The organism is Paracoccus sigandri, from assembly GCF_003709565.1.
In the GTDB taxonomy this organism is placed as follows: domain Bacteria; phylum Pseudomonadota; class Alphaproteobacteria; order Rhodobacterales; family Rhodobacteraceae; genus Paracoccus; species Paracoccus siganidrum.
In genome coordinates, this window is record NZ_QNRC01000018.1 from 1 (window position 1) to 57288 (window position 57288).

At 66.6% G+C, this 57288-nt stretch carries 51 protein-coding genes (1 of these 51 only partly in view); 13 read left to right on the forward strand and 38 right to left on the reverse strand.

What is annotated here, in order from left to right; translation table 11 throughout:
* Positions 1-600: 600 nt before the first annotated feature.
* From rpsI to C9E82_RS15650, 3 genes are all read right to left on the reverse strand, one after another.
* On the reverse strand, positions 601-1092 hold the full coding sequence (gene rpsI, locus C9E82_RS15640; RefSeq protein ID WP_119901206.1) for a 30S ribosomal protein S9: 492 nt from the start codon (positions 1090-1092) through the stop codon (positions 601-603).
* Between the two features lie 2 nt (positions 1093-1094).
* The gene (gene rplM / locus C9E82_RS15645; protein WP_119901205.1) at positions 1095-1559 is read right to left on the reverse strand and encodes a 50S ribosomal protein L13; all 465 of its coding nucleotides are present in this window, start codon (positions 1557-1559) and stop codon (positions 1095-1097) included.
* Between the two features lie 154 nt (positions 1560-1713).
* Positions 1714-2133: a PaaI family thioesterase gene (locus tag C9E82_RS15650; RefSeq protein ID WP_119901204.1), complete on the reverse strand. Its 420-nt coding sequence runs from the start codon at positions 2131-2133 to the stop codon at positions 1714-1716.
* A gap of 57 nt (positions 2134-2190) precedes the next feature.
* On the opposite strand from C9E82_RS15650, the gene C9E82_RS15655 reads away from it, so the two are divergent.
* The gene (locus C9E82_RS15655; protein WP_119901203.1) at positions 2191-2976 is read left to right on the forward strand and encodes an enoyl-CoA hydratase; all 786 of its coding nucleotides are present in this window, start codon (positions 2191-2193) and stop codon (positions 2974-2976) included.
* Positions 2977-3044: 68 nt separating this feature from the next.
* Here C9E82_RS15655 and murD read toward each other — a convergent pair whose 3' ends face one another.
* The 9 genes from murD to C9E82_RS15700 form a co-directional block, all read right to left on the reverse strand.
* The gene (murD, locus tag C9E82_RS15660; RefSeq protein ID WP_119897522.1) at positions 3045-4448 is read right to left on the reverse strand and encodes a UDP-N-acetylmuramoyl-L-alanine--D-glutamate ligase; all 1404 of its coding nucleotides are present in this window, start codon (positions 4446-4448) and stop codon (positions 3045-3047) included.
* Positions 4449-4525: 77 nt separating this feature from the next.
* Positions 4526-5608: a phospho-N-acetylmuramoyl-pentapeptide-transferase gene (gene mraY, locus C9E82_RS15665; RefSeq protein WP_119897523.1), complete on the reverse strand. Its 1083-nt coding sequence runs from the start codon at positions 5606-5608 to the stop codon at positions 4526-4528.
* Between the two features lie 31 nt (positions 5609-5639).
* On the reverse strand, positions 5640-7010 hold the full coding sequence (locus tag C9E82_RS15670; RefSeq protein ID WP_119897524.1) for a UDP-N-acetylmuramoyl-tripeptide--D-alanyl-D-alanine ligase: 1371 nt from the start codon (positions 7008-7010) through the stop codon (positions 5640-5642).
* On the reverse strand, positions 7007-8491 hold the full coding sequence (locus C9E82_RS15675; RefSeq protein ID WP_420849813.1) for a UDP-N-acetylmuramoyl-L-alanyl-D-glutamate--2,6-diaminopimelate ligase: 1485 nt from the start codon (positions 8489-8491) through the stop codon (positions 7007-7009). The genes C9E82_RS15670 and C9E82_RS15675 overlap by 4 nt, the downstream gene beginning before the upstream one ends.
* Positions 8492-8502: 11 nt before the next feature.
* The gene (locus tag C9E82_RS15680; protein WP_122449321.1) at positions 8503-10332 is read right to left on the reverse strand and encodes a peptidoglycan D,D-transpeptidase FtsI family protein; all 1830 of its coding nucleotides are present in this window, start codon (positions 10330-10332) and stop codon (positions 8503-8505) included.
* Positions 10329-10664 carry a cell division protein FtsL gene (ftsL, locus tag C9E82_RS15685; RefSeq protein ID WP_119897527.1) on the reverse strand — a complete coding sequence of 112 codons (336 nt, stop codon included), beginning with the start codon at positions 10662-10664 and terminating at the stop codon, positions 10329-10331. The genes C9E82_RS15680 and ftsL overlap by 4 nt, the downstream gene beginning before the upstream one ends.
* Entirely contained in the window at positions 10664-11632 is a 969-nt protein-coding gene (gene rsmH, locus C9E82_RS15690; protein WP_119897528.1) for a 16S rRNA (cytosine(1402)-N(4))-methyltransferase RsmH, read from the reverse strand. The genes ftsL and rsmH overlap by 1 nt, the downstream gene beginning before the upstream one ends.
* Positions 11633-11636: 4 nt before the next feature.
* The gene (locus C9E82_RS15695) at positions 11637-12155 is read right to left on the reverse strand and encodes a division/cell wall cluster transcriptional repressor MraZ (RefSeq protein ID WP_170162035.1); all 519 of its coding nucleotides are present in this window, start codon (positions 12153-12155) and stop codon (positions 11637-11639) included.
* A 659-nt stretch (positions 12156-12814) separates the two neighbouring features.
* Entirely contained in the window at positions 12815-13915 is a 1101-nt protein-coding gene (locus tag C9E82_RS15700) for an Mrp/NBP35 family ATP-binding protein (RefSeq protein WP_119897530.1), read from the reverse strand.
* A 336-nt stretch (positions 13916-14251) separates the two neighbouring features.
* Here C9E82_RS15700 and C9E82_RS15705 point away from each other — a divergent pair, with 336 nt between their 5' ends.
* The 6 genes from C9E82_RS15705 to C9E82_RS15730 all read left to right on the forward strand — a co-directional run bounded on the left by C9E82_RS15705 (position 14252) and on the right by C9E82_RS15730 (position 19982).
* Positions 14252-14476, forward strand: a complete 225-nt coding sequence (locus C9E82_RS15705) for a DUF1127 domain-containing protein (protein ID WP_240643486.1) — start codon at positions 14252-14254, stop codon at positions 14474-14476.
* Positions 14477-14988: 512 nt separating this feature from the next.
* Positions 14989-15768: a 23S rRNA (adenine(2030)-N(6))-methyltransferase RlmJ gene (gene rlmJ, locus C9E82_RS15710; protein ID WP_119897531.1), complete on the forward strand. Its 780-nt coding sequence runs from the start codon at positions 14989-14991 to the stop codon at positions 15766-15768.
* 71 nt (positions 15769-15839) lie between these two features.
* On the forward strand, positions 15840-16133 hold the full coding sequence (locus tag C9E82_RS15715) for an FtsB family cell division protein (RefSeq protein ID WP_119897532.1): 294 nt from the start codon (positions 15840-15842) through the stop codon (positions 16131-16133).
* 119 nt (positions 16134-16252) lie between these two features.
* Complete coding sequence (gene pdhA, locus C9E82_RS15720; protein WP_119897533.1) at positions 16253-17287, forward strand: pyruvate dehydrogenase (acetyl-transferring) E1 component subunit alpha; 1035 nt, start codon at positions 16253-16255, stop codon at positions 17285-17287.
* Between the two features lie 15 nt (positions 17288-17302).
* Positions 17303-18679: a pyruvate dehydrogenase complex E1 component subunit beta gene (locus C9E82_RS15725; protein WP_119897534.1), complete on the forward strand. Its 1377-nt coding sequence runs from the start codon at positions 17303-17305 to the stop codon at positions 18677-18679.
* Between the two features lie 13 nt (positions 18680-18692).
* Positions 18693-19982, forward strand: coding sequence for a pyruvate dehydrogenase complex dihydrolipoamide acetyltransferase (locus C9E82_RS15730; protein WP_119897535.1), 1290 nt, complete (start codon positions 18693-18695; stop codon positions 19980-19982).
* A gap of 110 nt (positions 19983-20092) precedes the next feature.
* Here C9E82_RS15730 and C9E82_RS15735 read toward each other — a convergent pair whose 3' ends face one another.
* From C9E82_RS15735 to C9E82_RS15745, 3 genes are all read right to left on the reverse strand, one after another.
* On the reverse strand, positions 20093-23149 hold the full coding sequence (locus C9E82_RS15735) for an efflux RND transporter permease subunit (protein WP_119897536.1): 3057 nt from the start codon (positions 23147-23149) through the stop codon (positions 20093-20095).
* Positions 23146-24330, reverse strand: a complete 1185-nt coding sequence (locus tag C9E82_RS15740; protein WP_119897561.1) for an efflux RND transporter periplasmic adaptor subunit — start codon at positions 24328-24330, stop codon at positions 23146-23148. The genes C9E82_RS15735 and C9E82_RS15740 overlap by 4 nt, the downstream gene beginning before the upstream one ends.
* A gap of 93 nt (positions 24331-24423) precedes the next feature.
* Positions 24424-25194 carry a division plane positioning ATPase MipZ gene (locus C9E82_RS15745; protein ID WP_119897537.1) on the reverse strand — a complete coding sequence of 257 codons (771 nt, stop codon included), beginning with the start codon at positions 25192-25194 and terminating at the stop codon, positions 24424-24426.
* 298 nt (positions 25195-25492) lie between these two features.
* Between C9E82_RS15745 and C9E82_RS15750 the strand changes: the two genes are divergently transcribed.
* Both C9E82_RS15750 and C9E82_RS15755 read left to right on the forward strand, forming a co-directional pair.
* Complete coding sequence (locus C9E82_RS15750) at positions 25493-25735, forward strand: hypothetical protein (RefSeq protein ID WP_119897538.1); 243 nt, start codon at positions 25493-25495, stop codon at positions 25733-25735.
* Positions 25732-26013: a hypothetical protein gene (locus C9E82_RS15755; protein ID WP_240643487.1), complete on the forward strand. Its 282-nt coding sequence runs from the start codon at positions 25732-25734 to the stop codon at positions 26011-26013. Before C9E82_RS15750 ends, C9E82_RS15755 begins: the two co-directional genes overlap by 4 nt.
* 37 nt (positions 26014-26050) lie before the next feature.
* Here the strand turns inward: C9E82_RS15755 and C9E82_RS15760 are convergent, their stop codons facing one another.
* On the reverse strand, positions 26051-26959 hold the full coding sequence (locus C9E82_RS15760) for a DMT family transporter (protein WP_119897563.1): 909 nt from the start codon (positions 26957-26959) through the stop codon (positions 26051-26053).
* A gap of 8 nt (positions 26960-26967) precedes the next feature.
* Positions 26968-27543, reverse strand: coding sequence for a peroxidase-related enzyme (locus C9E82_RS15765; protein ID WP_119897539.1), 576 nt, complete (start codon positions 27541-27543; stop codon positions 26968-26970).
* Positions 27544-27668: 125 nt separating this feature from the next.
* Between C9E82_RS15765 and C9E82_RS15770 the strand changes: the two genes are divergently transcribed.
* Positions 27669-27932: a putative hemolysin gene (locus C9E82_RS15770; protein ID WP_119897540.1), complete on the forward strand. Its 264-nt coding sequence runs from the start codon at positions 27669-27671 to the stop codon at positions 27930-27932.
* Positions 27933-27974: 42 nt separating this feature from the next.
* On the opposite strand, the gene C9E82_RS15775 is transcribed toward C9E82_RS15770, so the two are convergent.
* The 14 genes from C9E82_RS15775 to C9E82_RS15835 all read right to left on the reverse strand — a co-directional run bounded on the left by C9E82_RS15775 (position 27975) and on the right by C9E82_RS15835 (position 45867).
* Positions 27975-28946, reverse strand: coding sequence for a dipeptide epimerase (locus C9E82_RS15775; RefSeq protein WP_119897541.1), 972 nt, complete (start codon positions 28944-28946; stop codon positions 27975-27977).
* A 1582-nt stretch (positions 28947-30528) separates the two neighbouring features.
* A complete protein-coding gene (locus C9E82_RS24130) occupies positions 30529-31101 on the reverse strand; it encodes a hypothetical protein (RefSeq protein WP_147393058.1) in 573 nt (190 codons plus the stop codon).
* A gap of 372 nt (positions 31102-31473) precedes the next feature.
* Positions 31474-32547 (reverse strand): flagellar basal body P-ring protein FlgI, encoded by a 1074-nt coding sequence (locus C9E82_RS15780; protein ID WP_244936033.1) that lies wholly within the window; start codon positions 32545-32547, stop codon positions 31474-31476.
* A 23-nt stretch (positions 32548-32570) separates the two neighbouring features.
* Positions 32571-33584, reverse strand: coding sequence for a hypothetical protein (locus C9E82_RS15785; protein ID WP_119897543.1), 1014 nt, complete (start codon positions 33582-33584; stop codon positions 32571-32573).
* A 2-nt stretch (positions 33585-33586) separates the two neighbouring features.
* The gene (gene flgK, locus C9E82_RS15790; RefSeq protein ID WP_170162036.1) at positions 33587-35032 is read right to left on the reverse strand and encodes a flagellar hook-associated protein FlgK; all 1446 of its coding nucleotides are present in this window, start codon (positions 35030-35032) and stop codon (positions 33587-33589) included.
* A gap of 43 nt (positions 35033-35075) precedes the next feature.
* Positions 35076-36392: a flagellar hook protein FlgE gene (locus C9E82_RS15795; RefSeq protein ID WP_119897545.1), complete on the reverse strand. Its 1317-nt coding sequence runs from the start codon at positions 36390-36392 to the stop codon at positions 35076-35078.
* A gap of 86 nt (positions 36393-36478) precedes the next feature.
* A complete protein-coding gene (locus C9E82_RS15800; RefSeq protein WP_119897546.1) occupies positions 36479-37243 on the reverse strand; it encodes an OmpA/MotB family protein in 765 nt (254 codons plus the stop codon).
* 90 nt (positions 37244-37333) lie between these two features.
* On the reverse strand, positions 37334-38554 hold the full coding sequence (locus tag C9E82_RS15805; protein WP_119897547.1) for a phenylacetate--CoA ligase family protein: 1221 nt from the start codon (positions 38552-38554) through the stop codon (positions 37334-37336).
* A gap of 43 nt (positions 38555-38597) precedes the next feature.
* A complete protein-coding gene (locus C9E82_RS15810) occupies positions 38598-39428 on the reverse strand; it encodes an ABC transporter ATP-binding protein (RefSeq protein ID WP_119897548.1) in 831 nt (276 codons plus the stop codon).
* A gap of 54 nt (positions 39429-39482) precedes the next feature.
* On the reverse strand, positions 39483-40763 hold the full coding sequence (locus C9E82_RS15815; RefSeq protein ID WP_119897549.1) for an ABC transporter substrate-binding protein: 1281 nt from the start codon (positions 40761-40763) through the stop codon (positions 39483-39485).
* A gap of 53 nt (positions 40764-40816) precedes the next feature.
* Complete coding sequence (locus tag C9E82_RS15820) at positions 40817-41893, reverse strand: branched-chain amino acid ABC transporter permease (RefSeq protein WP_119897550.1); 1077 nt, start codon at positions 41891-41893, stop codon at positions 40817-40819.
* Positions 41894-42043: 150 nt separating this feature from the next.
* Positions 42044-43030, reverse strand: coding sequence for a branched-chain amino acid ABC transporter permease (locus tag C9E82_RS15825; protein ID WP_170162037.1), 987 nt, complete (start codon positions 43028-43030; stop codon positions 42044-42046).
* Between the two features lie 45 nt (positions 43031-43075).
* On the reverse strand, positions 43076-43897 hold the full coding sequence (locus C9E82_RS15830) for an ABC transporter ATP-binding protein (protein ID WP_420849812.1): 822 nt from the start codon (positions 43895-43897) through the stop codon (positions 43076-43078).
* Positions 43894-45867 (reverse strand): AMP-binding protein, encoded by a 1974-nt coding sequence (locus C9E82_RS15835; protein WP_119897552.1) that lies wholly within the window; start codon positions 45865-45867, stop codon positions 43894-43896. The genes C9E82_RS15830 and C9E82_RS15835 overlap by 4 nt, the downstream gene beginning before the upstream one ends.
* 201 nt (positions 45868-46068) lie before the next feature.
* On the opposite strand from C9E82_RS15835, the gene C9E82_RS15840 reads away from it, so the two are divergent.
* Positions 46069-47943, forward strand: a complete 1875-nt coding sequence (locus C9E82_RS15840) for a PAS-domain containing protein (RefSeq protein ID WP_119897553.1) — start codon at positions 46069-46071, stop codon at positions 47941-47943.
* Positions 47940-48641 (forward strand): response regulator transcription factor, encoded by a 702-nt coding sequence (locus C9E82_RS15845; RefSeq protein ID WP_119897554.1) that lies wholly within the window; start codon positions 47940-47942, stop codon positions 48639-48641. Before C9E82_RS15840 ends, C9E82_RS15845 begins: the two co-directional genes overlap by 4 nt.
* Positions 48642-48741: 100 nt before the next feature.
* On the opposite strand, the gene C9E82_RS15850 is transcribed toward C9E82_RS15845, so the two are convergent.
* Positions 48742-50184 (reverse strand): aldehyde dehydrogenase family protein, encoded by a 1443-nt coding sequence (locus tag C9E82_RS15850; RefSeq protein ID WP_183154097.1) that lies wholly within the window; start codon positions 50182-50184, stop codon positions 48742-48744.
* 169 nt (positions 50185-50353) lie between these two features.
* On the opposite strand from C9E82_RS15850, the gene C9E82_RS15855 reads away from it, so the two are divergent.
* Positions 50354-51010 carry a peroxiredoxin gene (locus C9E82_RS15855; protein ID WP_119897556.1) on the forward strand — a complete coding sequence of 219 codons (657 nt, stop codon included), beginning with the start codon at positions 50354-50356 and terminating at the stop codon, positions 51008-51010.
* A 45-nt stretch (positions 51011-51055) separates the two neighbouring features.
* Here C9E82_RS15855 and C9E82_RS15860 read toward each other — a convergent pair whose 3' ends face one another.
* The 6 genes from C9E82_RS15860 to C9E82_RS15885 all read right to left on the reverse strand — a co-directional run.
* Positions 51056-51997, reverse strand: coding sequence for a glycosyltransferase family 8 protein (locus tag C9E82_RS15860; RefSeq protein ID WP_119897557.1), 942 nt, complete (start codon positions 51995-51997; stop codon positions 51056-51058).
* Positions 51998-52030: 33 nt separating this feature from the next.
* Entirely contained in the window at positions 52031-52813 is a 783-nt protein-coding gene (locus tag C9E82_RS15865; protein WP_119897558.1) for a hypothetical protein, read from the reverse strand.
* A gap of 126 nt (positions 52814-52939) precedes the next feature.
* Complete coding sequence (pnp, locus tag C9E82_RS15870) at positions 52940-55081, reverse strand: polyribonucleotide nucleotidyltransferase (protein WP_119897559.1); 2142 nt, start codon at positions 55079-55081, stop codon at positions 52940-52942.
* 279 nt (positions 55082-55360) lie between these two features.
* Positions 55361-55630: a 30S ribosomal protein S15 gene (gene rpsO / locus C9E82_RS15875; RefSeq protein WP_119899219.1), complete on the reverse strand. Its 270-nt coding sequence runs from the start codon at positions 55628-55630 to the stop codon at positions 55361-55363.
* 207 nt (positions 55631-55837) lie between these two features.
* Complete coding sequence (locus tag C9E82_RS15880; RefSeq protein ID WP_119899217.1) at positions 55838-56740, reverse strand: calcium-binding protein; 903 nt, start codon at positions 56738-56740, stop codon at positions 55838-55840.
* A gap of 93 nt (positions 56741-56833) precedes the next feature.
* Positions 56834-57288 carry the 3' portion of a DUF1643 domain-containing protein gene (locus C9E82_RS15885; RefSeq protein ID WP_119899215.1) on the reverse strand. 49 nt of this gene lie beyond the right edge of the window, so only the last 455 of its 504 coding nucleotides appear in the window; its start codon lies off the right edge, out of view; its stop codon occupies positions 56834-56836.

Sequence of the window (57288 nt, forward strand, 5' to 3'; positions counted from 1 at the left end):
AGCTGACACCTGGATCATCGCCGAAGCTACCAGGCCGATATGCAAACTCCTCAGTCGAAAAACGACCAAACCGCCCGCATATCCCTTCAATGATACATCAATGTCAAAAAGCAAGAGGAAAAAAATCGCGGAAGATGCGCCTCTCTAGCGACGCCCCTACCGGTCGTTCATTCCCGAATTTTCTCCGAAGCTCCGAGCCATCCGGCCCGTCTCTCCGTCCCGTTCAGCGTCTCCGCCGTTCGGTGAAGCGGTATTTACGGATGACACCCGCGCCCTGCAAGGGGAAAATTCGCGCCTTGCGCAAATTTTCTTCCATCCACCTGTAAAACAATGATAAATTGACGACACAAGGATGACAGTCCCGCGGCCCGGAAACCGGCGATCCGGCCGAAAACCACATGAACATGGTCGAGATTGCCCGAATCCGGCGGGAATCACGCCACCCGCCCCGCCGAAGAACGCCCGACTCGGCGCCGCGCCTCGCCGGGGAATCGGGCCTCGGCGGCGCAAGACCCCGGCGAGTCGGGGAATCGCCCTGGCCGCAAATGCAAAAGGCGCGACCCCAGGGGGCCGCGCCTTCCGAAAGCCATGACGGCCAGATCAGCGTTTCGAGAACTGGAAGCTGCGGCGGGCCTTCGCCTTGCCGTATTTCTTCCGCTCGACCACGCGCGAATCGCGGGTCAGGAAGCCGGCGGCCTTCAGCGCGGCGCGCAGGCTGGGCTCATGCAGCTGCAGCGCCTGGCTGATGCCGTGCTTCACGGCGCCCGCCTGGCCCGACAGGCCGCCACCCTTCACGGTGGCCTGCACGTCGTATTGCCCGGTCACGCCCGCGACCTCGAAGGGCTGGCGCAGGATCATCTGCAGCACCGGGCGCGCGAAATACTCGTTGATGTCCTTGCCGTTCACGGTGACCTTGCCCGAACCCGGCTTGACCCAGACGCGGGCGACCGCGTCCTTGCGCTTGCCGGTGGCATAGGAACGGCCCAGCTCGTCGCGCTGCGCTTCGCGCCGGGGCGCGGTTTCGGCGACGACAGCCTCGCTGCCCGAAACCGCCGACTTCAGATCGTCCAGAGTTTTGATGTCTTCGGCCATAATCACGCGCTCCGGGTGTTCTTGGCGTTCAGGACCTTCACGTCCAGAACTTCGGGCTGCTGTGCCTCATGCGGGTGCTCGGCCCCGGCATAGACGCGCAGATGGGTCATCTGCTGCTTGCCCAGCTTGTTGCGGCTGATCATCCGCTCGACGGCCTTGACCACGACGCGCTCGGGATGCGCGCCTTCCAGGATCTGGCGCGCGGTGCGGTGCTTGATGCCGCCCGGATGGCCGGTATGCCAGTAGTATTTCTTGTCGTCGCGCTTGTTGCCGGTCATCTGCACCTTGTCGGCATTGATGACGATGACATTGTCACCCATGTCCATATGCGGGGTGAAGGTCGGCTTGTGCTTGCCGCGCAGGCGGTTGGCGACGATCGTGGCAAGGCGGCCCAGAACCACGCCCTCGGCGTCGATCAGGATCCACTTCTTCTCGATCTCCGCCGGTTTAGCGGTATAGGTCTTCATCTGTCGTCCCTTCAGGGTCGTGATAATTCGAGATGGCGGTATATCCGGCATCCCCCGCGATCCGTCAAGGGCAGCGCCCGTGAATTTCATACGCGATTTCAACGCGCTACGATTTAGGTATCAGAATACCCCGGCGCAGCGCCCCGAAATCCCGTCATTTCGGCGGAATCGAATAGGTCATCGAGCAGCGCGCCACCGGATCCTGCCCGCCATCGGAAAAGATCAGCGCCTCGGCCACGGCCAGCACGCGGCCCAGCTTCAGCAGCCGGCATTCGGCCAGCAGGTCGCGCCCCGCCGCGGGCTTGCGCATGAAGTCGATCGAGGCATTGGTCGTCACCGCCAGCGCCACCGGCCCGATCCGCGCCAGGATCGCGCAATAGATCGCCAGGTCGGCCAGGGCGAACATCGAGGGCCCGCTGACCGTGCCGCCGGGACGCAGATGCGCCTCGTCCACCGCCAGCCGCGCCAGGATCCCCGCCGCGTCCGAGCGCTCGACCCGATAGCTGCCGGCCACCTGCGGAAACTCGCGCGCCAGAAATCCGTTCAGCGCCGCCGCATCCATGACGATCTCCATGCTTCCCCCCTGCCTCGTCGCGCCTTACGCTTCCCGGCAAATGAAGGAGAGATCAAGATGCAAGAACCGGTACTGCGCCAGGATCATGGCCATGTCGTGCGGCTGGTGCTGAACAGCCCGGCGAATTTCAACGCCCTGTCGCTGGAAATGATCGACGCGCTCTCCGCCGCCTTCCGCCGGATCGAATCCGACGAACATGTCCGGGCGGTGATCCTGGCGGCGACGGGCAAGGCCTTCTCGGCCGGCCACGACCTGCGGCAGATGCAGGCGGCGCGCGCCGATGACGATGCCGGCCGCGCCGCCTTCGAGCAGCTGTTCAGCCGCTGCGCGGGCATGATGCAGATGATCCCCGCCCTGCCCCAGCCGGTCATCGCCGAGGTGCAGGGCATCGCCACCGCCGCCGGCTGCCAGCTGGTCGCCTCCTGCGACCTGGCGGTGGCGGCCGAAGGCGTGCGCTTCGGGGTCAACGGGGTGAATATCGGGCTGTTCTGCTCGACGCCGATGGTCGCGCTGACCCGCGCCATCGCCCCCAGGGCCGCCTTCGAGATGCTGGCCACCGGCGAATTCGTCACCGCGGACCGCGCGCGGGAACTGGGCCTCGTCAACCGCGTCGTGCCTGCCAAGGACCTGCCGCAGGCCGCGATGGAGCTGGCCCGGACCATCGCCGCGAAACTGCCCGCCGCCGTCCACATGGGCAAGCGCGCCTTCCACGAACAGCTTCGCCTCGGCCTCGGCGAGGCCTATGCCTGCGCCGGCGAGGTCATGTGCGAGAACATGCTGCTGCCCGACACCGACGAAGGCATCCGCGCCTTCCTGGAAAAACGCGCGCCCAACTGGGCGTGAACCCTTCGCGCTTTCATCTTGGCGAAAATATCCTCGGGGGGTCCGGGGGGCAGACAGCCCCCCGGCCTTCAGCCGCCCTTCAGCGCCTCGACCAAGGCAGCGAAATGCTCGCCGCGTTTCTCGAAATTCGAATACTGGTCGAAACTGGCCGCGGCGGGGGCCAGCAGCACGGTGTCGCCCGGCTGGGCCTCGGCGCTGGCGCGGGCGACGGCTTCCTCCATCGTCCCCACCACCTCATGCGGCGTGGCGCCAAGCTCCAGGGCGAAATCGCGGGCGGAATGGCCGATCAGATAGGCCTTGCTGACCCGGTCCAGATGCGGCGCCAGCAGAGAGATGCCGCCGTCCTTGCCCATGCCGCCCGCGATCCAGCGGATCCGCTCGAAGGCCTGCAGAGCCTTCGCCGCCGCATCGACATTGGTCGCCTTCGAATCGTTGACATAGCGGACCCCGCCGATCTCGGCCACGGTCTGGCTGCGATGCGGCAGGCCCGAGAATGTGTGGAAGGCCGCCTCGATCTGGCGCGGCGCCAGCCCGACCGCGCGGCAGGCGGCATAGGCGGCGCAGGCGTTCTGGTGGTTATGCGCGCCCGGCAGGCCGGTCACCTCGCGCAGGTCGATCGAGGCCGCCTGCCGCCCCTTGCGGTATTCGGACAGAAAGCCCTTGCGCGCGAAGACCGACCAGCCCGGCCCGTCCAGCTTCTGCCCGGCCGAGACGCGGATCACCCGATCATCCGCCGGACCCATCTGCATCTGTCCCGCCAGATAGAGCCCCTCGGGCTCGTCGACGCCGATCACCGCGCGGTCCGGTCCACCTTCGGCGAACAGCCTGCGCTTGGCCGCGAAATAGCCGCCCAGGCCCCCATGGCGATCCAGGTGATCGGGCGAAAGATTGGTGAAGACCGCGACGTCGGGCGTCAGTGCGCGGGCCAGGTCGGTCTGGTAGCTGGACAGTTCCAGCACCACGACCTCGCCGTCGATCGCCGGCTCCAGCGACAGCACGCCGGTGCCGATATTGCCACCCATCTGCGTCGGCCGGCCACATTCCTGCAGGATATGGTGGATCAGCGCCGTGGTGGTCGATTTCCCGTTCGAGCCGGTCACGGCGATCACCTTGGGCGCGCAGTCGAACCCCTCCCAGTCGGGGGTGGCATAGCTGCGGAAGAACAGCCCGATATCATTGTCCACCGGCACACCCAGCGCGCAGGCCTTCGCGATCACCGGATGCGGCCGGGGGTAGAGATGCGGGATGCCGGGCGAGGTGATCAGCGCCGTCACGCCATGCCAGTTCGCGTCGCGGGTCAGGTCGACGATCGTCAATCCCTCGGCCTCGGCGGCCGCGCGCGTGTCGACGCCATCGTCCCAGGCTATGACCTGCGCGCCCCCGGCGGCAAGCGCCGCTGCGGTCGCCCGGCCCGAGCGCCCGAGGCCGAGAACGGCGATCTTCTGGTTTTCGACACCCTGGACCGGGATCATGCGGTGCACCTTTCCGATAGCGCCGGGGGCTTCGCGCCCCCGGACCCCCGCGGGATATTTGAAGACCAAAGCAGGAACTAGCGCAGCTTCAGCGTCGCCAGGCCGATCAGCGCCAGCACCAGGGCGATGATCCAGAAGCGGATCACGATCTGCGCCTCGCCCCAGCCCTTCTTCTCGAAATGGTGGTGGATCGGCGCCATCAGAAAGACGCGCTTGCCGGTGCGCTTGAAATAGAGGACCTGGATGATGACCGACAGCGCCTCGACCACGAACAGGCCGCCGACGATGGCCAGCACGATCTCGTGCTTGGTGACGACCGCGATGGCGCCAAGCGCGCCGCCCAGGGCAAGGCTGCCGGTATCGCCCATGAAGACCGCCGCGGGCGGGGCGTTGTACCACAGGAAGCCCAGCCCCCCGCCGATCAGCGCGGCGATGAAGACCAGGATCTCGCCCGTGCCGGGGACGTGGTGGACGCCCAGGTAGTTGGTGAAATCGACCCGGCCGACCGTATAGGCGATGACGCCGAGCGTTCCGGCCGCGATCATCACCGGCATGATCGCCAGCCCGTCCAGCCCGTCGGTCAGGTTCACCGCATTGGCGGAACCGACGATGACCAGCATCCCGAAGGGGATGAAGAAGATGCCAAGGCCGATCAGCGCGTCCTTGAAGACCGGCAGCGCCAGTTGCCCGCTGAGCCCCGAGGGGTGCAGCCACATCGCCCAGCCGCTGGCGATCAGCGCCAGAGCCAGTCCCAGCCCCATGCGCACCCGGCCCGGCACGCCCCTGGTATTGTGCTTGCTGACCTTGGCATAGTCGTCTGCAAAGCCGATGGCGGCGAAGCCCGCCGTCACCAGCAGCACGATCCAGACATAGGCATTGTCCAGCCGCGCCCACAGCAGGGTAGAGACGAACAGCGCCGACAGGATCAGGATGCCGCCCATGGTGGGGGTGCCCGCCTTGACGAAATGGCCCTCCGGCCCGTCGTCACGGATCGGCTGGCCGCGCTTCTGCTTGCGGCGCAGGAAGTCGATCAGGGGACGCCCGAAGATGAAGCCGAAGATCAGCGCCGTGAAGAATGCCGCACCCGCCCGGAAGGTGATGTAGCGAAACAGGTTGAAGAGGTCGCCCCCCTCGGAAAGGCCGCTCAGCCAATAGAGCATTCGTCAATCCCTCGTTTCAAGGCGTGCCCCGTCAAGGCGTGGGTGTCTGCAAGGATTTGCGCAGGGCGTCAACCACCGTCGAGATCAGCGACGATTTGGAGCCCTTGATCAAAATGATGTCGCCCGGTCGGGCAAGATGTGCGGCCTGGTCGGCCAGTTCGGCGGCGGTCTGGGCCCAGAGCCCGCGTTTCGCCGGCGGCAGCGCGTCGTGAAGGTGGCGCATCCGGGGGCCGGCGGCATGGACCAGGTCGATGCGGTCCATGGCGGGGTCAGTGGCGACAGCGCGATGCAGCGCCAGCTCGTCCGGGCCCAGTTCCAGCATGTCGCCCAGGATGGCGACGCGGCGCCCCCCCTCCAGCCCGGCAAGGGTCGCAAGCCCGGCGGCCAGCGAGGCCGGGTTGGCGTTGAAGGCGTCGTCGATCAGGCGGATGGCGCCCAGGTCCTCGACCGCGCCGCGGCCCTTGGGGGGCTGCCAGTCGCCCAGGCGCCTGCCCGCCTCGCGCAGGTCCGCCCCGGCGGCACCCAGCGCGGCCAGCACGCCCACCGCGTTCATCGCGAAATGCGCGCCGGTGGTCTGCAGCGTGAAATCGACCGTCTCGCCGGTGATCCGCGCGCGGCAGGCCAGCGCGCCATCCACAGGCTTCGCCTGGGCCAGCCGCGCCATGCCGTGCTGGCCGAAGCCCAGGACGATCGCGCCGGCCGCATCGGCGCAGTCGCGCAGGATCTGCGTGACCGGCAGGTCCTCGGGGATGACCGCCGTGCCGACCGGCTGCAACCCCTGGAAGATCGCGCCCTTTTCGCGGGCGATGCCGTCGAGGCCGTCGAAAGCCTCCAGATGGGCGGCGGCGATGGTGGTGATCAGGGCGACATGCGGGCGGGCCATGCGCGACAGGGGCGCGATCTCGCCCGGATGGTTCATGCCGATCTCCACGATGGCGAAATCGGTGTGGCGCGGCATCCGCGCCAAGGTCAGCGGCACGCCCCAATGGTTGTTGTAGCTGGCCTCGGCCGCGTGGATGCGCCCCTGGCCGGCCAGCGCCACCCGCGCCATGTCCTTGGTCGAGGTCTTGCCCACCGAGCCGGTGATCGCGATCACCTTGGCCTGCGTCCGGGCGCGGCCGGCGCGGCCCAGATCCTCCAGCCCGCGCAGCACGTCGGGCACGATCAGCAGCGGCGCGTCATGGGCCACGCCCTCGGGGATGCGGCTGACCAGCGCGGCGCTTGCGCCCCGCTCCAGCGCCTGGGCCACGAAATCATGCCCGTCCCGCGCCGCCTGCAGCGCCACGAACAGATCGCCCTGCCGGATCGTGCGGCTGTCGATCGAGACGCCCGTCGCCTCCCAGTCGCCCTGCGCGCGCCCGCCGGTCGCGGCGGCGGCGTCGGCTGCGGTCCAGAGGCTCATATCCGGCCGTCCAGCGCGGCGACGGCCACCGAGGCCTGTTCGGCATCATCGAAGGGATAGACGTCCTGCCCGACGATCTGGCCGGTCTCATGCCCCTTGCCGGCGATCAGCAGCGCGTCGCCCGGCTGCAGCGCATCGACGCCGCGCAGGATCGCCTCGGCCCGGTCGGCAACCTCGGTCGCGTCCGGCCCGGCCCCGGCCATGATTTCGGCCCGGATCGCGGCGGGATCCTCGGAGCGGGGATTGTCGTCGGTGACGATCACCACGTCGGCGAAATCGCGCGCCGCCTGCCCCATCAGCAGCCGCTTGCCCCGGTCGCGGTCGCCGCCCGCGCCGAAGACCACGACGATGCGGCCCATCACATGCGGGCGCAGCGACCCCAGCGCGGCAATCAGCGCGCCGGGCTTGTGAGCGTAATCGACGAAGACCGCCGCACCGTTCTCGCGCTGCGCGACCAGCTGCATCCGGCCGCGCACGGTCTCCAGCTGCGGCAGCACCGCCAGGACCTGTTCGGGATCGTCGCCCGCGCCCATGGCAAGCCCCGCCGCCGCCAGCACGTTCTCGGCCTGGAAGCCGCCGATCAGCGGCAGCCGGACCAGATGCGCCCGCCCCAGCGCGAAGAAGCGCAAATCCTGCCCGGTCGCGTCATAGCGTTGCCCCAGGATGCGCAGATCGGCCTCGGGGCCCGTGCCGACGGTGGTCAGCACCAGCCCGCGGTCGCGGGCGATATCGGCCATCTGGCGGCCGCGCTCGCTGTCGACATTGACGACGGCAGCCGCGCCTTCGTCCAGGATATGGTTGAAAAGCAGCGCCTTGGCCGCGAAATATTCGTCGAAGCCCGCGTGATAGTCCAGGTGATCCTGGCTGAAATTAGTGAAGGCCGCGGCCTCGACGCTGACGCCGTCCAGCCTGCGCTGGTCCAGCCCGTGGCTGGAGGCCTCCATCGCGGCATGGGTCACGTCCGCGCCCGCGGCCTCGGCCAGGATGCGGTGCAAGGTCAGCGGATCGGGCGTCGTATGGGCCAGCCGGGCGTGGAAATCGCCCTCGACCCCCATCGTGCCCAGGCTGATCGCCTTGTGCCCCAGCGCCTGCCAGATCTGCCGGGTGAAGCTGGCCACCGAGGTCTTGCCCGAGGTGCCGGTGACGGCGACCACATGGGCGGGCTGGGCCTCGAACCACAGGGCGGCGGCGCCGGCCAGCGCGGCGCGCGGGTCCTCGGCCACGATCAGCGCGCCCTCCCAGCCCGACAGCGCCTCGGCCGCCATCTCGGCGCCGGCGCGGTCGGTCAGCACGGCGGCGGCATCCATCCGCAGCGCATAGGGAATGAATTCCGCCCCATGCAGGGCCGAACCCGGCAGCGCGGCGAACAGATGCCCCGGCTTCACCGTCCGGCTGTCCAGCGACAGGCCGGTGATCTGCGGGTCGCGCCCGTCCCGTGCCCGAAATCCCAGTTGCGACAGCTTCTTTGCGCCTTGCCCCACCATGCCACCCGTCATTGATTTGCGACGAGCTTTATCTCATCGGGCGCGGGCGGTTCAACACGGGGCTGGAAGCGCGGCGCGATGGTCGGCAGGATTTCGTCGGTTTTCGGCTCCAGGCCGATCAGCGGCGCAAGGCGGCGGACCAGTTCGGCGGCGACCGGCACGGCGGTGGCGCCCGCGGTGCGGCTTTCGCCGGCAAGGCCGCGCACCGAGGGTTCGTCCATCGTCACGATCAGCACATATTGCGGATTGCTGGCCGGAAAGACCGAGGCGAAGGTCGCCACGTTGCGGTCGCGGTAATAGCCGCCGCCGGGGCGCGGCTTATCGGCCGTGCCGGTCTTGCCGGCGATCTCGAAACCCGCGATCTCGGCCGTGCGGCCGGTGCCGCGCGTGACCACCTGGCGCAACATGCTGACCGCCATGTTAGCGGCGCTGGTGGACAGGACCTGCTCGCCCTCGGGGCGCTGGCGGCCATGGACCAGCGTCGGCGTCACCTTCCTGCCGCCATTGGCGATGGTCGCATAGGCGGCGGCCAGGTGCAGCGGGCTGGCGGCAAGGCCGTGGCCGAAGGACACCGTGGCGGCGGTCACCGCAGGCCAGCGGGTCGGCACCAGGGGCTTGCCGGTCGGAGCCTCGACCATCTCGATCTCGGTCGGGTCGAAGAAGCCCAGGTCGCGCAGGAATTCCCGCTGCCGCTCGACCCCGACCATCTGGGCGATGCGCACCGTGCCCACGTTCGAGGATTTCACGATCACGTCGGTGGCCGAAAGCTGCGGCCCGTAATTCGAGAAGTCGTTGATGCGATACTTGCCGATCTGCATCGGTGTGCGGGTATTGATGCCGCTGTTGGGATTGATCAGCCCCAGGTCCAGCGCCTGCGCCACCGGGAAGATCTTGAAGGTGGAACCCAGCTCGTATTGCCCCTGCACGATGCGGTTGAACAGCGGGCTGTCCGAGGGATCGCCCGTCAGCAGCGGCCGCGGCCGGTCGTTGGGATCGAAATCCGGCAGGCTGGTCATGGCGACGATCTCGCCGGTGGCGATCTCCAGCAGGATGCCGCCGGCGCCCTTGGCATTCATCACCTTCATGCCCGAGGCCAGGACCTCCTCCATCGCCGATTGCACGGCCAGGTCGATCGACAGCGCCAGCGGCGCCCCCTCGTTCGCGGGATCGCGCAGCCAGCCGTCGAAGGCCTTCTCGACGCCCGCGACGCCGACCACCTCGGCGCTGCTGACGCCCTCGTTGCCGAAGCCCGAGCCGCCCAGGATATGGCTGGCGATATGGCCGTTGGGATAGACGCGCATCTCGCGCGGGCCGAACAGCAGGCCCGGCTCGCCGATGTCATGGACGGCCTGCATCTGCTCGGGGCTGATCTTGCGCTTGATCCACATGAACTTGCGGTCGCCCGTGAAGTCGCGGATCAGCCGCTCCTCCTCCAGGTCGGGAAAGATCCGCGCCAGCCCCTTCGCCGCCCCCACCGGATCGACCATCTGGTGCGGATGGGCATAGACCGAATGGGTCAGCAGGTTCGTCGCCAGCACCCGCCCGTGCCGGTCGGTGATGTCGGCGCGCTGCGACATGATCTGCGCGCTCAGCACCTGAGAGCGCGGCTCGCTGGGTTCGGACGAGGCCAGCATCCCCATGCGCACGCCCACCGTGCCGAAGGCAAGGATGAAGCAGCTGGCCATCAGCACGACCCGCACGCCGGAACGGTTCTGCGCGCGTTCCTGGATGCGTTCATGCCGCAGGCGGCGGTTCTCGGCCTCGATATCGTCGGGATTCTCGCCCCGTTCGCGGGCGCGAAGGATGCGGGCCAGGGGGCGCAGGGGGGTGCGGATCATGGCTGTTGCTCCTCGGTTTCGCCTTCGGCCGCGGGCGGCGGCGGTGGGGCGGGATAATCGATATTGCCCAGGTCGACGGTCTGCCCCGCTTCCAGCGGGACCAGCTGCAGGCGGTCGAAATTCAGGTCGACCAGTTCGCGCAGCCGCGCCGGGCGGTTCAGATAGGACCATTCGGCGCGCAAGACGCCCAGATCGTCGCGCAGCAGCGCGATCTCTCGCTGGACCTGCGCCATCTCGCTGATCGAGGCCTGGGTGCGGTAATTCTCGCGATAGGCCCAGAAGGCCAGCCCCATGACGACCAGGATGCAGCCCAGGAAGGTCAGCGTGCGCATCAGCGGTCCTCCTGTCCGGGCAGGCGCGGCATGGCCAGCGCGGCATCGCCCACGGCGGCGGCCGGGGCATCGGTGCGGATCGCCACGCGCAGCAGCGCCGATCGCGCGCGGGGATTGGCCGCCATTTCCTCGGGGTCGGGGCCGATGGCGCGGCGGAAGGGCAGCGTGAAGGCGGCGGGCGCCTGCACGGCCTGCGGCGCATAGCGGCTGCCGCCCCCGGCGCTGTTCGACCGCGCCTGCATGAAGCGCTTGACGATCCGGTCCTCCAGCGAATGGAAGCTGACCACGGCCAGCCTGCCGCCCGGCTTCAGCGCGCGCTCGGCCGCCGACAGGCCCTCGACCAGCTGGCGGAATTCGTCATTCACCCAGATGCGGATCGCCTGGAAGCTGCGGGTGGCCGGATGGCTCTGGCCCGGCTTGGCGCGGGGCAGGCACGAGGCCACGATCTCGGCCAGCTCCGAGGTGCGGGAAAGCGGCCGCGCCGCCACGATGGCCCGCGCGATGCGCCGCGACGCGCGTTCCTCGCCATAGTGATAGAGGACATCGGCGATCAGCGCCTCGTCGGCCCGGTTCAGCAGATCGGCGGCCGAGGGCCCGTCCTGGCCCATGCGCATGTCCAGCGGACCGTCGCGCAGGAAGGAAAAGCCGCGCTCGGCCAGGTCCAGCTGCATCGAGCTGACGCCCAGGTCCAGCACCACGCCGTCCAGCGGCTCGCCCGCCAGTTCGTCCAGGTCGGAAAACGTGCCGCCCACCAGCCGCAGCCGGTCGCCATATTGCCCGGCCCAGGCCGAGGCCATCTGCAGCACCATCGGATCGCGGTCGATGCCGATCACCCGCTCCGCGCCGGCCTCCAGCAGCCCGCGCGCATAGCCGCCCGCGCCGAAGGTGCCGTCCAGCCATGTGCCCGAAACGGGTGCGACCGCCCTGAGAAGCGGCTTCAGCAGGACGGGGATATGCGGGTCCGCCATCGCCCTATTCCCCGTCTTCCGCGCCGTCGCTCAGGAATTCGCGCGGGTCGAAGCCCGGCCCCTTCGAGGCGGCGTATTCCTCCAGCTCCTCGATGTCGCGGGGCGGCGATTCCGGCAGATAGACCTTGATATAGTCGCCATGCGAGGCGAAGACCGTCTCAACCCCGCTGTCCAGTCCCAGCTTTTCCCGCAGCTTCTGCGGCAGGACCAGCCGGCCCTCGCGGTCGATCTCCAGGTCCATCGACTGGCCGTTCATCAGCTGTTCCAGCCAGCGGCGCTCCTTGCTGCCGCGGGTCAGCCGGTCGATCTGTTCGTCGATTTCCTCGATGGCCTCGATGGTATAAAGCTCGATCCAGTTCCACCAGTCGGGGCCATAGACGGCGACAAGCTGGGTGCGGCCGGTATTGCCGGCGGCGAAGCCCGGATCGCCGGCATCGAAAACGCGACGCAGCCGGGCCGGGATCGACATGCGACCCTTGCCATCGACCTTGACGGTTTCGGTGCCTCTGAATTTCCGCGCCACCCTGCGCCCGCCCTCACTGTCCCGGCTCTTCCGCCCGCCCGAAAGAGAAAAGGCGGATCGGGCCGCTGCCACTGCCCGATCCGCCGCCCTCGTTCCCATGTCTGGGCCCCGTCATTGCGGGGTTGCCCTTTGCCGTCGCGTGCCACCTGGGGGAGGTGCTGCTCGCACACGCGGCCGGGTCGATTTGGAAAACGGGTGCCTGTATGAAGCCTGCTTCGCCTTCGTGGGGTCTTGTCGCCCCTTGCACTGCCCGCTTTCGTGATCTTGTTGTGGCATGGGAATTCAAGGGAAGCAACGGTATTCTGCGGCAGCGGGCGCCATTATTTCCGGGCGGAACGGTTCAGATTCTGTCACAAAATGGCCGGGATCGACCTGATTCCGCAATTATTGGTAAATGTGCCGCGCACAACCACAAGATATAGTCGCACCCGACTGTGGCAGAAAATCCCAGTTTCGGCGGCCCGCTAAGCGGGACATCGCTCAAAAACCTTCAGCCATTCCTCATGTTCATGGATTAGACCGTTCGAATCACGGCGAATCACGATCCCGAGACAGAAGGCGCAGCAGCAGCCGGCACGCGCCCTGGGGCATTCCCATGAAATCCCTGCCGTCCCGTGAATTCCCGTCCGCCGCCCCGTTCCCCGCCCGGACCCGACGCCTCAGGCCAGGCCGCGCTCGATCAGCTTGCGCGCCAGAGCGGCATAGGCGTCGGCCGCCGCGCCCTGTTCCAGGGCGATGGGCCGGCCCGAATCCGCGGCGATACGGACGTCCAGCTGCAGCGGGATCTCGGCCAGCAGCGGCGCGCCCATCGCCTCGGCCTCGGCGCGCACGCCGCCCTGGCCGAACAGATGCGCCTCGTGGCCGCAATTGGGGCAGACATAGACCGACATGTTCTCGACCAGCCCCAGGACCGGGGTCTTCAGCTTGGCGAACATGTCGATGGCGCGGCGCGCGTCCAGAAGCGCGACATCCTGCGGGGTCGAGACGATGATCGCCCCGGTCACCGCCGCCTTCTGGCACAGGCTCAACTGTACGTCGCCGGTGCCGGGCGGCAGGTCGATCAGCAGAACGTCCAGTTCCCCCCACATCACCTGCTGCAGCAATTGCTGCATCGCGCCCATCAGCATCGGGCCGCGCCAGACGACCGCCTCGCCCTCCTTCAGCATCAGCCCGATCGACATCATGGTGACGCCATGCGCCTGCAGGGGCTCGATCCGCTGGCCGTCGGGGCTGGCCGGGCGCGCCGAGACCCCCATCATGCGCGGCTGCGAGGGACCGTATATATCGGCGTCCAGCAGCCCGACCCGCCGCCCCGCCCGCGCCAGCGCCACCGCCAGGTTCGAGGTCACGGTGGATTTCCCGACCCCGCCCTTGCCCGAACCGATGGCGATGATGTTCCTGACGCCGGGAATCGGCTGCGGCCCGGCCTGCGGCGTCGCATGGCGGCCGACCTTCAGCGAGGGCGCCTCGCCCTGTCCGCCCGGCGCGCCTGATGCCCGCGCGGGCGCGGCCCCGGCCGCGGCGGTGGTCACGATTTGCACCTTCTCGATGCCGGGCAGCGCCAGCAGCCGGCGGCGCGCCTCTTCCTCGACCGGGGCCAGCGCGCGGGCGGCCTCGGCGCTGGCGACTTCCAGCACGAATCGGATGGTGCCGCCATCGATCACCAGCGCACGGACGATATCCGCCTGGCCAAGGGTTTGACCGCCCGGCAGGGCAATGTCCGAGATTTCCCCAAGGGCAACTTCGCGCGTCACAGTCATGTCATGGGCCTTGCTACTTGCGTCGCAAGCAGCATGGAGCATGCGCGACGCGGCCACAACCACCCCCATGCGACAGCGCGCCGCAGTCCTGACAAACGCTTTCAAACACAGGGGAATCACCCGTTTTCCGTGATCGCTAACGGAAAATGCTGCACAATTTTCTGTTAATAATTCAGTAACAAACAGATGAATAGGTCAGCACCAGTCATGCGATTGCTGCATGGCAGCATTACTGAAACAGGCGTTGTGCAAACGCAGCATCAGGGCCATCTTTGTCTCACAGCGCCGGGCCATCCGGGAACGGTGCGGAAGATGAGATGTGAAAGGAATACGGAAATGGCTGTCATCGCCCAGGCAAATGTTGTCGCCGCCGAATCCGGCCTGCGCGGCCGCCTGCTGAGCGCGATTCAGCGGATGCAGGAAAACCGGGCGCGTCGCGCCGTCTATCGCCAGACGGTCCGCGAACTGAACGCCCTGACTGCACGGGATCTGAACGACCTCGGCATCAGCCGCTCGATGATCCCCAGCCTGGCCCGCGAAGCGGCCTGGGGCTCGAAGTAAGAATTCGCTTTCCCGCCCCCTCCTCCTCCCGGGCGGGATCTGGCGGCACCCTCCTCTCCTCCTCCCCGGAGGGTGCCGCCCAAAGGACCGAGACGGACCCACTCCTCCTCCCAGGGTCCCGATCGCAGGCGGCGGCCTCGTTCCTCCTCCCAGAGGCCGCCGCGAAAACATAGCCGCCCCAATTGCGGCACAGCACACGACCGGCTCTCTCCTCCTCCCTCCCGAGCCTGTCGTCAGCGGTGAAGCCTCTCCTCCTCCCTGGCTGCACCGCACCCCATAGCCGCCCTGTTCGCGGCAACCCGATGCGGCGCCCCTCTCCTCCTCCCAGGGCAGCCGCAAGCGGCAACGGCCTCTCCTCCTCCCGGCCCTTGCCGCACCCCATACGCGGCCCCTCCTCCTCCCTGGGCCAGCGTTGAGCGGCGGCGCCCCTCCTCCTCCCTGGGCGCCGCCGCGTTTCCTTTTCCAGCGATGCGATCTTTCCGTCCGGTCCGCTTGGGGCTATGGCTTTGTCCATGCTCAGCTATCAGCACGCCTATCACGCCGGGAACCTGGCAGACCTGCACAAGCACGCCCTGCTGGCGGCGGCGCTGGACTATCTGACCGGGAAGCAAAAGCCGCTCAGCTATCTGGAGACCCATGCCGGGCGCGGGCTCTATCACCTGCGCGGGGCCGAGGCCCGCAAGACCGGCGAGGCCGAGGCCGGCATCCTGCGGGCCGAAGCCGAATCCTGGCTGCCCGCGGGCCATCCGCTGCTGCGCGCGCTGGCCGCCGTCCGGGCGGCGCATGGGCCGGACGCCTATCCCGGATCGCCGCTGGTCGCCGCGCATTTCCTGCGCCCCGGCGATTCGGCGCATCTGGCGGAACTGCACCCGGCCGAACACACGGCCCTGACCCGCAATGCCCCCTTCGCGACGATCCACCACCAGGACGGCTTCGCCATGGCGCAGGCCGTCTGCCCGCCGCAGCCGCGCCGGGGCATGTTGCTGATCGATCCCAGCTTCGAGGTAAAGGCGGATTACGCCGCCCTGCCGCGCTTCGTCGGCCAGATCGCCCGCAAGTGGAACGTGGGCGTGATCGCGCTGTGGTATCCGGTCCTGACCGATGCCCGCCACCGCCCGATGATCGGCGCCCTGCAGGACGCCCATCCCGAGGCGCTGCTGTCCGAGGTCGCCTTTCCGCCCGCCCGCGCGGGCCATTCGATGACGGGGTCGGGCATGTTCGTCCTCAACCCGCCCTGGGGCCTGGCCGAAGAGGCCGCCCGGCTGGGGGCGATCTTCCGCGACCGCGCCTGAGCGCCGCGCTTCCGGGATTCCCCTGCCCCGCCGCCTGTGGCATGATCGCCGGCAAAAATCTGGCAGGACATATGGCACAGCGCTTCTCGATCGGCACAATCGTCTTCTTCGTTCTGACCTTCCTGCTGGGGCTGTATTTCGCCTTCGCCGCCGTGCAGGGCCCCTCGGGCATCCTGCGCCGGGTGCAGATCGAATCCGAGACCGCCGAGCTTCAGGCCGAACGCGACAGGCTGAAGGCCGAGGTCGACGAGATGCGCAACCTGACGCGCCGCCTGTCGGACGATTACCTGGACCTGGACCTGCTGGACGAACGCGCCCGCGAGGTGCTGGGAATGATCCGCACCGACGAGGTCATCCTGCGCTGACAGGGCCTTTTGCGCCCGCCTGCCGGCCGCCCAAGTCGCGGATTGCGCCTTCCATGGTGATGCGCTAGGGATAGTTTAACGCTGAACTATCCCGACACGCATCGAGGAGGAGAGCCCGCATGGCCAGAAAACCCGCCGCCAGTAAGGAGGCGCCGTCCAACACATCCAAGGACGAGCTGCTCCAATACTATCGCGACATGCTGTTGATCCGCCGGTTCGAGGAAAAGGCCGGCCAGCTTTACGGGATGGGCCTGATCGGCGGTTTCTGCCACCTCTATATCGGTCAGGAAGCCGTCGTGGTCGGGCTGGAAGCCTGCGCCAAGGAAGGCGACAAGCGCATCACCAGCTATCGCGACCACGGCCACATGCTGGCCTGCGGCATGGACCCCAAGGGCGTCATGGCCGAGCTGACCGGCCGCGAGGGCGGCTATTCCAAGGGCAAGGGCGGCTCGATGCACATGTTCAGCCGCGAGAAGCATTTCTATGGCGGCCACGGCATCGTCGCCGCGCAGGTGCCGCTGGGGGCGGGGCTTGCCTTCGCCGACAAGTATCTGGGCAACGACAACGTCACCTTCACCTATTTCGGCGACGGCGCGGCCAACCAGGGCCAGGTCTACGAGACCTACAACATGGCCGAGCTGTGGGACCTGCCGGTGGTCTTCGTGATCGAGAACAACCAGTATGCGATGGGCACCTCGGTCAAGCGCTCCACGAAATCCACGACGCTCTTCGGCCGGGGCGAGGCCTTCGGCATCCCCGGCGAACAGGTGGACGGCATGGACGTGCTGGCCGTCAAGGCCGCGGGTGAAAAGGCCGTGGCCCACTGCCGCGCCGGCAAGGGTCCCTACATCCTCGAGGTGATGACCTATCGCTATCGCGGCCACTCGATGTCCGACCCGGCGAAATACCGCACCCGCGAGGAGGTGCAGAAGATGCGCGACGAACGCGACGCCATCGAACATGTGCGCGAGCTGATCCTGCAGGGCAAGCACGCCTCGGAAGACGAGCTGAAGGCCATCGACAAGGAGATCAAGGAAGTCGTGAACGAATCGGCCGAATTCGCCAAGGACAGCCCCGAGCCCGCTCTGGAAGAGCTGTGGACCGACATCTATGCCGAAGACCTGCCGCAGGGCAGCGCCGAAGAACACGCCTGAGGGAGGGTTGAACGAATGGCTACCGAAATCCTGATGCCCGCCCTGTCGCCGACCATGGAGGAAGGCACGCTGGCGAAATGGCTGAAGAAGGAAGGCGACGAGGTCAAGGCCGGCGACATCATCGCCGAGATCGAGACCGACAAGGCGACGATGGAGTTCGAGGCGGTGGACGAGGGCATCCTCGGCAAGATCCTGATCGACGAGGGCACCCAGGGCGTGAAGGTCAACACCCCCATCGCCGTGCTGGTCGAGGAAGGCGAAAGCGCCGACGACATCAAGGCCCCCGCCCCTGCCAAGGCAGATGATGGCGAGAAGCCCGCCGAACAGGCAGAGGCCCCCGCAGCCTCGGCCGTCGAGGAGGTCAGGACCCCCGAGCCCGACCGCAGCCCCGACTGGCCGGAAGGCACCAAGATGAAGTCGATGACCGTGCGCGAGGCCCTGCGCGAGGCCATGGAAGAGGAAATGGCCCGCGACGAGACGGTCTTCCTGATGGGCGAGGAAGTCGGCGAATACCAGGGCGCCTACAAGATCTCGCAGGGCCTGCTGGACAAGTTCGGCCCCCGCCGCGTGGTCGACACCCCGATTTCCGAGATCGGCTTCGCCGGCATCGGCACCGGCGCCGCGCTGGCCGGGCTGCGCCCCATCGTCGAGTTCATGACCTTCAACTTCGCCATGCAGGCGATCGACCACATCATCAACTCGGCCGCCAAGACGCTCTACATGTCCGGCGGCCAGATGGGCTGCCCGATCGTGTTCCGCGGCCCGAACGGCGCCGCCGCCCGCGTGGGGGCGCAGCACAGCCAGGACTATGCCGCCTGGTATGCCCAGATCCCCGGCCTGAAGGTGGTCATGCCCTATTCGGCGGCCGATGCGAAGGGGTTGCTGAAACAGGCGATCCGCGATCCGAACCCGGTGATCTTCCTGGAAAACGAGATCCTCTACGGCCGCAGCTTCGAGGTCCCGGATCTCGAGGATTTCACCATCCCCTTCGGCAAGGCCCGCATCGCGCGGGCGGGCCGCGACGTGACGATCGTCAGCTTCGGCATCGGCATGGCCCATGCGCTGGAGGCCGCCGACAAGCTGGCCGGCGAGGGCATCGAGGCCGAGGTGATCGACCTGCGCACCCTGCGCCCGCTGGATTACGGCACGATCCTCGAATCGGTGAAGAAGACCAACCGCTGCGTGACGGTCGAGGAAGGCTTCCCCGTCGCCTCGATCGGCAACCATGTCTCGGCCCATATCATGGAGAACGCGTTCGATTACCTCGACGCCCCGGTGATCAACTGCACCGGCAAGGACGTGCCGATGCCCTATGCCGCCAATCTTGAGAAACACGCCCTGATCACCGCCGCCGAAGTGGTCGAGGCGGTGAAGAAAGTCACCTACAAATAAGGGGATAAGCGAGATGCCGACAGAAATCCTGATGCCCGCGCTGTCTCCGACGATGGAGGAAGGCACGCTGGCCAAATGGCTGGTGAAGGAAGGCGACGAGGTCAAATCCGGCGACATCATCGCCGAGATCGAGACCGACAAGGCGACGATGGAGTTCGAGGCCGTCGACGAGGGCACGATGGGCAAGATCCTGGTCGCCGAGGGCTCGGCGGGGGTGAAGGTCAACACGCTCATCGCGGTGCTGCTGGAAGACGGCGAAAGCGCCGACGACATCGGCGCGGCGCCGGCCCCCAAGGCGGAGGCCAAGCCCGAGGCGCCGAAAGCCGAGGCCGCCCCGGCTGCGGCAACCCCTGCCCCGGCCGCACCGAGATCGGCCGATGGCGGGCGCATCTTCGCCTCGCCGCTGGCGCGGCGCATCGCGGCGGAAAAGGGCATCGACCTCGCCTCGGTCAAGGGCTCGGGCCCGCGGGGCCGGATCGTCAAGGCGGATGTCGAGGGCGCGAAACCCGGCGCGGCCAAGCCCGCCGCCGATGCGCCGAAAGCCGCGCCGGCCCCGGCCGCCGCCGCGCCCGCCGGCCCCTCCGCTGAAACCATCCTCAAGATCTATGCCGACCGCCAGACCGAGGAAGTCGCGCTGGACGGGATGCGCCGCACCATCGCCGCGCGGCTGGGCGAGGCCAAGCAGACCATCCCGCATTTCTACCTGCGCCGCTCGGCCAGGCTGGACGAGCTGATGAAGTTCCGCGCGACCCTGAACAAGCAGCTGGAAGGCCGCGGCGTGAAGCTCAGCGTCAACGACTTCATCATCAAGGCCTGCGCCCTGGCCCTGCAAGAAGTGCCGGATGCGAATGCCGTCTGGGCCGGCGACCGGATCCTGAAGCTGAAACCCTCGGACGTGGCCGTCGCCGTCGCGGTCGAGGGCGGCCTCTTCACCCCGGTGCTGAAGGACGCGCAGCAAAAGACCCTCTCGGCGCTCTCGGCCGAGATGAAGGACCTGGCGGGCCGCGCCAAGTCGAAGAAGCTCGCGCCCCACGAATACCAGGGCGGCAGCTTCGCCATCTCGAATCTCGGCATGTTCGGGATCGAGAATTTCGACGCGGTCATCAACCCGCCCCATGGCGCGATCCTGGCCGTCGGCGCGGGCATCAAGACCCCGGTGGTCGAGGGCGACGAGGTGGTCATCCGCAACGTCATGTCGATGACCCTCTCGGTCGATCACCGCGTCATCGACGGCGCGCTCGGCGCCCAGCTTCTGGCGGCCATCGTCGCCCATCTGGAAAACCCGATGGGCATGCTGGCCTGATCCCCGGGCAGCCGATACCGACAGCAAGGGGGCCGCGCGGCCCCCTTTTTTTCACGCCCCGCCGCTTCTTCGTTGTCCAAATACCCCAAAGCGCATCGCGGGCCGCAAGCCTATTCGGCCGGCAGTTCGCGCGGCCGGTTCAGCCCCACGCGGCGGCCCAGCCAGCCCCCCAGCCGCGACGTGCCGCCATGGATCAGCGAGAACAGCGAGGGCACGAACAGCAGCGACAGCACCGTGGACAGGGCCAGCCCGCCGATCACCGCGATGGCCATCGGCGCGCGGAACTCGCCCCCCTCGCCGGTGGCAAGCGCCGAGGGCACCATGCCCGCACTCATCGCGATGGTGGTCATGACGATGGGCCGGGCGCGCTTGTGGACCGCGTCCAGGATCGCCTCACGCTTCGGCGTGCCCGCCTCCATCGCCGCCAATGCGAATTCCACCAGCATGATCGAGTTCTTGGTGACGATCCCCATCAGCATCAGGAAGCCGATCACCACCGCCATGCTGATCGAATGGCCGGTGACGAACAGCGCCAGGATCGCCCCGCCGATGGCCAGGGGCAGCGACAGGAGGATCGAGATCGGCGTGACGAAGTTGTGGAACAGCAGCACCAGCACGACATAGACCAGCAGGATCCCCGCCCCCATCGCCGTGCCGAAGGCCTCGAAGACCTCGCCCATGATCTCGGCGTCCCCCGCCGTCTGGATCGAGGTGCCGGGCGGCAGCTCGATCTGGCCCTGCAATTGCGTCACCTGCGCGCTGACCGGCCCCAACAGCGCGCCATCGGCCAGGTTGGCGCTGACCGTGGTACGATATTGCCGGTCATAGCGCCCGATCTCGGTCGCCCCCGCCGACAGGCTGATATCGGCCACCGAGACCAGCGGGATCTGGCCATTGGCGCTGCGGACGCGCAGGTTCTGGACCTCCATCAGATCGGCCCGCGCCTCGCGGTTCAGCCGCACCACGATCGGGATCTGCTCGTCCCCGGCGCTGAACTTGGCCAGATCGGCCTCGTCGGCGCCAAGCGTCGCGACCCGCAACGTCACCGCCATGTCGCTGGCCGAGACGCCCAGCTGCGCGGCCAGGTCGGCGCGCGGGCGGATCTGGATCTCGGGGCGCTGCAGGTTGGCCGAACTGGAAACATTTTCCAGCGACGGCAGGCGGCTCATCGCGGCGGCCAGTCGCTCGGCGGCCAGCGCCGCGCCCTCTTCGGTCTCGCCCAGCACGCTGATCGACAGGTCGTTCTCGCCATTCTCGTTCTGGAAATTGATCCGCAGGTCGGGCGTCTCGGCCAGCCGCTCCTTCAACTCGGCCTCCAGCACGAATTGCGACCTCTCGCGGGTCTCCTTCTTGCCATAGTTGATCATCAGCCGCGCCTCGGTCACGTCCGTGCCGTCGTTATAGACGAAGACCGACTGCACCTCGGGCGTCTCGGCGATCTGCCGGGTCAGGCGGCGGCCGGCATCCTCGGTGTCGGATATGGTCGAGCCGGGCGGCAGCTCCAGCTGGATCTGGCTGCGGCCGACATCCGAGGCCGGGATGAATTCCGTCGGCAACAGCGTCGCCGAATAGATCGAGCCGGCGAAGATCCCGACGCCCATCAGCAGCGTCAGCCCGCGATGGCGCATGGTCCAGCGCACGACCGCCATCAGCCGGCGCATGACGAAGCCGTCCTTCACATGCTCGGGTAGAACCTTGCCGCGCATCAGATAGGCGGCCATCATCGGCGTGATGATCCGCGCCACCAGCAGCGAGAACAGGACCGAGACCGCGACCGTCAGGCCGAACTGCTTGAAATACTGCCCGGCGATGCCGCCCATGAAGCTGACCGGGGCGAAGACCGCCACGATGGAAAAGCTGATCGCGATGACGGTCAGGCCGATCTCGTTCGCCGCTTCCTCGGCCGCCTCGTAGGGGGGCGAGCCCATGCCGATATGGCGCACGATGTTCTCGATCTCGACGATGGCGTCATCGACCAGGATGCCCGTCACCAGCGTGATGCCCAAGAGGCTGATCCCGTTCAGGGTGAAGCCCAGCCAGTGCATGACGAAGAAGGTCGGGATGATCGACAGGGGCAGCGCGACCGCGGCGACCAGCGTGGCGCGCCAGTTGCGCAGGAACAGGAACACCACGATCACCGCCAGCGCCGCGCCCTCATACAGCGTCTCCATCGCGCTGTGATAGCTGGAGGCGGTATAGGTCGTGGCATCGTCGATCAGGCTGATCGTCACGTCCGGGTATCGCTGCCGCAGCTCCTCCAGCCGCTCCTTGACGCCGTCGCCCGCGCTGAGATCCGAGGCTCCGGTGGCGCGCCAGACCCCGAAGGCCACCACCGGTTGGCCGTCCAGCAGCGCGAAGCTGCGTTCCTCGCTGGCGCCGTCGATCACCTCGCCCAACTGGTCCAGGCGGATCACCCTGCCGTCGGCGATGGAAACCGGCGTGGCGGCCAGCCCCTCGACCGTGTCGGCCGAACCCAGGGTGCGGATCGAATATTCCGTCCCCGCCAGGTCGCCGCGCCCGCCGCCCATGTTGATGTTGCGCGCCCGAAGCTGTTCCGAGATCTCGGCCGCGGTCAGCCCGTGGGCCAGCAGCCGGTCGGGGTCCAGCTCGACCTTGATCTGCCGCTCGGCCCCGCCGATGCGGTTGGTCCTGGCCACGCCGCTGACCGTGGTCAGCTCGCGCCCGATCACGTCGTCGACGAATTTCGACAGCTGCTCGATGCTCTGGCCGGGATCGCTGACCGCATAGGTCAGGATCGGATAGCCGGTCACGTCCAGCCGCTGCACGATCGGCTCGACGATGCCGTCGGGCAGTTCCGCTCGGACATTGGCCACCGCGTCCTTCACGTCGTTGACGGCGCGGTCGCTGTTGGTCTCCAGCTCGAATTCGACGGTGATCGTGGCCGCGCTGTCCGAGGCGGTCGAGCTGATATGGCGCACATTGGTGACCGAGGCGATGCTGTCCTCGATCGGCTGGATGATCTGGCTGATCAGCTCGGCCGGGGCGGCGCCGGGCTGGACGATGGAGACCTCGACGATGGGCAGGTCGATATTCGGCATCGCCGTGACCGCCAGCCGGTTGAAGCTGTGCAGGCCCATGACCAGCAGGACCAGGAAGATCGCCAGCGGCGGGACCGGATTGCGGATCGACCAGGTCGCGAAATTCATGGATCGGCCGCCTGTTCCGGCGCCTGCTGTGCCGCCGCCGCCTCGCGCACCCGGTCGCCCTCGCGGAAGAAGGCGCCGGACCGCGCGATCACCGTCTCGCCCTCCTCGACCCCCTCCAGGATCTCGCGCTGGCCGTCCCACAACAGGCCGGCCCGGACCTCGCGGGTGCGCACCACGCCGTCCTCGACCACCTGCACGCGGTCGCCGCCGCTGTCGGACAGGACCGCGCCGGCAGGAATCGCCACCGATTGGCGCCGCGCGGTGATGACCCAGCCGCTGGCGAACAGCCCGGTGCGCAAGCGCGGATCGGGGTCCAGCGCGATGCGCGCCAGCCCCAGCCGCGTCACCGGATCGACGGTGGCCGGGACCAGTCGCACCTCGCCCTCGATCCGGCCCAGCCCGGCCACGCTGATTTCCGCCGGGGCGCCCACGGCAAGCCCCGGCAGCGCGGTTTCGATGACCTCGGCCGCCAATTCGACGCTGCCCTCGGCGATCAGCGAGAACAGCGGCTCGGAGCCCGCCCCCGACAGCGCGCCCAGTTCGGCATTGCGCGCCGAGACCAGCCCGGCCACCGGCGCCACGATCTCGGCGCGCTGCATGTTCAGCCGCGCCACCCGCCGCGAGGCCTCGGCCAGGGCCAGCGCCGCGCGCGCCACGCCCACCCCGTCCGCCGCCGACGCCGCCTCGGCCCGCGCCGCGGCCTCGGCGGCGACCGCCTCGTCCAGCACCGCCTGCGAGACATTGCCGCTTTCGCGCAGCTGCCGCATCCGCCGCAGGCTGGTCTCGGCCTGGGTCAGCGCCGCCGCGGTGGCGTCGATGGCGCTTTGCGCCTGGCTGACGCCGGCCTCGGCGCGCTGATACTCGGCCTCGGCCTGGGCCAAAAGGGCCGACAGGGTCTCGCTGTCCAGCCGCGCCAGGACCGCGCCCTTCTCGACCGTGTCGCCGGCCTCGACCAGGATTTCGGTGATCTCATAGCCGGAAACCTGCGGGAAGATCTGCACCGGCTGGCGCGCGACCAGGGTGCCCGAGACGGGCACCCGCGCCTGCATCTCGGCGATCCGGGCCGTGGCCAGCGTCACCGCCGGAATCGCCCGGCCGCTGTCCTCGGCCGGGGCTGCGTCTTCGGCGAAGGCCGACAGGGCCAGCCCGGCTGCGACGAGGAAAGAGAACAGGGCGCGCATGCAACCGCCTGAATTTGTGATCGTCAGCCCGCCGAACATAGTCAAAGCGGCTGCCGCCAACAATCCTGCAGGGCGCCCGCAGGCGGCACCTTGCTAGAACGTGACCGAGACGCCGGGCAGGTGCAGTTCCCCGATCAGGTCGCGCAGTTCCTGCCGGGCGGCGATGTTGGACATCGACAGCTGCTCGGTCCCCAGATCCTTCAGGTCCAGCAGCGTCAGCCCGCGCGGGAAAAGCTCGCGGAAGATCACCCGTTCGGAAAAGCCCGGCGCGACGCGGAAGCCGATGCGTTTGGACAGCGTGTCCAGTGCGCCCCCGACCTTGCGCTTGTTGTGCATGGCCTGCGTGCCCAGCCGGTTGCGCAGCACCAGCCAGTCGATCGGCCCCGCCCCGGCCTGCGCCCGCATCTGCCGCGCCGCCCAGACCATCTCGGCATAGATCGAGGGGCCAAGCACCTTGCCCTCGGGCGACATCCGCGCCAGCAGGTCGAAATCGACGAAGCTGTCATTCATCGGCGTGATCAGCGTGTCGGCGACCGTATGGGCCATCTGGCTCAGCGTGGTATGCGATCCGGGGCAGTCCAGCAGGATGAAGTCGCATTGCGCCTCCAGCGCGGTCAGCGCGGGCGTCAGCGGATCGGACCCCTGCCCCAGTTCCGCCATGACCGGGGTCGGCAGGGCCAGCCCGTTGCGCGCGACGAAGGCCGCGCGGTTTTCCAGATAGCGGCCGAAGCTGCGCTGGCGCACGTCCAGATCCAGCCCGCCGACCCGGTGCCCCATCCGCGCCAGCGCGGTCGCCACATGCATCGACGTGGTCGATTTCCCCGACCCGCCCTTTTCGTTGCCAACAACGATGATATGCGCCACCGGCTGCCCCTTGATCCATTCTTCGCGGCGGAACCTAACGACAGCGTGAGCCGATGAAAAGCCGCGCCGGTCCGCCCGCGCCGCATTCTGCCCCCGCCCGCGCGTCACGCATGGCCGGATCGCCGTGATTCGCCCCTTCCAGCAGCCCGTCTTTCGCCCGGTATCGGCCGAAACCCTTAAAATCGCGTTAAAATTAATACACGATGCGCTGAGTCGTTTTTTCTTGCATAACACGACAAAGTTTGTCGTAATAAACCTGTCAGGACGGACTGACGGTTTCCGGAGGAAAGGAGACAGCATGAACATGACGACAGGTCTCAGCCGGATCGCCTCGGGCATCAGCCGGGTCGTGCGGCCAGAGCCGCGCTGCTACGCCATCCACCTGGTCGACCGGGTCTCGGGCGCGCCCTACCGGATCGCCGGGACGCCGATGGTCATCTACAGCCGCGAACCGATGCAGACCGCGACGCGGCTGATGGAAAACCGCGATCCCCGCAAATGGGTCGCCTTCGCCGAAATCGTGAAAGGACCGCTGCAATGACCCCGAACCACCTGACCGGCCTGGTCCCGATGTCCCCCGTCGATCCCCTGGCCGCCATGATCGCGGCCGAGCTTTCGGCCCGCCCCGAACCCGCGCGCGACCTGGGCTATGCGGTGATCGCCATCGGCCGCAACCAGCAGGCCCAGGGCCCGGTGATGCATCGCTTCCGCGACGGCCGCGTCACCATCGATGCCGGCGGCCATGAGGTCACCGGCCATCCGGTCGGGGCGACAGCATCGAAGGGCTGGTGGGCCTGGCTGGCCACGCGCCCGATCTGACGCCCCGCATGCCGCCGCCCGGTCCCTTGGGCGGCGGCTATTCCTCGCCCTTCAGCAGCATCAGTAGCGCCACCAGCGTCGCGATGATACCCGGCAGCACCGCCAGGCCGGGCAGGCCCTGGCCCAGCATCGCCTCCAGCGCGATCACCCATGCCGGCGTCAGATAGGTATAGGCCATGACCTTGGCCGAGGGCAGCCGCAGCGTCGCATATTGCACCAGCACCGCCGTCGCCGCGCTGGCGAAGATGGCGACGTAAAGCAGGGTGATCCAGACGATGGCGGGCAGGCCGGCCCAGTCGGTCTCGCGGATCGCGCCCCAGCCCCAGACCAGCATCACCAGACTGCCCGCCAGCATCGTCCCGAAGCTCAGCACCAGCGCGCTTTCGCCGCGGTTCAGCTTGCGCACCATCGGCGTGTACAGCGCATGGGCCGCGCAGCCGACCAGATAGATCGCCTCGCCCCGGCCCAGATGCAGCCGGGCCATGGCCGCCAGGTCGCCGCGAAAGATCACCCACAGCGCCCCGAAGCCGCCCAGCCCCAGCGCCAGCCCGATCCGCGCCGTCATCCGCTGCCGCAGCAGCAGCCAGCCGAAACCCGCCGCCATCAGCGGGGTCAGCGTGAAGACGGCGCTGGCCGAGACCGCGGGGGCGGTCTTCAGCCCCTCGAACATCAGCACGAAATAGGCCGCGAACATGCCGCCCAGCAGCAGATAGCGCCAGGGCGCCCGCAGGGCCCGCCGCGACAGGCCCGGCCCCGCCGCCATCGCCACCCCGCCGATCACCCCGGCGGCGATGACGAAACGCGCCGCCGTGATCGCCTCGGGATGGATCAGGTTGGCCGCCCGCACCCCCAGCGAGAAGGACCCCGCCACCAGCACCGAGAACAGCAGCATCGCGGCATGGCCGCGCAGGGCCTCGCGCCGGGCGCCGGCGAGGCTGTCGGTCATGGTCGCGCTCACTGCCGCCCCAGCATGTAGAATTCGTCATTGGGCCGGATGTCGCCGGCATTCACCAGCCGGTTCGACATGCCGAAAAAGGCGGCGATGGCGCCGATGTCCCAGATCTCATCTTCGGAAAAACCCGCGTCATGCAGGGCCGCATGGTCGCGGTCGTCGATCTGCTGGGCGTTCAGCGCCACCTTTTCGGCGTAAGTCAGCATGGCGCGCTGGCGCGGCGTCAGGTCGGCCTTGCGCCAGTTGGTGGCGACCTGGTCGGCGATCTGCGGGTTCTTCGCCCGGATGCGCAGGATCGCGCCATGGGCGATCACGCAATACTGGCACTGGTTCAGCCCGCTGGTCGCGACCACGATCAGCTCGCGCTCGGCCTTGCTCAGCCCCTCGTCCTTGTCCATCAGCGCGTCGTGATAGGCAAAGAAGGCGCGGAACTCGGCCGGCCTGTGGGCCAGCGCCAGAAAGACATTGGGAACGAAGCCCGATTTCTCGGCCACCTTCTCGATCGCCGCGCGGATGTCCTGCGGCAGGCTGGCCAGATCGGGGACCGGAAAGCGGCTGATCGGATGGGATTGGGTCATGGGATGCCTCCTTGCGCGCCACTCTGGCCGAGCCGCCGGGCGGATGGAAGCCCCGGTGCGGGACGCGGGCTTGCAATCCCGCCCGCGCCGCCGCACAAATCCGGGGACAGGACAGGGGGCAGAGGATGAGGACCGTTCTTCTATTCGCACCGCTGATCGCGGTCGCGGCCTGCGGCGTGACCGTGCCGCGCTTCACGCAGACGCCCGAGGAAAGGGCGCTGTCGATGCCCAACCCGGCCTCGGCCCATTGCGTGCGGCTGGGCGGCCGGGTCGAGATCCAGAGCGAATCCGGCGGCCAGGTCGGCTATTGCCACCTTCCCGACGGCCGCGTGATCGAGGAATGGCTGCTGTTTCGCGCCAGCGAATCCGGGACGGGCCAGGCAGGCTGAGGCGCGGGGCAGAGCGTCACGATCCGCTCGTCGCCCATCGCCTCATCCCCAGATGTCGGGCGTTGCCGGGCAGATCAGCGGACCCACGGTTCGTATCGCCCCGGCGCCATCCTCCTGCAGCAGCAGCGGGCCGTCCAGGTCCACATAATCCGCGCCTTGCGCCACCAGGATCGCCGGCGCCGTCGCCAGGGACGAGGAGATCAGGCTGCCCGCCATGACCTTCAGCCCCTCCCGTCGCGCCGCATCGCGCAGGGCAAGCGCCGCCGTCAGCCCCCCGGCCTTGTCGAGCTTGATGTTGACGGCGTCATAGCGGCCCCGCAGCCGCGGCAGCGCCAGGATTTCGTGGCAGCTCTCGTCGGCGCAGACCGGCAGGGGACGCCGGATGCCGGCCAGCAGCTCGTCATCCTTCGCCGGCAAGGGCTGCTCGATCATGATCACCTTCAGCCTGGCCAGCCGGGGCGCCAGCGACAGATAGTCGTCCAGGGTCCAGCTCTCGCGCGCGTCGACGACGATCGAGGCGGATGGCGCGGCCGCGTGCACAAGCTCGACCAGCGGCAGGATGTCGGGGCCGTTGAGCAGCAGCTTGAGAATGTGGTGGATCCTGCCGAAGCGGGCCGCGTCGCGGGCCAGCTGCTCGGGGGTCTCGGTCGAGAGGGTGCGCATCGTGGCCACGGGCCTGGGCTTTTCCAGCCCGGCCAGCTGCCAGACCGGCCGTCCCGCCAGCTTCGCCTCCAGGTCCCACAGCGCGCAGTCCAGCGCGTTGCGCGCGGGCCCCGCCCGCAGAAGCGTCGGCAGGTCCTGCCGGGTGAACGTGGGCGGCAACTGGTCCAGCTGCCCCTGCACGCTGGCGATCGACTCGCCATAGCGGGGATAGGGCACGCATTCCCCCCTGCCCCGACAACCCTGCCGAGTGACGACCACCTCGATCGAATCGACATGCTCCAGCCTGCGGTCGCAAATGGTAAAGCTGCCCGCGCGATAGAGGAGACGACGGTGAAAGGTTTCGATGCGCATGGGGGAATGAAAGCACGAACCGCCGGGAAAGTGTGAGAGCCTGTCGGGTATGTTGCGTCCGCAATCCGGCTCATGCGTCCGAGAAACCACGCATGGACGACTGTTTCCGGGCCAGCGGATGCCGACAGGGGCGGCGGCAGGTGGGTCGCCCTGCCGCCTGTGGGGATCTCTCGCCCCTGCCCTTCCGGTCAGAGCGCAGCGCGCCGGTTGGCCGCGGCAACTGGCCCGCCCAGACACTGGCGAAACCGCGGATGGCGCCGCCACCCTGCGCCGGCCGGTGACGCGGCGGCAGGGCGAACGGTGCGATCATCCGGCCGGCGGCCATCGGGGACGAAATCGCCATCTGCTGCTGCGCCAAGCAAGCCCATGCCTGCCATGTCCAACCCGCGCGGACGGAGGCGGATCACAGCGCAGTTCGCGAAACGCCATACCCAAGTCGCCACCGACGGCAAGCGCCTGCAGGCCGCCTACGCCATCCACCTCCCGCAGGGCGTTTCCATGCCGCTTGAAAATATCGCGGTGAGGGTCGCCGCCAGCCGTGGCATCGGCGAGGCGCCGCCTCGGCCTCGGATCGATCCGGCTTTACCGATGCGAAGTTGGCCGAGGATCTGGCAATCGATCTCCACCTCGATCATGCAAGCCAGCCGCAGCACGGCTTCACCCACAAGCTGTTCAATAGGGCTGCGGCGCCCCCCTTGCCCACCGATTTTCCACGAGAGACGGACCGTCAGCCGGAAATGACGGCATCCTGGCGCGAAGGACACGGCCAGGCATCCGCCAGCCAGGCAGCCCATGCCAGTAGACCGGCCGGGACGGCATCGATGCCGCCACGCCGGAAATGTCGCAGCATGGCGGCAAGCCTGATCTCGCAAGCGATCCGACATCTTTCGTCTTGATCCCCGACCATACGTCCAACTCCGGCCGTCCCGGAGGCGTTGAGGCGACCCATGCCTGAACAGGCAACCGCCATTCCTTCAAGAGCGGTCGCGAGGGCTGCAAATCTGGGTGCCATTGCTCCATCAGCCAAGTGTATGCATGGCGCCTTCAGTACGATCGACAGTGACCAACCGGGGCGATCCGGTCCCCAATGGCTTGAGGGATCACATCATGGCCGCAACCCGGCTGCAGATATGACGGCCAGGCCAACCCTCCGGATCGCCCAGCCGAAGCGCCCAATCATCCGCAGGACATCGCCCATGCGCCCCGGCGGCAGAACAGTCCGTTCTCTCCGAGGCCCATTCTTTCGGCCGAACATGATGCCCGTGCCATCACGCCCACAGATCGCGGCACGATACCTGCGAGCATCGAAAACATCATCCCCGCCACGAGACCGATCTGTTCATCGGCCCGGTTCTGCTCCAGCGGACCGGACAGGAGGGGACTGTCGCCCTTGCGCCTTGAGCTCGGTTCCACCGCCCGAATACCCCGATTGCCCCTTCATCACCAGAGGACCTCGCGATTCCGGCATCGGCAATGCACGCCATGCTTGCAGATCAGTCATGCACCATCGCCCGGACACCTGATCCCGATGCTGTCCACCAGCAGATTGAACGGGCCGGCCCACTGCGGTTCGTTATCCGCGTCACAATGGCCCTCGCCTGCGGCTCAGAGTAAAAAACGCTGATATTATCCGATCCAGACCCACCATCTGCAACCTTGCTGGGGCAACATCCCCACCGTGTGCCGCAGCGGCAAGCCGCGCAGAACCGCTACCATCAGGCCGAGCCGGATCGTCGCGCAGGAGAAGACCGGAGTTCCGCGGGGCGGGCAGCCTTGCGGTTTCGCCTGCCCCTTGCTCAGCCAGATCAGCAGGTTGTCGATTCATTTGAATGAAACGACATCCGAGCGCATCGTTACGGAATTTCGAGTTCATGATGCGGTAACGCATGGGTGCTAGCCTGATCATGGTGGTATCTCCAGCCGCCGCTCTCGCCTCGTGAATCCCGCGGAAGGCGGGGTTCCGTGAGAAAGCCGACCAGCAGATTCCAAGATCGAGAAGCCGGCCCAAAGCATCATGAGCGTCAAGCTTCATGGCAGGGCGAGCCATGACACCGATTGCCGGTTCAACATATTCTCTGTTAATATGAACAAGGCTGATCACTTCTTGAGGTTCTTCTTTTCGGTGCCGTATCTTCCTCATCCGGATCTCGGCCAAGTAACGACTCCGCGCGGATAAAATATGGCCCTCGCGCAACAAGGAGCCGAAATCCGACCCATAAATGGATCATTCCGTGAAAACCCAACCAAAGCAGGAAGAACAACGAAATACCATCTCAGATCAGACAGCGAAAAGCCGATTGACATCTCGCCAAATTACCGCTCCAAGATATCTTTGGAGATGCCATATTCTTCATGCTCTGCGCTTGCGACCACATCACCCGCAAGATTCTCGCCTTCACCCCGCCGATATCGGGCGCTTTGTCCCATCATCATCCAGCTGGCGGCGCGGGTCGTCGGGCCCGACAGGCGTGAGATGAACGTAGCCCCGGCCAGCTGGTCGAGTTGTCCGAAACCGACGACAGATATTCTATTCGACCACCAGATCCGCGTGCAAAGCACCTGCCGAATGAATGGATTTCAAGATATCAATCATATCCCTGGGACGCACGCCCAATGCATTCAACCCTTCGACCAGGTCACCAAGCGAAGCCTCACTCCCAACTTCGGCAAATCCGATACCAGGCTCATCGCCGATCTCAGCATAAGTCCGCGGAACCGTAATCGTTTCGCCGATCGCAAATGGATTTGGCTGCGACACCTGCAAAGCCTCGCTGACCTTGAGTGTAAGATTTCCTTGGGATACCGCCACGCGGGATATACGAACTTGATCGCCCATCACAATCGTTCCCGTCTTGTGATCGATGACCACCCTGGCACGATTCTCCGGTTGAATGAGAATGTTTTCGATACGGCTCAGAACGCGCGATGGATTGACCTGGCCAAGCTGGCGAAACCCCACGATAACTGTTCCACTGTCATGCGCAAGCGCAATCTGACGCCTGAAATCCCTGTTTATGGCATCTTCGATACGGGTTGCTGTCGTGAAATCTGCATTTCTCAACGCAATTCTAATGTTGTTTATCAAGGAGAAATCAAAACTCACCTCTCGTTCGACTCGTGCGCCAACTGGTATCTTACCTGCGGTCGGCACCCCCTCCACAACCCTAGCCGCGTCCCCCGACACGGATACGCCACCAGCAATAATAGAGCCCTGAGCCACAGCATAAATATTCCCATCTGCTGCTTTTAGAGGCGTCATCACAAGCGTGCCCCCAAGCAAACTTTTCGCATCTCCGATTGTCGAGACGCTGGCGTCTATCCTGCTACCCGAGCGCGCAAACTCAGGCAATGTCGCTGTAACGATCACCGCAGCAACGTTCTTTGAACGCAACGCGTCATCAGTTACATTCACCCCAAGACGTTCCAGGAAACCGGCCAGCATTTCTTCCGTAAAGGGCGCGTTCCGCATGCTGTCGCCAGTACCATCCAGACCAACAACCAACCCATACCCAACCAGATCATTGCCGCGGACTCCATCGAAGTCTGCCAGGTCCTTGATACGAACTGGTGTCGCCTCGGCAAAAACCGTAGAGAACAGCATCGCCAGTATAAGAAATATACCCTTCACCGAACATAATCCACAAGCTTGAGCTTCGACAGACGATTAGTAACTGCGTATAGTGCTTGCAGTCGGCTCTCCACATCGCTCAGCGCCAGAGATGTTTCATAAGGGTTAGCAGAACGAATATCGTTTCGCGAGATCTTCAGTGAGTCCGATAGCGTTGAGTTTTCTGCGATATTCCTCTCGATGGATTGAGCAAAATGGCCAATCTTGGCTTGCGCCGAGATCAGCAAAGGATCACTGTCATAGATGATTCCTCCCCCAAGGCGCATCAGCTCACGCTGCTGAGAAACATCGGTGGAAAGAACGCCTCTACTCACCAGGGAAGATATCGCCATACCTTTCAAGGTATCGCGTATTTCCGGAGCACCTGCATTTACATCGAGAACAACGACGCGCCCCTCAGAAACCATGAATTGCCGGCCATCATCATTACCTCTATAGGCGATGTCCAGAAACCCACCAGAACCAGAAGGAGAATCAAACCAATCGCTTACCGCCTGGACAATGTCGCTAGCGATGGTTAGCCCCGAAATCATTCCTTGAATAATATCCAGAATCTCGGGACCGGACATAAGCGGAGGCTGATCCGTGGCCGTGCCCGAAAACACATGATAACTGCCGAAGCTCGTATTCAATCGAGTCACAATCAGATCGAGATTTTTTGCAACCTGACCAGAGCGTTCCAGCAGTAGCGAGGCACTTTCTCCGACAGGTTCATTGATCAGATTGATCGCAATATTCGACGAAACTGACTGAATTGAATCGAGTGCAGCACCCATCATTTTCGCCAGGCCATCAGCCTCGACGGAGATGCGATGAAACTCTTCCGCCACCGAAATCTTGTCTTCGATCGCACGCAAGGATTGGGTGTTCCCCAAAACACGCTGGCCGATATCCGAAACTTCGCCACTTGCGAGCTCCTCGGTCAGGACGTTCAGGGTCGTCTTCAAGCGACCAGCCGCGGATTGCAGTGCGAGGGCGCGGGCCTGATCGCCAACGGAGTAGATGCTCATCTTCAGATCCTCAGTATATGATCCATCATTTCATCAATTGCCTGAATGACCCGAGCGTTCGCGGCATAGGCATGTTCGTACTGAAGAAGTCTTTGCATTTCGAAATCACTGTCGACTCCAAGCGACATGAAACGCCAGGTGATCGTTTCGTAACGGCTATTGCGAATGGTGCTGTCGGATTCCGCAAAGACACGTCTCGTCACGATACGCGATTCGAGCTCTGCCATACGCTTCGAAAGCGTACCCTGCCCTTCGAAAGCACCAGAGGAGGGAGGGGCTGCAACCGCATCAAGCGCCGTAATCCATCGCAAGAGTTGCGCTGGGTCTGCCACCTCGCCGGGTGTCGTCGCGGCCAATCCAGCCCGGATCCTCCAGGGCTCCGTAACGGCGGCAGAATTGACGGAGATGCGGCCAGCCAATCCGGTCATCGTCGAGAGCGAGACCGCGCCGCCTGCATTGGTGAAAAGCCCCGGCTCGCCATTTGCCAAGCTGGGATCGGCATCGGGGCCGGAAAGCCTGTTGTAGAGTTCCAGCGCGATCGAATCGATCTCGTGCTGCAGCTGGGGCGCAAGCTCATCGCGGATCGCAAAATTCGCGGCCAGGGATCCCCCGGCGAACAGGCGCATCCCGCCGGCGGAAAGATCGACGCTATCCTGTTGCAACACGCCGACTGGCGGCGTGCCCACCGTCATCTCTGGCGTCAGTTGTCCCGCCGGCTGAAAACCCAACCGGATCGGTTTGCTGCCGTCAAGCAGGACCGCACCTTCGGTGGTGAACAGGGCGACCTGGTCGTTGTCTCGCAGGACCTCCTGCACGGGCACGATACTGGCGATCTGGCCGATCACGGCCTGCCTTTCATCCTTCAGGGAAGAGGCATCCGAACCTTCGGCAGAGATGATCGCAATGCGCCGGTTGAGATAGGCGACACGTTCCAGGCTGGCATTGAGACGTGCGACCTCCGAGGCGATGGCCGCATCGGCTTTCGTGCGCGCCTCCTGAACCACCTTGCTCGTGGTGTTCAGCTGGTGCGCAAGATCCTCGGCGGCGGCGATCACCGTGGACAGGCGCAGATTGTCATCCGGCCGTGCGCTGGCAGAAAGCAGGGCGGCCTGGAAGGCGGTCAGCACATTGCCCAAGCTGCCTGCCTCTCCCGGCAATCCTATCACCGTTTCCATATCCTTCGTGAAGGCCAGCTTCACCGCGGCCTCGGAACGGGCGGCCTCGGCAAGCCGCGTCTCTGCCAGAAGCCCCGCATTGACGATGCGTGCGATGCCGTGAATCCGCACCCCGCCACTATTCGCGCCGAGGCTCTGGGGCGACAACTCGACCTCGCGGCGCGCGTAGCCCGGCGTGGAGGCGTTGGCGAGGTTTGCCGCAACCGTTTCGGTTCCCCTGGAGACCGCCGTCAGACCCGACATGGCGTTGGACAGGGCGCGCGCTATGCTCATGCTCGGTTCCTCTTTGTCATCTCTCGGCCGGTCACGACGGCCCTCAGCGCTTGATATTCGTGGTTTCCTGCAGCATCTCGTCCACGGTCTGGATGACCTTGGCATTGGACGAATAGGCGCGTTGCGTCGTGATCATGTGGGTCAGTTCCTGGGCGATATCGGTGGTCGATGCCTCCAGCGCATGGCCCATGATGGCGCCGGTCGGCCCGTCGCCCGCATCCCACATGAACATGCTGCCGGAATGGGGCGAGATCTTGTAGGTCTGTGCATCAAGCGCCAGCAGCCCGTCGGGATTCGGGACGTCCACCAGCGGGATCTGATAGAGCGTCTTAACGAAACCGGTATCGTAGGTGGCGCGCAGGAAGCCGTCCTCGTTGATCTCGACCGTGACGAGATTGCCGACAGGCGAGCCGTTCTTCGAAATCGGGGAAGGCGAGAAGCTGGCGGAAAGCTGGCGCATGCCCGTCGTCCCGCCCGGCGCGCCGATGACCATGCTCAGCGGTCCGCCGGCCACCTGCAGATCGAGTGTCCCCGCCACCGGGTCATAGGCACCGCCGGACAGGACAGTCACCGAGGAAATGCTGCCGCCATTCGCCTGGCTGTCATCAAAGACGATCCGGTAGGATCCGACAAGGTTCGAGGCCGGGTCCGACGCCGAATCCCGCACCTCCATCACCCAGGTGTTTGACATGCCGCTGGCGACGCTGGTGTCGGGAATGAAGGTCAGATCGAGCGATTCGGATGTCCCGAGATTTCCGAAATATTCGATCTTCAGGGGCAGCGAATCGCCGGTCGCATCCGGGCGGGTCTGCGCCGCGGGCAGGGTCACCGCCATCGAGATCCGGGTCGTCGGATCGCCGACGGTCTGGTGGGGCGAGATCTGCACCGGCTCAAGCGTGCCCATCGTGTCGCGCGGCATGACCGGGACGGTCCCGTCCGACTGCGCCGGCCAGCCCAGCAGCACCAGCCCCGAGGCGGTGCGCAGAATGCCGGCATCGTCGGGACGGAAAGAGCCGGTCCGGGTCATCATCATCGGCAATGTCTCGAAGCCGTTGTCCAGGTCGACCGCCGAGGTCACCGGCAGCATCCCGCGCCCGTCGATCGCGATATCCAGCGGATGGGTGGTGGTGATCAGGGCGCCGTCCTCGGCGATGATACGCTTCGTCGTGGCGCGAACGCCGCCCGCCGAATAATGGCCGCTGGTGCGATGCTGGTTCAGGACCAGCGAGTCGAATTCCGCCTCCATCCGCTTGTAGCCGTTGGTGCCGGAATTCGCGATATTGTCCGAGATCGTCGCCAGCCGGGTGGCATTGGCCGCAAGCCCGGCGACACCGGCATTCATGGCAGAGGACATGGACATGGAAGCGGACCTTTCACTATCTGATGTTCGGGGCAGTATTCGGGGCAGAGCTTAAGATTCGCCTAATGCGCGCGGGCCTCTGCGCGCTATCTCAGTAAAATCAGCTCGATCCGGTTGTTTTCCGGGTCCATCGGGTTCGGATTGCGCCGCTTGCGGTCGGCATAGCCGCTGACGCGCTGGACGCGCATGGGGTCGAATCCCGCGCGCTCCAGAAGATTGCGCACCGCATGGGCGCGGGCATCCGACAGCGCCCAGACCGGCGAGGAGACCAGCATTTCCGGATAGGCGCGGACATGGCCCGACAGCGCCACATCGTTGCGCACATGGCCCAGAACCCGCGTCAGGATCGCCGCCAGCTCGGTCAGGACGGGCTGCGGCTGCGCGGTATCCTCGACGAAAAGCGGCTGGCCGGCCAGGTCGGTCAGCTCGATCACCAGCCCCTCGTCGGTCATGCGGGTCACCACATGGCGCAGGATGTTGGTCAGCTGCATCGATTCAGCGCCGGTCCCGGTCAGCTGATCCTGCACCTGCTGGGCCAGCCGTTCGAAATCGGCCTGCTTCATGCTGTCCGGCGTCAGCTGCTGGACGGCCTGCCGGGTTCCGTCCTCGACCCCGTCGCCCGCGGCGCCGGGACGATGCACGATGGTCGGGTTGAAATATTCGGCCAGGCCCTGCCGCTGCTTTTCCGTGGTCGCATTCAGCAGCCACATCAGCAGGAAGAAGGCCATCATCGCGGTCACGAAATCCGCATAGGCCACCTTCCAGGCGCCGCCGTGATGGCCCGCTTCGCCGCCGCCCTCGCCGCGCTTGATGATGATCGTGGCCCCGGTCGAGCCTTTCCCAGCGGCCATGCCACCACTCCGTCACTATGAACCGGAGCGAATGTCGGGCCATGGTGCCGATGAAACAAGTTAACGGATCAAATGCCGTGTAATTCGGGCTCAGTCGTAACTGCGCCGGTCCTCGATCACCTTGCCGTCATTGGGCAGGCTGCCGGGGGTGACGATCTCGATCCGGCCCTTCAGCTTCAGCGTGTCGGCGACGCTGGCGGCATAGGCCTCGCCGCTGTCGGCGGTGGATTCCAGCTGCACGGTCATCACGTCCATCTCGCCCGAGCGGTCGGCGATGACGCGGGCGCGGGCGATCTCGGGATGGCGGGCGACCAGCGCGGCGACCTGTTCGGGGCGCACGAACATGCCCTTGATCTTGGTCGTCTGGTCGGCGCGGCCCATCCAGCCCTTGATGCGCATGTTCGTGCGGCCACAAGGGCTTGTGCCGGACATGACCGCGGACAGGTCGCCCGTCGCGAAGCGGATCAGCGGATAGTCGGGGTTGAAGCTGGTCACGACGACCTCGCCGACCTCGCCTTCGGGGACCGGGTCGCCGGTGCCGGGGCGGACGATCTCGACGATGACGCCCTCGTCGACGATCATCCCCTCCATCGCCTCGCTTTCATAGGCGATATTGCCCAGATCGGCGGTGGCATAGCATTGCCGCGTCACGATGCCGCGATCCGCATAGGCCTGCCGCAGCGACGGAAACAGCGCCCCCCCGCCCACGGCCGCGCGGGTGATCGACAGCCGCTCGCCCATCTCGTCGGCGCGGTCCAGGATCACCTTCAGGAAATCCGGCGTCCCGGCATAGACCGTGGTGCCGATATCGACGGCGGCGCGGACCTGCAATTCGGTCTGGCCGGTGCCGGCGGGCAGGACGGCGGCATCGACGGCGCGCGCGCCCGATTCGAACATCATCCCCGCCGGGGTCAGGTGATAGCCGAAGCAGTTCTGCACGATGTCGCCCTGGCGCACGCCGGCCGCGAACAGGAAGCGGCCCAGGCGCCACCAGTCGCCGTCGCGCCGGCCGGGCTCGTAGATCGGGCCGGGGCTCTGGAAGATATGGTCGAACTCGGCTGCCAGCCGCGTCGCATAGCCCCCGAAAGGCGGCGATTTCTTCTGCGCCTCGGACAGCTCGGCCTTGCGGATCACCGGCAGCGAAGCCAGCGCGGCGCGGTCGCGAACCTGCTGCGGATCAACCTCGCGCAGCAGCCGCGCCAGCGCCGGCGCGGTCCTGGCCCGCTGGATCGCGGCGGGAAGCGCCTCGGCCAGCGCCTCCTCGCGCTCGGCGGGATCGCGGGTCTCCAGATCGTCGTAATGGGCGGTCATCCCTGTCACCTTGTCCGTGCTGCTTCGTTTGCGGGTCCGTCACTCACGCCAGCCAGCGCTTGCGGCGGCGATAGCTGCGAACGTCGCGGAAGGACTTGCGGCCCTCGTCCGACATGCCCAGGTAGAATTCCTTCACGTCCGGATTCTCGCGCAGCGCATCGGCCGGGCCGTCCATGACCACGCGGCCGCTTTCCAGGATATAGCCGTAATGGGCATAGCGCAGGGCGACATTGGTGTTCTGCTCGGCCAGCAGGAAGGTCACGCCCTCGCCCTCGTTCACGGCCTTCACGATCTGGAAGATCTGCTCGACCAGTTGCGGCGCCAGGCCCATCGAGGGCTCGTCCAGGAGGATCGTCTCGGGGCGGCTCATCAGCGCGCGGCCCATCGCGACCATCTGCTGCTCGCCGCCCGAGGTATAGCCCGCCTGGCTTTTCCGCCGTTCCATCAGGCGCGGGAAATAGCTGTAGACCATCTCCAGGTCCTGCCGGATCGCGGCCGCGCCGTCGCGGCGGGTATAGGCGCCGGTCAGCAGGTTCTCCTCGACGGTCAGGTGCTCGAAGCAATGGCGGCCCTCCATCACCTGGATGACGCCGCGCTTGACCAGCGCGGCCGGGTCCAGGTCGGTCACCCGGTCGCCGCGATAGGTGATGCTGCCCTTCGTCACCTCGCCCCGTTCGCTGGCCAGAAGGTTCGAGATCGCCTTCAGCGTCGTGGTCTTGCCCGCGCCGTTGCCGCCCAGGAGCGCGGTGATGCCGCCCTTCGGAACCGAGAGGCTGACGCCCTTCAGCACCAGAATGACGTGATTGTAGATCACCTCGATATTGTTGACCTCAAGAAGGGTCTCTTTCTGCGCGTCGGTCATGGCGTCCAGCATGGCATTCCCCCGGAGAGACCCCCGGCGACCCATCGGCCGCCGGGGCGTTGCGGATCAGCAGCGCGGCTCGATGCCGGCTTCCTTCGCATAGGCTTCGCTGTCCTCGGCGATCAGCGGGCCCAGAACGTCCTGGTCCGGCTCGGTGAAGTCGGTGATCAGGGTCCATTTGCGCTCGGTCGCGTCCCATTGCTGCACGCGGGCCATGCCGCTGCCGCCGTGGTTCTCGCAGCTCATGGTGATCGCGGGGCCGAAATCGGGCAGGCCCAGCTCCTCCAGCCGCTCGGCCGAGATCTCCAGCGCCTCGAACCCGTCGCGCAGCTGCGCCGGGGTGATCTGCGAGGTGCCGGCCAGCTCCTGCGCCTTGGCGATGGCCTCGGCGATGACCACGGCCGCATACATGCCGCGCGAATACAGCACCGAGCCGACGAACTGGCCGCCCTGCGACGCCTTGCCGGGATCGATGACATATTGCTTCATGTCGTCATAGATCGGATAATCCATGCCGACGCCGTGGAAGGTCAGCGCCTTGTAGCCATTGGCCGCGGCCCCCACCGGCTGCACGTCGACCTCGGATCCCGACCAGTAGGTGCCGATGAAGTTCTCCATCGGGAAGCGGATGTTGGCGGCCTCCTGGATCGCGGTCTGGTTCATCACCCCCCAGCCCCACATCAGCACGTAATCCGGCCGGTCGCGGCGGGTCTGCAGCCACTGGCTCTTCTGCTCCTGCCCCGGCGGGTCGATGGGCAGCGCCGAGAAGGTGAAGCCGTGCTTCTCGGCCAGTTCCTCCAGCGTGCGGATCGGCTCCTTGCCATAGGCCGAGTTGTGATAGACCAGCGCGATCTTCTTGCCGCTCAGGTCGCCGCCATTCTCGTCCAGCAGGTATTTCACCGCGACCGAGGCGCCGTCCCAGTAATTGGCGGGCGCGTTGAAGACCCATTCGAACACCGCGCCGTTCTTGGCCGAGGTCCGCCCATAGCCCGGCGTGTAAAGCGGGATCTGGTCGGCGGCGGCCTTCGGGATCAGCTGATAGGTGATGCCGGTGGACAGCGGGTTGTAGACCAGCGCGCCGCCGCCCTTGGTCGCCTCATAGCATTCGACGCCCTTCTCGGTGTTATAGGCGGTCTCGCATTCCGGGACCCGGATCGTCTCGCCGCCGATGCCGCCGTCGCGTTCGTTCAGCAGGGTGAAATAGTCGTTGAACCCGTCGGCATATTGCGTGCCGTTCGCGCCGTAAGGGCCGGTGCGATAGGACAGGTTCGGCACGACCAGATCGGCCATCGCCGGCGCCGCGGCCATGAAGGCGCCTGCGGCCAGGGTGGTGAATTTCAGTTTCATTCGGGTCTCCTCCCCAAGATGAGATATGCCGGTTCGCCCGGTTCTGTCGGAAATCAGTGCGGGAACGGCCACAGCCGCAGCTTCTCCTTGGTCAGCTGCCACAGCCGGGCAAGGCCATGCGGCTCGACGATCAGGAAGAACACGATCAGCGCGCCGACGATCATCAGCTCGATATGGGCGGCCAGGTTGGTGGGCCAGCCGAAGCTGCCGACCAGGATGTTCTTCAGCAGCACCGGCAGCAGCACCAGGAAGGCCGCGCCCGCGAAGCTGCCGAAGATGCTGCCCAGCCCGCCGATGATGATCATGAACAGCACCAGGAAGCTCTTGTTGATGCCGAAGGCCTCGTTGGCATCGGCCGCGCCCAGATAGACCGCGAAGAGCAGCGCCCCCGCGATGCCGATCAGGAAGCTGGAGACCGCGAAGGCCGACAGCTTCGCGGTCAGCGGGTTCACCCCGATGATCTCGGCCGCGATGTCCATGTCGCGGATCGCCATCCACTTGCGCCCCAGCGTGCCGCGCGTCAGGTTGCGCACCGCCCAGGCCAGCACGAACAGGAAGCACAGGCAGATCAGGTACTTGGCCGGTGCGCTGGTGGTCGGCCCGGTCACCGCATAGCCGAAGACCCGCCGCGTCGGCGCGGTGATCTGGCCCGAGGCGGAATAGTTGTAGAACCACGGCACCTTGTTGAACAGCCAGACCAGGAAGAACTGCGCGGCCAGCGTCGCCACCGCCAGGTAGAACCCCTTGATCCGCAGCGAGGGCAGCCCGAACAGCACCCCCACCGCCGCGGTGATGCCCCCGGCCAGCAGGATGTGGATGACGATGCTGACCTCGGGGAACGAGGTCATCAGCTTGTAGACCGCATAGGCGCCCACCGCCATGAAGCCGCCGGTCCCCAGGCTGACCTGCCCGGCATAGCCGGTCAGCACGTTCAGCCCCAGCGCCGCGATCGCATAGATCAGGAACGGCACCAGCACGGCATTGGCCCAATAGGCGTCGATATAGATCGGGACGACCAGGAAGGCCGCGGCCAGGATGACGTAATAGCCCCAGCGATCCAGCCGGATCGGGAATGTCTGGCCGTCGTCGCGATAGGTGGTCTTGAAGTCGCCTGCCTCACGGTAGAACATCGCGTTACTCCTCGCTCGGGCTGTCTGCGGCGGCGTCGCGCCCCATCGCCGGATCGGCCTCCGAAGCGACGGCAAGCCCTGCCGCTTCCGCCCTCCGGGCCTTCTCTGTTGTCCAAATACCCCCGCCGGAGGCGTCGAAATCCATCATGGTCACACCCGCTCGATGATCCGCTCGCCGAACAGGCCCTGCGGCCGGAAGACGAGGAAGACCAGCGCCAGCACATAGGCGAACCAGTTCTCGGTGGCGCCGCCGACCAGCGGGCCGATCCAGAATTCGAACAGCTTCTCGCCCACGCCGATGATCAGCCCGCCGACGATGGCGCCGGGGATCGAGGTGAAGCCGCCCAGCATCAGGACCGGCAGCGCCTTCAGCGCGATCAGCGACAGGCTGAACTGCACGCCCGACTTGGTGCCCCACATGATGCCCGCGACCAGCGCGACGAAGCCGGCGATCGACCAGACCATCACCCAGATGAAGCGCAGGCTGATGCCGACCGACAGGGCCGCCTGGTGGTCGTCGGCCACGGCGCGCATCGCCCGGCCCTGCTTGGTATATTGGGCGAAGGCCACCAGCGCCGCGACCAGCAGCGCCGCGATCATCGTGGCCCAGATGTCCAGCCGGTCCAGGAAGAAGCCATAGCCCAGCCAGTCCGCGGTCATCGTCTCGACCGTGTCCGAGATCCCCTGCGGCAGGCCGACATCCAGCGTCTTGATGTCCGCGCCCCACATCACGTCGCCCATGCCCTCCAGGAAATAGGCCAGGCCGATGGTGGCCATGAACAGGATGATCGGCTCCTGCCCGACCAGGTGCTGCAGCACCAGCTTCTCGATCAGGAAGGCCAGCAGCACCATGATCCCCGCGGTCAGCGCGATGGCCAGGATCGAGGGCACGGTCCAGCCGAAATGGTGCAGGTTGGTGCCGAACATGGCGTTGATCAGATGCGCGAAGGGCACCTGGCCCTGCTGGATGCCGACCAGCGTCAGCGCCGCGAACAGCGCCAGCACCCCCTGCGCATAGTTGAACACGCCCGAGGCCTTGAAGATCAGCACGAAGCCAAGCGCGACCAGCGAATACATCACGCCGGCCATCAGCCCGTTCAGGAACACCTCGGCGGCGAAGAAAAGCTGGTCCATCAGAGGGTCCTCCGGCGGGGTTGCGGCTGGGTGTTCAGGTGGGCGCGGTCAGTCATGGGCCACCCCCAGATAGGCGTCGATGACTTCCTGGTTGCTGCGCACCTCGTCGGGGGTGCCGTCGCCGATCTTGCGGCCGTAATCCATCACCACCACCCGGTCCGACAGGTCCATGACCACGCCCATGTCATGCTCGATCAGCGCGATGGTCGTGCCGAATTCGTCGTTCACGTCCAGGATGAAGCGGCTCATGTCCTCCTTCTCCTCGACATTCATGCCCGCCATCGGCTCGTCCAGAAGCAGAAGCTGCGGCTCGGCCGCCAGGGCGCGGGCCAGCTCGACCCGCTTCTTCAGCCCGTAGGGCAGCCGGCCGACCGGGGTCTTGCGGATGTTCTGGATCTCCAGGAAGTCGATGATCTTCTCGACCTGCTCGCGGTTCTCGTTCTCCTCGCGCTCGGCCCGGCCCCACCACAAAGCCTGGCTGAAGAAGCCCGCCTTCATGCGGTTCAGCCGCCCGGTCATGATGTTGTCCAGCACCGTCATGCCGTCGAACAGGGCGATGTTCTGGAAGGTCCGGGCAATGCCCAGGCGCGCGACCTGGTAGGGCCTCATCGGCCCGCGCTTCTCGCCGCGGAACCAGACCTCGCCCTCCTGCGGGACGTAGAAGCCCGAGATCACGTTCAGCATCGAGGACTTGCCGGCGCCGTTGGGGCCGATGATGGCGCGGATCTCTCCCTGCCGGATGTCGAAGCTGATGTCCTTGATCGCCACCACGCCGCCAAAGCGCAGGGTGATGTTCTTCATGTCCATCAGCACGCCGCCGATCTGGCGGCCGTCCGCGGTGACATGGCCGTCTTGCATCTGCTGGTTCATTGCGCCGCCACCTTCTGTTCCGCGCCCGGAAAGACCTGCGCATCCTCGATCTTCAGCGTCGCCTTGATGCGGCCCTTGCGGCCGTCCTCGTAGGTCACCTCGGTTTCCGTGTAGATGCTGGGCGAGCCGTCATAGAGCGCGCCGACCAGGTCGGCGAATTTCTCGCTGATGACGGCGCGGCGGACCTTGCGGGTGCGGGTCATCTCGCCGTCGTCGGGGTCCAGTTCCTTGTGCAGCACCAGGAAGCGGTGGATCTGGCAGCCCGACAGCATCGCATCCTCGGCGATGGATCGGTTGACCTCCTCGACATGGCTCTTGATCGTCGCATAGACCTGCGGATGGCCCGCCAGTTCCTGGTAGGAGGCATAGGCGATGTTGTTCCGCTCGGCCCAGTTGCCGACGGCGCCCAGGTCGATATTGATCATCGCGGTGCAATAGTCGCGGCCGTTGCCGATCACCACGGCTTCCAGGATGTTGGGATAGAACTTCAGCTTGTTCTCGACATATTTGGGCGCGAACATGCTGCCATCGGCCATCTTGCCCACGTCCTTGGCGCGGTCGATGATGCGCAGATGGCCGCTGCCCGGCTCGAAGAAGCCGGCATCGCCCGTCGCCACCCAGCCCTGCGCATCCTTGGTCGATGCCGTGCTTTCGGGATTGTTGAAATATTCCACGAAGGTGCCGGGGCCGCGATAGAAGACCTCGCCGTTCTCGGCGATCTTCACCTCGACGCCGGGGCTGGGCACGCCCACCGTGTCCGAGCGCACCTGCCCGTCGGGCTGCTGGGTGATGAAGACCGAGGCCTCGGTCTGGCCGTAGAGCTGCTTCAGGTTGATCCCCAGGCTGCGGTAGAAATCGAAGATCTCGGGGCCGATCGCCTCGCCGGCGGTATAGCCGACGCGGATGCGGCTGAACCCCAGCGTGTTCTTCAGCGGGCCATAGACGAGGAATTTCCCCAGCGCGTAAGAGATCCGGTCGCCGAACCCGACCGGCTGGCCGTCCAGCAGCGCCGGGCCGACGCGGCGGGCGACAGCCATGAAATGGCGGAACAGGCGCTGCTTCAGGCGGCTGGCATCCTCCATGCGGATCATCACGCTGGTCAGCTGGCCCTCGAAGACGCGGGGCGGGGCGAAGAAATAGGTCGGGCCGATCTCGCGCAGGTCGGTCATCATCGTCTGCGCGCTTTCGGGGCAGTTGACGGTGAAGCCCGCCGAATAGGCCTGCGCGATGGAAAAGATGAAATCGCCGACCCAGGCCATCGGCAGATAGGCCAGGACCTCTTCCTTCTCGGTCAGGCGGTCGAATTCGCAGGTATTGCGGCCGGTCTCGATGATGTTGCGGTTCGACAGCACCACGCCCTTGGGCTTGCCGGTCGTCCCCGAGGTATACAGCATCACGCAGGTGTCGTCGTAGCCCAAGGCGGCGATGCGGCCGTCCAGCTCGTCGCCCAGGCGCGCCGCGGCGGCGCGGCCCTCGGCCTGAACGTCGGCCAGGGCGTTCATGTGGCTGTGGTCGTATTTGCGCATCCCGCGCTTGTCGGTATAGACGATATGCTCGATCGCGGGGGCGCGGGCGCCAACCTCCAGCACCTTGTCGACCTGTTCCTGGTCGCCGCAGATCACGAAGCGCGCGCCGCAATGGTCCAGCACATAGGCCATCTCTTCGGCGACGGCGTCCTGATACAGCGGCACCGGCACCGCGCCGCACATCTGCGCGGCCACCATCGCCCAGTAGTGGGCCGGACGGTTGCGCCCGATCACCGCGACATAATCGCCCTGCCGCAGTCCCAGCACCAGGAAACCCAGCGCCAGCGCGCGGATCTCGTCGGCGGCCTCGGCCCAGGTCCAGCTTTGCCAGATCCCGAATTCCTTCTCGCGATAGGCGGGCCGGTTGCCGAAACGGGCCACATTCCGCGCCAGCAGCGCGGGAACAGAGTGCAATTCGCCCCGGGGCGCCTGCCGTTCGGTCATGTATCCTCCCTGTCGCGCCGGTTGCGCGTCGCGCCGCAGGGGTCCCCCTCCCCTTCGGCTGCCCGCAATCTCACCGGCAATCTTTGCCGCAGTTTTGCCTGATTCCAACAAAATGTTACAGACTTCCGCCGGCGCCGCCGCGATGCTAACCCTGCCCGCGAGAGAGGAGATCGACATGCGCCCCCAGACCGGCCCAAGACCATGATTTCCGACCAGCTTCGGACGGAACTGACGCGCTCGGGGCTGAACCTGATCGGCCAGGCGCTGTCGATCTTCGATGCCGGATTGCGGCTGGCCGTGGCCAATCGCCAGTACCAGGCGATGTTCGAGCTGCCCGAGGAACTGACCCGCCCCGGCGCCAGCTTCGAGGACACGATCCGCTTCCTGGTCCGGCGCGGCGAATACGGGCCGCAGGACGACCCCGAGGCCGCCGTGGCCCTGCGCGTGGCCCAGGCCCGCACCTTCCAGCCGCATTACTTCGAACGCGAGCGCGCCAATGGCCGCTGGATCGCGGTCGAGGGCGCGCCGCTGTCGCAGGGCGGCTGGATCGCGGTCTATACCGACATCACCCCGATCAAGCGGCAAGAGGCGCTGCTGCGCGCCCATTCGGCCGAACTGTCCGAGCAGGTGCTGGAAAACGCCGAGCGCCTGGCCGCCGCCAACCGCGAACTGGCCGCGACCAACGCCGCCCTGCAGGAAACCCAGCGCGTCCTGACCCGCAACGAGGCCCGCACCCGGCAGGTGACGGAAATGGTGCCCGCCCATATCGCCCATATGGACGCGGAATACCGCTATACCTTCTCGAACCGGCAGCTGCCGCTGGTCTTTCCCGGCGCCTCGGACCAGATCGTCGGGCGCCGCATCGAGGAGGCCCTGGGATCCGAGACCTTCACCCGCCTGCGCCCGCATCTGGACCGCGCGCTGTCGGGCGAGCCGCAGGTCTTCGAGATCACCCACCCGACCTCGGGCCGCCGCATCCGCATCGCGCTGACCCCGGACCGCGACGGGCATGGCGTCTATATCCTGTCCACCGATGTCAGCGCCGAGGTGCAGGCCCGCGAGGCGCTGGCCCATGCCTCGCGCCGGTCGCTGGCCGCGCAGCTGACCTCGGGTCTGGCGCATGATTTCGGCAACCTGCTGACCATCATCCTGGCGCTTCAGGGCCGGCTGCAGGCGATGGATCTGCCCGAGGCCGCGCAGGTCGATGTCGAGGCGACGCTGAGCGCCGCCCGCCGCGGCGTGGCGCTGCTGGACCGGCTGGCGCGGATCAGCGCCCCGCGGGAACCCTCGTTCCAGCCCACCGACCTGCCGGCCCTGCTGCGCGACCTGGGCTCGATGGCGCGCCCCTCGCTGACCGAGGGGACGGTGCTGGACATCCGCATGGACCTGCCGCCCGGCCCGCTGCTTCTGGATCCCGGCGCGCTGCAGGATTCGCTGCTGAACCTGATCCTGAACGCCGATGCCGCCATGGCCGGCCCCGGCCGGATCACCCTCAGCGCCCGCACCAGCGGCGACTGGATCGAGATCTCGGTCGAGGATACAGGCCCCGGCTTCTCGGACGAGGCGCTGCGCCGCGCGACCGAGCCCTTCTATTCGACCAAGAAGGGACAGGGCTCGGGCCTCGGGCTGTCGATGGTCTATGACCAGACCAAGCTGGCCGACGGCACCCTGCGGCTGGGCAATACCGCGCATGGCGCCCGCGTCAGCCTGCGCCTGCCGCTGCGCCCGGTCGCCCCGCAGATGGTGCTGCTGGTCGAGGACGACGACACCATCCGGGCCGAGGTCCGCTCGATGCTGACCGGGCTGGGCCATTCGGTGATCGAGGCCGCCAGCCTGTCCGAGGCCCGCGCCCTGACCGACCTGCCCGGCCTCAGCCTGGTGCTTTCGGACATCCAGCTCGGCGACGGGCTGGGCCGGGACCTGGTCGGCGGCCCGCTGCCGGCGCTGCTGATGACCTCGCTGCAGCCGGGCGACCCGCTGCGCGCGGATCCCGGCTGCCCGGTGCTGACCAAGCCCTTCACCGCCACCCGCCTCGCCGCCGCCCTGGCCGAGGCGGCACCCAAGGATCCCGCATGACCGACGCGCCCCTGATCGCGATTCTGGACGACGAGCCGGAAATCCGCCGCCTGCTCTCCTCGGCGCTGGAGGAGGCGGGCTTCCGCACCACCGCCTTCGCCCGCGCCACCGAATTCGAGGCCGCCCTGCGCCGCATCACCCCCGATGCCTGCCTGATCGACCTGGGCCTGCCCGACCGCGACGGGCTGGCGCTGGTCCACCGGCTGGCCACCGAATCCGGCGCCGCGATCATCATCATCTCGGGGCGCGCGCAGGTGCAGGACCGGGTGACGGGGCTGGAGCTGGGCGCCGACGACTACATCATCAAGCCCTTCGAGCCCGCCGAGGTCATCGCCCGCATCCGCGCCCGCCTGCGCCGCCCGGCCCAGCCCGCCGGCCGCGCCAACCAGACCGTCCGCTTCGCCGGCTGGACCGCCGATTTCGACCGCTACATGCTGACCGCCCCGGACGGCGCCGAAACCCCGCTCAGCCATGCCGAGGCCGAGGTCTTGCGCATGTTCACCGACAATCCGCGCCGGCTGATCACCCGCGGCCAGATGCTGGAAACCCTGGGCGGCGCGGCGGGCGACAGCTTCGACCGGGCCATGGACGTCCGCATCTCGCGGCTGCGCACCAAGCTGGGCGAGGACCCGAAGAACCCGCGCCTGATCAAGACGATCTACGGCGCGGGCTATATCTTCCTGGCCGAGATCGCCTGACCGCCCCCGCTTTCATCGTGGCCGCTTTCATCTTGGCCCAAATATCCCGGGGGGGTCGCCGGAACGGCGACGGGGGCAGAGCCCCCAGCGCCCTCCGACGTCAGGCGTCGCGGTCCCAGCCCGAGATGAACTTGGAATCCATGAATTCCTCGATCCCCCAGACGCCGCCCTCGCGCGCCCGCCCCGACGCACCGACGCCGCCGAAGGCCGATCCCGCGCCGCGCGGCTCGCCGTTCATCTCGACCATGCCCGCCCGCAGCCGCCGCGCCAGCCGGTTGCGCCGCGCGCCGTCCTGCGACTGGACATAGTTGGTCAGCCCGTAGATCGTGTCATTGGCGATCTCGACCGCCTCGTCCTCGCTGTCGAAGGGGATGATCGACAGGACCGGGCCGAAGATCTCCTGCCGGGCGATGGTCATGTCGTTCGTCACGTCGGCAAAGACCGTCGGGCGCACGAAATAGCCGCGGTTGACGCCCTCGGGCAGGCCGGGGCCGCCCGCGACCAGCCGCGCGCCCTCATCGATGCCCGCCTGGATCAGGTCCTGGATCTTGTCCCATTGCTGCTTGCTGACCACCGGCCCGATATGCCGGCCCGGCTGGTGGGCGGTGGCCACCGCGGTCTCCTGGGCCACCGTCGCCGCCGTCTCGACCGCCCGATCATAGACCGAGCGCTCGACAAGCATCCGTGTCGGCGCGTTGCAGGACTGGCCGCTGTTGTTGAAGCAATGCCGCGCGCCGCGCCGGACAGCCTCGTCGTCGGCATCGGCAAAGACCAGGTTCGCCCCCTTGCCGCCCAGTTCCAGCACCACCTTCTTCTGCGTATCGGCGGCCGCCTTGGTGATGGCGATGCCCGCGCGGGTCGAGCCGGTGAAGCTGATCATCTCGACGTCGGGATGAACCGAAAGCTGCGTGCCCACGCCCGGCCCGTCGCCATTGACCATGTTGTAGACGCCCTTCGGCAGCCCGGCCTCGTCCAGGATCTCGGTCCAGACGATCGAGGACAGCGGCGCGATCTCGGACGGCTTCAGCACCACCGTGTTCCCCGCCAGAAGCGCCGGGATCACCTTCAGCGTCACCTGGTTCATCGGCCAGTTCCAGGGGGTGATCAGGCCGACCACGCCGACCGGCTCCCACGCGACCATGGTGGTCGGCGCATGATCGCCAAGCGGGCGGATGAATTCGAAATCCCGGAAGGCGGTGATGAAGTTCTGGATGTGATAGATGCCCGCGCCGGTCTGGTCCCCCAGCGCCATGTCCTGCGGCGCGCCCATCTCGGAGGTGATCGCGGCGGCCATGTCGGGCGCGCGGCGCTTGTAGATTTCCAGGATCTTCTCGACATAAGCCAGCCGTTCGGAGGCCGGGACCGCCGACCAGGCCGGGAAGGCCGCCTTCGCCGCCACCACCGCGCGATCCGTATCGGCCTGGTCGCCCAGGCTGATGACCGCCACCGGCTCCTCGGTCGAGGGGTCGATGACCTCCAGGTCCTTCGGCCGGGCCGGGTCCACCCAGGCACCGTCGATATAGAATTTGCGCTTGTCCATGATCTCGGTCATCGGGTTCTCCTGTCTTGCGGTCGTGGCGGAGGGTGGCACCCCGTCCCGCCGGCTGCAAGGCCCCCGCCCCAACGTCCCGCCGCGGCGGTGCGAGTCACTGGCATTTCCCCGCGGCGCGCCTATGTTGTGGCCGAGGCAACCAACCGAAAGGACGCGCCCCATGTCCCTGCGTATCAACGACACCGCCCCCGATTTCACCGCGAATTCGACCGAGGGCGAGATCCGATTCCATGAATGGCTGGGCGACAGCTATGCCATCATCTTCAGCCATCCGCGGGACTTCACGCCGGTCTGCACGACCGAATTCGGCGCCGTCGCGCAGCTGATCCCGGAATTCGAGAAGCGCAACACCAAGGTCATCGGCGTCTCGGTCGATTCGGTCGACGACCACCAGAAATGGAAGCGCGACATCGAATCCGTCGCCGGCACGCCCGCGAATTTCGCGGTCATCGACGACAGCGACCTGACCGTGGCCAAGGCCTTCAACATGCTGCCCGCCGACTATTACCTGCCGACCGAGGGCCGCACGCCGCAGCATTCGGCCACCGTGCGGACCGTCTTCATCATCGGCCCGGACAAGAAGATCCGCCTGACCATGACCTATCCGATGTCGGTCGGCCGCAACTTCGCCGAGATCCTGCGCGCGCTGGACGCGGTGCAGAAGACCGACGGCGTGCCCCTGGCCACGCCCGCGAACTGGGTGCCCGGCCAGGACGTGATCGTGGCCCTGGCGCTGGACGACAAGGCGGCCGAGGAGAAATACGGCGCGCTGGACATCAAGCTGCCCTATCTGCGCTATGCCAAGGACCCGGCCTAGGCCCGGCGCGAACCACATGGAACGGCGGGCCATCCCGCCGTTCCGCTAGCGCGCCGCAGCGGCGGCCTTTTCCAGGTATTCCCGCGCCACGACCTCGTTCATGTAGCGCACCACCTTGCGCCGAACGCAGTATTTCCGCTGCATCGTCAGCTGGCCCAGGACCTGCTTGCGTTCCCGGTTGAACAGCGAAAGCCGGCGGCGAATGCTGATCGGACGCCGCGGGGGCAGGAGGTCGGCGATCCGGTCCGCGTGAAACTGCCAGATCTGCGCCAGGTTGGTCTGCCAGTTCCACGGCTTGTTGTTGACGACATAATGCAGCACGGCCGGGTGATGCGGAAAATCCTCGGGCCGCTTGTAGCTGGCAGGATCGGAATACACGTTGAAACGCAGGGGCAGCAAGGTCATGCGGTCCCGGGCGACGATGTTGATCGCCGACTGGTCCTCGCTCAGCAGCGGTTTCTGCGGGTCCGAAAGGCAGGCGACGCACAGATCGGCCACCTTCTCGGCGCGCCAGACCGGCAGGTTCATGACCAGCAGCCCCGCATTCACATAGCTGCCGATGACATGCCCGGTCGCGTTCACCTCGATCGGGTCGGGGCTGGGGCAAGGCACCGCCGCGACGATATTCCGCCCCAGTTCGACCTCATTAAGCGGGCTCAGGTCGTCCATCACCACCATGTCGCAATCCATGTAGATCACGCGATCCTCGGCCGGAAACAGTTGCGGGATCAGCAGGCGAAGATAGGTGCTGCATGTCAGGTGACGGCGCTTGACCATCAGACCGGAAAAGGCCGTTTCGCCCACCTCGACCCGTTGGATATCGACCTGCAGCCGTTCGGCAAGCCGGTCGATGCGCGCGCGGTTTTCGGGCGAGATGCCCATATCGAGCACCGCAAAGCGCGCATCCGGGTTGTGAAATGCCGCCGAGGCGACAAGCACCAGCACGCCGGGGACGTAATTGTCGTCAGAGCCTGTGATGATAAGCATGGAAAGCAATCGTCCTGACCAACCGTGTAAACGTCACTCTCCGGCCCATGCCCGGCGGAGCCAGTCGACGTTTCCGACGCGGCGGTACCACTTGCCTCCTTTTCCGGCAAGGACCTCCGCCATCTTCGGGGCGCCTGCGAAAAGCACAATCCTGGCATCGGCAGGACAGCGCGGCTCGCTCAGATAGCTGCGCAACCCCCGGCCGACGCAATCGTTCTTGAAACTGACGCACCAGCCGCGCGGCCAGTAGCCAAGCTTGCCCTGCCGGTCAAGCAGATCGCTGACCATCTGCTGTTCATGTTCATAGCTGGCGGCGGCGGCGATCGGGTCGGCCAGATAGGTTTCCAGGATCTCGGCATGGTTCCCGATCCGGAAGCGGAACACCGAGGTATTGCCGACCATGTGCAGGAACCTGTCGCGCGCCGGACGCAGGCGACGCAGCGGCTTGGGGCGGAACAGGTCATCGTCGCGGATGATCAGCACCTCTCCGGGCAGGCTGAAGAAAGGATCCAGCCCGCCCACGATCACCAGATCGAGGTCCAGAAACAGCGCCGTGCCCTGCAGCCCGCCCAGGTCGCGCCTGAACAGGGACAGCTTGCGCCAGCGGGTATCCGCGCTGCCCTGGGGCAGGCCAAGATCCGGCAGCGGCATCGACGTGATCTGCGGGTCGAGGTCCCGCGCATCATCCGTGAAGCAGACGAAGCGAAACGGCCGCGCCAGGTTGCGGCGCACGCCATGGAAAAGGTTGTTCACATCCTGCGCCGTGTAGAGCGTTCCCCATTTCATGCAGAGGATGTTGACGGGGATGTCTGCCATGCGTGCCCATCCTGCAGAATTCGCATCATCGCCACTGTGCCCCACCCGGAACATCGCCACAAGCGCGAGGGGATCACAGGAAAAAGCCCCGCACAAGGCGGGGCTTTTCCACGAATCAACCGCCGATCACTCGGCCGATTCCTCTTTGCGCTCGGTGATCTCCTCGCCGGTCTCCTGGTCGACCATCTTCATGCCCAGGCGGACCTTGCCGCGGTCGTCGAAGCCCAGAAGCTTGACCTTCACTTCCTGGCCTTCCTTCAGGATCTCGTTCGGATGGCCCAGGCGGCGGTTGGCGATCTGGCTGACATGGACCAGCCCGTCGCGCTTGCCGAAGAAGTTCACGAAGGCGCCGAAATCGACCAGTTTCACGACCTTGCCGGTATAGACCTGGCCCTCTTCCGGCTCGGCCACGATCGAATAGATCATGTCATGGGCCTTCTTGATCGAATCGGCATTGGCCGAGGCAATCTTGATGGTGCCGTCGTCGTTGATGTCGACCTTCGCGCCCGAGGTTTCCACGATCTCGCGGATGACCTTGCCGCCCGAGCCGATCACTTCGCGGATCTTGTCGGTCGGGATCTGCATCGTCTCGATGCGCGGGGCATGGGCGGAAAATTCGCGCCGGCCTTCGGTCAGGGCCTTCGACATCTCGGCCAGGATGTGCATCCGGCCGTCCTTGGCCTGCGCCAGGGCCTGCTCCATGATCTGCGGCGTGATGCCCGCGACCTTGATGTCCATCTGCAGGCTGGTGATGCCGTTTTCCGTGCCCGCGACCTTGAAGTCCATGTCGCCCAGGTGATCCTCGTCACCCAGGATGTCGGTCAGCACCGCGTATTTGCCGTCCTCTTCCAGGATCAGGCCCATGGCGACGCCGGCGACCGGCGCCTTCAGCGGCACGCCCGCATCCATCATCGACAGCGAGCCGCCGCAGACCGAGGCCATCGAGCTGGAGCCGTTCGATTCGGTGATCTCGGACACGACGCGGATCGTGTAGGGGAAGTCGGTCGCAGCGGGCAGCACCGCCTGCAGCGCGCGCCATGCCAGCTTGCCATGGCCGATCTCGCGGCGGCCGGGGCTGCCGACGCGGCCAACCTCGCCGACCGAATAGGGCGGGAAGTTGTAGTGCAGCAGGAAATTGCTGCGGAAATTGCCGTGCAGCGCGTCGATGATCTGCTCGTCATCGCCGGTTCCCAGCGTGGTCACGACCAGCGCCTGGGTCTCGCCGCGGGTGAACAGCGCCGAGCCATGGGTGCGCGGCAGGATGCCCACTTCGCTGTCGATGCCGCGCACGGTCTTCGTGTCGCGGCCGTCGATGCGGGCGCCGCCATTGATGATGTCGCCGCGCAGGATGCCCGATTCCAGCTTCTTCAGCGCCGAGCCCAGGTTCGGATCCAGCAGCGCGGCCTCGTCCAGGCCCTCCAGGATCTTCGCCTTGGCGGCGTCGATCGCGTCGCGGCGCTCGCCCTTGTCGCGGATCGCATAGGCGGCGCGCATGTCGGCCTCGCCCAGTTCCTTCACGCGGGCATAGAGCGCGCTGTAATCCGGGGACTGGAAGTCGAAGGGCTCTTTCGCGGCGGCTTCGGCCAGGTCGATGATCAGGTCGATCACCGGCTGCATCGCCTCGTGGCCGAACTTCACGGCGCCCAGCATCTCTTCCTCGGTCAGCTCATAGGCTTCCGATTCGACCATCATCACGGCGTCCTTGGTGCCGGCGACGACCAGGTCCAGGCGCTGTTCGGGGTTGTTGCGCAGCTGGTCCATGTCCGAAACCTCGGGGTTCAGGACATATTCGCCATTCGCGAAACCGACGCGGGCGGCGCCGATCGGGCCCATGAACGGCACGCCCGACAGGGTCAGCGCGGCCGAGGCGGCGATCATCGCCACGATATCGGGATCGTTGACCAAGTCATGCGACAGCACGGTGCACATCACCAGCACTTCATGCTTGAAGCCGGGGGCGAACAGCGGGCGGCAGGGACGGTCGATCAGGCGCGCGGTCAGCGTCTCCTTCTCGGTCGGGCGCGCCTCGCGCTTGAAGAAGCCGCCGGGAACCTTGCCCGCGGCATAGTATTTTTCCTGGTAGTGGACCGTCAGCGGGAAAAAGTCCTGGCCCGGCTTCGGTTCCTTCGCGAAAGTGACATTGGCCATGACGCTGGTCTCGCCCAGGGTGGCGATGACCGAGCCGTCGGCCTGACGGGCAACCTTGCCCGTTTCCAGCGTGAGCGTTTCCTGGCCCCACTGGATGGATTTCTTCACTTCATCAAACATCTGATTTCCTCTGGCGACGCGCCGGCCCTTCCGGTCGCGTCCCGTGTCCTATGGCGGCCCCATTGCCGCCGCCCCGATCCTTTCGCATGTGCCCCGGGGCCGGGCCTCACGTCACAGATTGGGGGGCCATACAGCAAAACAAGGGATTTGGGAAGCCAAAGCGGAAGCGCCGCCCCCTTGCGAATCGCGCCCCGCGCCACCGGCCCCCACGCCCCCCAGACTCAATGCAAAACGCCCGCGGCGGTGGCCACGGGCGTTTGGACAGTCAACCGGATCGGGTCAGCGGCGCAGGCCCAGCTTGCCGATCAGCGCGGTATAGCGCGACTCGTCCTTGCGCTTCAGGTAGTCCAGCAGCTTGCGGCGCTGCGCGACCATCATCAGCAGACCACGGCGCGAATGGTTGTCTTTCTTGTGGGTCTTGAAATGCTCGGTCAGCGTGGCGATGCGCGACGACAGAATCGCCACCTGCACCTCGGGCGAGCCGGTATCGCCGGCCGTGGTGCCGTATTCCTTGATGACGCGGGCCTTTTCCTCGACAGTGATCGACATCGGGGTCTCCTTTCGGATCAGAGGGTTATGGCGCAGGCCGGGATGTCGTCCAGCACTGGCCCATGGAGTGTCGCCGCAGGGGCGAGGCCCCGGCGGATGAGCGCCTATAGGGGATAACGCCGGCAAAGGCAACGAATTCGAGACAGGGCCGCGAAAATCCCCCCTCCTCGCAGCTGGTCCCGCAGCCGGTCCCGGCCAGCGCCCGGATCAGTCCCGCAGCGGAACGATCGAGATGCTGTCCACCGTCAGGCCACCGTCCTGCAGCAGGCGGCCGACCGGCTCTCCGTTCACGCGAACCAGCAGGGTGCCGTCCAGGTCGCGATGCAGGTCCACCACGGCGCTCTCCAGGATGCCGGCGGGCAGGTGCAGCTCCATCCGATCCTCGCGCGCGTCGAAATCGGCGATGATCGGCGCCTCGGCGACGGCCGTGCGCAGCACGAAGGTATCGGCCCCCTCCAGCCCCTCGGCGAAATCGCCCGAGCCGGGGACCAGCGTGTCGTCCCCCTCGCCGCCATGCAGCCAGTTCATCTGCGGGCCGTCATGGCCGATCAGCAGGTCGTTGCCGCGCCCGCCGTCCAGATCGCTCATGCCGGGACCGGCGATCAGCACGTCGTCGCCGTCATGGCCCGACAGCCAGTCGTTGCCGGGACCGCCATGAAGCGTGTCGTTGCCCTCGCCGCCCAGCAGCGTGTCATTGCCCGGCCCGCCATGGATCAGGTCGTCGCCGCCCTGCCCGCACAGCGAATCATCGCCCGCGCCGCCCCAGATGACGTCATCGCCGCCCGGCCCATAGATGCCGTCGCCCTGCACCCAGTCATCCCCCGCGCCCGCGAAGATCGTGTCGTTGCCCAGCCCGCCGCGAATGTCGTCATGGCCCGCGCCGCCCCGGATCAGGTCGTCGCCGTCGCCGCCATGCAGCAGGTCGTCACCGTCACTGCCCAGAAAGGTCTCTCCGCCCGTGTCGGGATCGGGCATCACCGGCGGAAGGGCATCGCCGTCCGTGGGCAGGTCGTCCCCTTCGTCATCGGTCTTTCCGGCGGGGGTCAGCCCGGTCATGTCGACGGCAAGGCCCGCCATCAGCAGCGTCATCAATCCCGCGAACAAAAACATGACACAACATCCCGAAACACATGGGTGGCAATCCGGCCCGGACCGAACATAGCCCAACCCTTACCGTTAAGGAAATCTTTTCCTAAGAAAGGGTTAAGGCCAGGCGACCGGCGCGACGGCATAGCCGACATAGAGCGGATGGCGCGGCGCGCCCTGCCGGGTCAGGCCCAGATGCCACAGCCCGCAGCCGCTGTCGCGCAGCATCGCCTCGACCTGGGCGCCGCGGCCCAGATGGCTGCCATGCGCGCCCCAGGCACAAAGCACCATATCCGCCCAGCCCACCGATTCGCGCAGGATCCGGTCGTTCTCGGGGCCGATCGGCGCGGCGGCGGCCTTCAGGTCCCTCGGCGAGGTCGCGCACCAGGCGAAGATGTTGACGACGCGAAAGGCGCCATGGCCAAGCGCCACCGCCCGGCGCTCGCAGCGTTCGACCGTCGGGTCGTTGCGCCGCTCATCGGCGGTCGATGGGTTCAGCATCACGAAAAGCAGCCGCCGGCCCGGCCCCCATTGCCGGGTCAGCGCATAGCGATAGGCGCCGCATTCGGAAT

Coding starts and splice junctions, on each gene's coding strand:
- flgK (WP_170162036.1), bottom strand. CDS start 35,032: ATGAGCATAGCGCGCGCCCTGTCCAACGCCATGTCGGGTCTGACGGCG.
- C9E82_RS15855 (WP_119897556.1), top strand. CDS start 50,354: ATGTCCCTGCGTATCAACGACACCGCCCCCGATTTCACCGCGAATTCG.
- C9E82_RS15795 (WP_119897545.1), bottom strand. CDS start 36,392: ATGTCCATGTCCTCTGCCATGAATGCCGGTGTCGCCGGGCTTGCGGCC.
- C9E82_RS15750 (WP_119897538.1), top strand. CDS start 25,493: ATGAACATGACGACAGGTCTCAGCCGGATCGCCTCGGGCATCAGCCGG.
- C9E82_RS15775 (WP_119897541.1), bottom strand. CDS start 28,946: ATGCGCATCGAAACCTTTCACCGTCGTCTCCTCTATCGCGCGGGCAGC.
- rplM (WP_119901205.1), bottom strand. CDS start 1,559: ATGAAGACCTATACCGCTAAACCGGCGGAGATCGAGAAGAAGTGGATC.
- C9E82_RS15700 (WP_119897530.1), bottom strand. CDS start 13,915: ATGACTGTGACGCGCGAAGTTGCCCTTGGGGAAATCTCGGACATTGCC.
- mraY (WP_119897523.1), bottom strand. CDS start 5,608: ATGCTCTATTGGCTGAGCGGCCTTTCCGAGGGGGGCGACCTCTTCAAC.
- C9E82_RS15830 (WP_420849812.1), bottom strand. CDS start 43,897: ATGAACCAGCAGATGCAAGACGGCCATGTCACCGCGGACGGCCGCCAG.
- C9E82_RS15670 (WP_119897524.1), bottom strand. CDS start 7,010: ATGAGCCTCTGGACCGCAGCCGACGCCGCCGCCGCGACCGGCGGGCGC.
- C9E82_RS15845 (WP_119897554.1), top strand. CDS start 47,940: ATGACCGACGCGCCCCTGATCGCGATTCTGGACGACGAGCCGGAAATC.
- C9E82_RS15740 (WP_119897561.1), bottom strand. CDS start 24,330: ATGCGCGCCCTGTTCTCTTTCCTCGTCGCAGCCGGGCTGGCCCTGTCG.
- C9E82_RS15705 (WP_240643486.1), top strand. CDS start 14,252: ATGGCTGTCATCGCCCAGGCAAATGTTGTCGCCGCCGAATCCGGCCTG.
- rlmJ (WP_119897531.1), top strand. CDS start 14,989: ATGCTCAGCTATCAGCACGCCTATCACGCCGGGAACCTGGCAGACCTG.
- C9E82_RS15815 (WP_119897549.1), bottom strand. CDS start 40,763: ATGAAACTGAAATTCACCACCCTGGCCGCAGGCGCCTTCATGGCCGCG.
- rsmH (WP_119897528.1), bottom strand. CDS start 11,632: ATGGCGGACCCGCATATCCCCGTCCTGCTGAAGCCGCTTCTCAGGGCG.
- pnp (WP_119897559.1), bottom strand. CDS start 55,081: ATGTTTGATGAAGTGAAGAAATCCATCCAGTGGGGCCAGGAAACGCTC.
- C9E82_RS15780 (WP_244936033.1), bottom strand. CDS start 32,547: ATGCTGTTCTCTACGGTTTTTGCCGAGGCGACACCAGTTCGTATCAAG.
- C9E82_RS15715 (WP_119897532.1), top strand. CDS start 15,840: ATGGCACAGCGCTTCTCGATCGGCACAATCGTCTTCTTCGTTCTGACC.
- C9E82_RS15655 (WP_119901203.1), top strand. CDS start 2,191: ATGCAAGAACCGGTACTGCGCCAGGATCATGGCCATGTCGTGCGGCTG.
- C9E82_RS15735 (WP_119897536.1), bottom strand. CDS start 23,149: ATGAATTTCGCGACCTGGTCGATCCGCAATCCGGTCCCGCCGCTGGCG.
- C9E82_RS15765 (WP_119897539.1), bottom strand. CDS start 27,543: ATGACCCAATCCCATCCGATCAGCCGCTTTCCGGTCCCCGATCTGGCC.
- C9E82_RS15730 (WP_119897535.1), top strand. CDS start 18,693: ATGCCGACAGAAATCCTGATGCCCGCGCTGTCTCCGACGATGGAGGAA.
- C9E82_RS15840 (WP_119897553.1), top strand. CDS start 46,069: ATGATTTCCGACCAGCTTCGGACGGAACTGACGCGCTCGGGGCTGAAC.
- C9E82_RS15800 (WP_119897546.1), bottom strand. CDS start 37,243: ATGGCCGCTGGGAAAGGCTCGACCGGGGCCACGATCATCATCAAGCGC.
- C9E82_RS15755 (WP_240643487.1), top strand. CDS start 25,732: ATGACCCCGAACCACCTGACCGGCCTGGTCCCGATGTCCCCCGTCGAT.
- C9E82_RS15725 (WP_119897534.1), top strand. CDS start 17,303: ATGGCTACCGAAATCCTGATGCCCGCCCTGTCGCCGACCATGGAGGAA.
- C9E82_RS15650 (WP_119901204.1), bottom strand. CDS start 2,133: ATGGAGATCGTCATGGATGCGGCGGCGCTGAACGGATTTCTGGCGCGC.
- pdhA (WP_119897533.1), top strand. CDS start 16,253: ATGGCCAGAAAACCCGCCGCCAGTAAGGAGGCGCCGTCCAACACATCC.
- C9E82_RS15760 (WP_119897563.1), bottom strand. CDS start 26,959: ATGACCGACAGCCTCGCCGGCGCCCGGCGCGAGGCCCTGCGCGGCCAT.
- C9E82_RS15860 (WP_119897557.1), bottom strand. CDS start 51,997: ATGCTTATCATCACAGGCTCTGACGACAATTACGTCCCCGGCGTGCTG.
- C9E82_RS15785 (WP_119897543.1), bottom strand. CDS start 33,584: ATGAGCATCTACTCCGTTGGCGATCAGGCCCGCGCCCTCGCACTGCAA.
- C9E82_RS15880 (WP_119899217.1), bottom strand. CDS start 56,740: ATGTTTTTGTTCGCGGGATTGATGACGCTGCTGATGGCGGGCCTTGCC.
- C9E82_RS15680 (WP_122449321.1), bottom strand. CDS start 10,332: ATGATCCGCACCCCCCTGCGCCCCCTGGCCCGCATCCTTCGCGCCCGC.
- rpsI (WP_119901206.1), bottom strand. CDS start 1,092: ATGGCCGAAGACATCAAAACTCTGGACGATCTGAAGTCGGCGGTTTCG.
- ftsL (WP_119897527.1), bottom strand. CDS start 10,664: ATGCGCACGCTGACCTTCCTGGGCTGCATCCTGGTCGTCATGGGGCTG.
- C9E82_RS15835 (WP_119897552.1), bottom strand. CDS start 45,867: ATGACCGAACGGCAGGCGCCCCGGGGCGAATTGCACTCTGTTCCCGCG.
- C9E82_RS15865 (WP_119897558.1), bottom strand. CDS start 52,813: ATGGCAGACATCCCCGTCAACATCCTCTGCATGAAATGGGGAACGCTC.
- C9E82_RS15810 (WP_119897548.1), bottom strand. CDS start 39,428: ATGCTGGACGCCATGACCGACGCGCAGAAAGAGACCCTTCTTGAGGTC.
- C9E82_RS15820 (WP_119897550.1), bottom strand. CDS start 41,893: ATGTTCTACCGTGAGGCAGGCGACTTCAAGACCACCTATCGCGACGAC.
- rpsO (WP_119899219.1), bottom strand. CDS start 55,630: ATGTCGATCACTGTCGAGGAAAAGGCCCGCGTCATCAAGGAATACGGC.
- murD (WP_119897522.1), bottom strand. CDS start 4,448: ATGATCCCGGTCCAGGGTGTCGAAAACCAGAAGATCGCCGTTCTCGGC.
- C9E82_RS15805 (WP_119897547.1), bottom strand. CDS start 38,554: ATGACCGCCCATTACGACGATCTGGAGACCCGCGATCCCGCCGAGCGC.
- C9E82_RS15770 (WP_119897540.1), top strand. CDS start 27,669: ATGAGGACCGTTCTTCTATTCGCACCGCTGATCGCGGTCGCGGCCTGC.